Origin of the sequence: Pseudomonas sp. R28(2017), assembly GCF_002112505.1 — a bacterium.
GTDB lineage: Bacteria > Pseudomonadota > Gammaproteobacteria > Pseudomonadales > Pseudomonadaceae > Aquipseudomonas.
In genome coordinates this window covers 285067-342737 of record NZ_NEHW01000001.1, presented here as the reverse complement: position 1 = coordinate 342737, position 57671 = coordinate 285067, and the positions used below count along the sequence as shown (strand labels likewise).

General features: G+C 64.0%; 46 protein-coding genes (2 of these 46 only partly in view). 26 read left to right on the top strand and 20 right to left on the bottom strand.

Annotated elements, in window-relative coordinates; genetic code table 11:
• Both CAF78_RS01515 and CAF78_RS01510 read right to left on the bottom strand, forming a co-directional pair.
• Window positions 1-1185 carry the 5' portion of a type I secretion system permease/ATPase gene (locus CAF78_RS01515; RefSeq protein ID WP_143515002.1) on the bottom strand. It extends 951 nt beyond the left edge of the window, so the window shows 1185 of its 2136 coding nt (coding positions 1-1185); the start codon lies at window positions 1183-1185; its stop codon lies off the left edge, out of view.
• 75 nt (window positions 1186-1260) lie between these two features.
• The gene (locus tag CAF78_RS01510) at window positions 1261-2634 is read right to left on the bottom strand and encodes a TolC family outer membrane protein (RefSeq protein ID WP_085675818.1); all 1374 of its coding nucleotides are present in this window, start codon (window positions 2632-2634) and stop codon (window positions 1261-1263) included.
• 468 nt (window positions 2635-3102) lie between these two features.
• Between CAF78_RS01510 and CAF78_RS01505 the strand changes: the two genes are divergently transcribed.
• Complete coding sequence (locus CAF78_RS01505) at window positions 3103-11715, top strand: retention module-containing protein (protein ID WP_085691008.1); 8613 nt, start codon at window positions 3103-3105, stop codon at window positions 11713-11715.
• 99 nt (window positions 11716-11814) lie between these two features.
• Here CAF78_RS01505 and CAF78_RS01500 read toward each other — a convergent pair whose 3' ends face one another.
• Complete coding sequence (locus CAF78_RS01500) at window positions 11815-12180, bottom strand: YbaN family protein (RefSeq protein WP_085675820.1); 366 nt, start codon at window positions 12178-12180, stop codon at window positions 11815-11817.
• A gap of 7 nt (window positions 12181-12187) precedes the next feature.
• Window positions 12188-12775, bottom strand: a complete 588-nt coding sequence (locus tag CAF78_RS01495) for a YecA family protein (RefSeq protein WP_039602166.1) — start codon at window positions 12773-12775, stop codon at window positions 12188-12190.
• A 246-nt stretch (window positions 12776-13021) separates the two neighbouring features.
• Between CAF78_RS01495 and recQ the strand changes: the two genes are divergently transcribed.
• Both recQ and CAF78_RS01480 read left to right on the top strand, forming a co-directional pair.
• Entirely contained in the window at window positions 13022-15166 is a 2145-nt protein-coding gene (recQ, locus tag CAF78_RS01485) for a DNA helicase RecQ (RefSeq protein ID WP_085675822.1), read from the top strand.
• 138 nt (window positions 15167-15304) lie between these two features.
• Entirely contained in the window at window positions 15305-15742 is a 438-nt protein-coding gene (locus tag CAF78_RS01480) for a MarR family transcriptional regulator (RefSeq protein ID WP_085675823.1), read from the top strand.
• 32 nt (window positions 15743-15774) lie between these two features.
• On the opposite strand, the gene CAF78_RS01475 is transcribed toward CAF78_RS01480, so the two are convergent.
• Complete coding sequence (locus CAF78_RS01475; RefSeq protein ID WP_085675824.1) at window positions 15775-17961, bottom strand: patatin-like phospholipase family protein; 2187 nt, start codon at window positions 17959-17961, stop codon at window positions 15775-15777.
• Between the two features lie 67 nt (window positions 17962-18028).
• On the opposite strand from CAF78_RS01475, the gene CAF78_RS01470 reads away from it, so the two are divergent.
• Window positions 18029-18310 (top strand): SelT/SelW/SelH family protein, encoded by a 282-nt coding sequence (locus CAF78_RS01470; protein ID WP_016498461.1) that lies wholly within the window; start codon window positions 18029-18031, stop codon window positions 18308-18310.
• Here CAF78_RS01470 and CAF78_RS01465 read toward each other — a convergent pair whose 3' ends face one another.
• Window positions 18311-19201: a DMT family transporter gene (locus tag CAF78_RS01465; RefSeq protein WP_085675825.1), complete on the bottom strand. Its 891-nt coding sequence runs from the start codon at window positions 19199-19201 to the stop codon at window positions 18311-18313.
• A gap of 183 nt (window positions 19202-19384) precedes the next feature.
• Entirely contained in the window at window positions 19385-20149 is a 765-nt protein-coding gene (locus tag CAF78_RS01460; protein ID WP_085675826.1) for an AraC family transcriptional regulator, read from the bottom strand.
• Window positions 20150-20275: 126 nt separating this feature from the next.
• Between CAF78_RS01460 and CAF78_RS01455 the strand changes: the two genes are divergently transcribed.
• Window positions 20276-21088 carry a UDP-2,3-diacylglucosamine diphosphatase gene (locus tag CAF78_RS01455; RefSeq protein WP_085675827.1) on the top strand — a complete coding sequence of 271 codons (813 nt, stop codon included), beginning with the start codon at window positions 20276-20278 and terminating at the stop codon, window positions 21086-21088.
• Here CAF78_RS01455 and CAF78_RS01450 read toward each other — a convergent pair.
• Complete coding sequence (locus CAF78_RS01450; protein WP_027921063.1) at window positions 21085-21396, bottom strand: DUF962 domain-containing protein; 312 nt, start codon at window positions 21394-21396, stop codon at window positions 21085-21087. The genes CAF78_RS01455 and CAF78_RS01450 overlap by 4 nt on opposite strands.
• 155 nt (window positions 21397-21551) lie before the next feature.
• Here CAF78_RS01450 and CAF78_RS01445 point away from each other — a divergent pair, with 155 nt between their 5' ends.
• Window positions 21552-22613 (top strand): AraC family transcriptional regulator, encoded by a 1062-nt coding sequence (locus CAF78_RS01445; RefSeq protein ID WP_085675828.1) that lies wholly within the window; start codon window positions 21552-21554, stop codon window positions 22611-22613.
• On the opposite strand, the gene CAF78_RS01440 is transcribed toward CAF78_RS01445, so the two are convergent.
• On the bottom strand, window positions 22570-24024 hold the full coding sequence (locus CAF78_RS01440; RefSeq protein ID WP_085675829.1) for a TrkH family potassium uptake protein: 1455 nt from the start codon (window positions 24022-24024) through the stop codon (window positions 22570-22572). The genes CAF78_RS01445 and CAF78_RS01440 overlap by 44 nt on opposite strands.
• A 102-nt stretch (window positions 24025-24126) precedes the next feature.
• Between CAF78_RS01440 and CAF78_RS01435 the strand changes: the two genes are divergently transcribed.
• Window positions 24127-24684, top strand: a complete 558-nt coding sequence (locus CAF78_RS01435) for an NAD(P)H nitroreductase (RefSeq protein WP_085675830.1) — start codon at window positions 24127-24129, stop codon at window positions 24682-24684.
• Window positions 24685-24802: 118 nt separating this feature from the next.
• Here the strand turns inward: CAF78_RS01435 and CAF78_RS01430 are convergent, their stop codons facing one another.
• The 5 genes from CAF78_RS01430 to CAF78_RS01410 form a co-directional block, all read right to left on the bottom strand.
• Window positions 24803-26143 (bottom strand): HAMP domain-containing sensor histidine kinase, encoded by a 1341-nt coding sequence (locus CAF78_RS01430; protein WP_085675831.1) that lies wholly within the window; start codon window positions 26141-26143, stop codon window positions 24803-24805.
• Between the two features lie 60 nt (window positions 26144-26203).
• A complete protein-coding gene (locus CAF78_RS01425; RefSeq protein WP_085675832.1) occupies window positions 26204-26620 on the bottom strand; it encodes a Spy/CpxP family protein refolding chaperone in 417 nt (138 codons plus the stop codon).
• Between the two features lie 124 nt (window positions 26621-26744).
• Entirely contained in the window at window positions 26745-27422 is a 678-nt protein-coding gene (locus CAF78_RS01420) for a response regulator transcription factor (protein ID WP_027921069.1), read from the bottom strand.
• A 132-nt stretch (window positions 27423-27554) separates the two neighbouring features.
• Window positions 27555-27854 (bottom strand): YciI family protein, encoded by a 300-nt coding sequence (locus CAF78_RS01415; RefSeq protein ID WP_008091826.1) that lies wholly within the window; start codon window positions 27852-27854, stop codon window positions 27555-27557.
• Window position 27855: 1 nt separating this feature from the next.
• Window positions 27856-28449, bottom strand: coding sequence for a septation protein A (locus CAF78_RS01410; protein ID WP_085675833.1), 594 nt, complete (start codon window positions 28447-28449; stop codon window positions 27856-27858).
• Between the two features lie 67 nt (window positions 28450-28516).
• Here CAF78_RS01410 and CAF78_RS01405 point away from each other — a divergent pair, with 67 nt between their 5' ends.
• The 6 genes from CAF78_RS01405 to CAF78_RS01380 all read left to right on the top strand — a co-directional run bounded on the left by CAF78_RS01405 (window position 28517) and on the right by CAF78_RS01380 (window position 35036).
• On the top strand, window positions 28517-29377 hold the full coding sequence (locus CAF78_RS01405; protein ID WP_085675834.1) for a PHP domain-containing protein: 861 nt from the start codon (window positions 28517-28519) through the stop codon (window positions 29375-29377).
• Between the two features lie 13 nt (window positions 29378-29390).
• Window positions 29391-30020 carry an L-threonylcarbamoyladenylate synthase gene (locus CAF78_RS01400; protein ID WP_085675920.1) on the top strand — a complete coding sequence of 210 codons (630 nt, stop codon included), beginning with the start codon at window positions 29391-29393 and terminating at the stop codon, window positions 30018-30020.
• A gap of 128 nt (window positions 30021-30148) precedes the next feature.
• Complete coding sequence (locus CAF78_RS01395; protein WP_177408491.1) at window positions 30149-30874, top strand: ScpA family protein; 726 nt, start codon at window positions 30149-30151, stop codon at window positions 30872-30874.
• Window positions 30861-31631, top strand: a complete 771-nt coding sequence (gene scpB / locus CAF78_RS01390; RefSeq protein ID WP_085675836.1) for an SMC-Scp complex subunit ScpB — start codon at window positions 30861-30863, stop codon at window positions 31629-31631. The genes CAF78_RS01395 and scpB overlap by 14 nt, the downstream gene beginning before the upstream one ends.
• A gap of 236 nt (window positions 31632-31867) precedes the next feature.
• The gene (gene rluB / locus CAF78_RS01385) at window positions 31868-32974 is read left to right on the top strand and encodes a 23S rRNA pseudouridine(2605) synthase RluB (RefSeq protein ID WP_085675837.1); all 1107 of its coding nucleotides are present in this window, start codon (window positions 31868-31870) and stop codon (window positions 32972-32974) included.
• A gap of 643 nt (window positions 32975-33617) precedes the next feature.
• Window positions 33618-35036: an amino acid permease gene (locus CAF78_RS01380; RefSeq protein ID WP_177408482.1), complete on the top strand. Its 1419-nt coding sequence runs from the start codon at window positions 33618-33620 to the stop codon at window positions 35034-35036.
• Window positions 35037-35205: 169 nt separating this feature from the next.
• Here the strand turns inward: CAF78_RS01380 and CAF78_RS01375 are convergent, their stop codons facing one another.
• Window positions 35206-36090 carry a LysR substrate-binding domain-containing protein gene (locus tag CAF78_RS01375; RefSeq protein WP_085675838.1) on the bottom strand — a complete coding sequence of 295 codons (885 nt, stop codon included), beginning with the start codon at window positions 36088-36090 and terminating at the stop codon, window positions 35206-35208.
• A 152-nt stretch (window positions 36091-36242) separates the two neighbouring features.
• Between CAF78_RS01375 and CAF78_RS01370 the strand changes: the two genes are divergently transcribed.
• The gene (locus tag CAF78_RS01370) at window positions 36243-39263 is read left to right on the top strand and encodes an FAD-binding and (Fe-S)-binding domain-containing protein (RefSeq protein ID WP_085675839.1); all 3021 of its coding nucleotides are present in this window, start codon (window positions 36243-36245) and stop codon (window positions 39261-39263) included.
• Between the two features lie 136 nt (window positions 39264-39399).
• Here the strand turns inward: CAF78_RS01370 and CAF78_RS01365 are convergent, their stop codons facing one another.
• From CAF78_RS01365 to phhA, 4 genes are all read right to left on the bottom strand, one after another.
• Window positions 39400-40593, bottom strand: a complete 1194-nt coding sequence (locus tag CAF78_RS01365) for an MFS transporter (RefSeq protein WP_085675840.1) — start codon at window positions 40591-40593, stop codon at window positions 39400-39402.
• Window positions 40594-40691: 98 nt separating this feature from the next.
• A complete protein-coding gene (locus CAF78_RS28690; RefSeq protein ID WP_256208154.1) occupies window positions 40692-40820 on the bottom strand; it encodes a hypothetical protein in 129 nt (42 codons plus the stop codon).
• A gap of 200 nt (window positions 40821-41020) precedes the next feature.
• On the bottom strand, window positions 41021-41377 hold the full coding sequence (locus tag CAF78_RS01360) for a 4a-hydroxytetrahydrobiopterin dehydratase (RefSeq protein ID WP_085675841.1): 357 nt from the start codon (window positions 41375-41377) through the stop codon (window positions 41021-41023).
• A 38-nt stretch (window positions 41378-41415) separates the two neighbouring features.
• Window positions 41416-42204 carry a phenylalanine 4-monooxygenase gene (gene phhA, locus CAF78_RS01355; RefSeq protein ID WP_085675842.1) on the bottom strand — a complete coding sequence of 263 codons (789 nt, stop codon included), beginning with the start codon at window positions 42202-42204 and terminating at the stop codon, window positions 41416-41418.
• 256 nt (window positions 42205-42460) lie between these two features.
• Between phhA and CAF78_RS01345 the strand changes: the two genes are divergently transcribed.
• Window positions 42461-44020, top strand: a complete 1560-nt coding sequence (locus tag CAF78_RS01345; protein ID WP_027921084.1) for a sigma-54-dependent phenylalanine hydroxylase transcriptional regulator PhhR — start codon at window positions 42461-42463, stop codon at window positions 44018-44020.
• 91 nt (window positions 44021-44111) lie between these two features.
• Here the strand turns inward: CAF78_RS01345 and CAF78_RS01340 are convergent, their stop codons facing one another.
• Window positions 44112-44366, bottom strand: a complete 255-nt coding sequence (locus CAF78_RS01340) for a DUF2790 domain-containing protein (RefSeq protein ID WP_085675843.1) — start codon at window positions 44364-44366, stop codon at window positions 44112-44114.
• A gap of 420 nt (window positions 44367-44786) precedes the next feature.
• Here CAF78_RS01340 and acs point away from each other — a divergent pair, with 420 nt between their 5' ends.
• The 11 genes from acs to astB all read left to right on the top strand — a co-directional run.
• Complete coding sequence (gene acs, locus CAF78_RS01335; protein ID WP_085675844.1) at window positions 44787-46748, top strand: acetate--CoA ligase; 1962 nt, start codon at window positions 44787-44789, stop codon at window positions 46746-46748.
• Between the two features lie 565 nt (window positions 46749-47313).
• A complete protein-coding gene (locus CAF78_RS01330) occupies window positions 47314-48099 on the top strand; it encodes an ABC transporter substrate-binding protein (RefSeq protein ID WP_085675845.1) in 786 nt (261 codons plus the stop codon).
• 91 nt (window positions 48100-48190) lie between these two features.
• A complete protein-coding gene (locus CAF78_RS01325; protein ID WP_085675846.1) occupies window positions 48191-48880 on the top strand; it encodes an ABC transporter permease in 690 nt (229 codons plus the stop codon).
• Entirely contained in the window at window positions 48877-49575 is a 699-nt protein-coding gene (locus CAF78_RS01320; protein ID WP_085675847.1) for an ABC transporter permease, read from the top strand. The genes CAF78_RS01325 and CAF78_RS01320 overlap by 4 nt, the downstream gene beginning before the upstream one ends.
• Window positions 49576-49597: 22 nt before the next feature.
• Window positions 49598-50362 carry an arginine/ornithine transport ATP-binding protein AotP gene (gene aotP / locus CAF78_RS01315; RefSeq protein ID WP_085675848.1) on the top strand — a complete coding sequence of 255 codons (765 nt, stop codon included), beginning with the start codon at window positions 49598-49600 and terminating at the stop codon, window positions 50360-50362.
• A gap of 101 nt (window positions 50363-50463) precedes the next feature.
• The gene (gene argR / locus CAF78_RS01310; protein ID WP_085675849.1) at window positions 50464-51444 is read left to right on the top strand and encodes a transcriptional regulator ArgR; all 981 of its coding nucleotides are present in this window, start codon (window positions 50464-50466) and stop codon (window positions 51442-51444) included.
• Window positions 51445-51785: 341 nt separating this feature from the next.
• Window positions 51786-53006, top strand: coding sequence for an aspartate aminotransferase family protein (locus CAF78_RS01305; protein ID WP_085675850.1), 1221 nt, complete (start codon window positions 51786-51788; stop codon window positions 53004-53006).
• A 137-nt stretch (window positions 53007-53143) separates the two neighbouring features.
• Window positions 53144-54163: an arginine/ornithine succinyltransferase subunit alpha gene (gene aruF / locus CAF78_RS01300; protein ID WP_085675851.1), complete on the top strand. Its 1020-nt coding sequence runs from the start codon at window positions 53144-53146 to the stop codon at window positions 54161-54163.
• A 63-nt stretch (window positions 54164-54226) separates the two neighbouring features.
• Window positions 54227-55255 carry an arginine N-succinyltransferase gene (gene astA / locus CAF78_RS01295; protein ID WP_085675852.1) on the top strand — a complete coding sequence of 343 codons (1029 nt, stop codon included), beginning with the start codon at window positions 54227-54229 and terminating at the stop codon, window positions 55253-55255.
• Complete coding sequence (gene astD / locus CAF78_RS01290; protein ID WP_085675853.1) at window positions 55256-56719, top strand: succinylglutamate-semialdehyde dehydrogenase; 1464 nt, start codon at window positions 55256-55258, stop codon at window positions 56717-56719.
• 23 nt (window positions 56720-56742) lie between these two features.
• A protein-coding gene (gene astB, locus CAF78_RS01285; RefSeq protein ID WP_085675854.1) for an N-succinylarginine dihydrolase crosses the window boundary here: on the top strand, window positions 56743-57671 show its 5' portion. 421 nt of this gene lie beyond the right edge of the window; 929 of the gene's 1350 nt are visible here — the first part of the coding sequence; its start codon is at window positions 56743-56745; the stop codon falls past the right edge of the window.

Sequence of the window (57671 nt, the reverse complement as noted above, 5' to 3'; positions counted from 1 at the left end):
GCCGCAGAACTGCTGGATGAACAGCGTGCCGTTACTGGCCAGCGACGACAGGTTGCGGGCGTGGGCGTCGAGGCGGGCGATGGCGGCGTTGGTGTGCTCCCACTGGTACTGGCGTTCGCTTTCGGCGCCGCAGGCCTTGAGGGTTTCCAGGCCGCCCAGGGTTTCGATCAGCAGGGCCTGGCGCACGGCACCGAGGCTCAGGCTTTTCTGCACGGTGTCGCGCAGGCGGGCCTGGATGATCAGGGCAAAGCCCACCGCCAGCGGGAAGGCGATCAGCGGGATCAGCACCAGCCAGCCACCGAGCAGGCCGATCACCAGCAGCATCAGGGCCACGAAGGGCAGGTCGATGATGCTGGTCAGGGTGACTGCAGTGAGGAACTCACGCAGCCCCTGAAAGTCATGGATGCTCTGGGCGAAACCACCGATGGTGGCGGGCTTGGCCTTCATGGCCATGCCGGTGATGCGTTCGAACAGGGTGGCGGAGAGGATCAGGTCGGTCTTCTTGCCGGCCTGGTCCAGCAGATGGGCGCGGACCATGCGCAGCACCAGCTCGAAGGCGGTGCCGATGAACAGGCCGGCGACCAGTACCCACAAGGTCGACAGCGCCTGGTTGGGCACCACGCGGTCGTAGGTCTGCATGACGAACAGCGGCACCATCAGGCCAAGCAGGTTGATCAGCAGGCTGGCCAGCAGGGCGTCGCCATACAGCCAGCGGGAATGGCGCAGGGTGTCGCGGAACCAGGCATTGACCCGCGGCAGCAGCGGTGAGCGCACGTCTTCCAGGGTATGCCGCGGGCGGGCGAACAGGGCCTGGCCGCTGTAGGCCTGCTGCAGCGCTTCACGCTCGACCCATTGCTCGCCGCCTTCGGCTTCGCAGGGCAGGATCAGCGCACGGCCGTCATCGCCCCAGCGTTGCAACACCGCACTGCGGCCATTGCCGAACAGCAGCAGCACGGGCAGGTTGAGCGCCGAGATGTCATCCAGCGCCCGCTCCAGCACCCGTCCTTGCAGGCCGGCCCGCGCTGCGGCCCGCGGCAGCAGATCGGCGCCCAGACGTTGCTGGGCCAACGGCAAGCCGCTGCACAGGCTGGCGCGGCTGGCCGGGCGGCCGTGCAGCCGGCACAGGATCAGCAGGCCATCGAGCAGTGGGTCATCCACATCCGGGCGCGGTTGCGCGCTTTGCATACTGGTCACGATGGCCTACTCCCGCCAGGGTGGATGGGTTGCTGTGCAGGCGATCCGTGCCAGTGCGCGCGGCGCTCAGCGCATGTCGGGCAATCTGGCCTCGGTCCTGACCTCGTTGTTGGCGATGGCCTCCGGGGGTAGCGAAATGCGTTGCTTGCTCAGCAGCTCGCCCATGGTTGCCAGCACCCGGTACATCGAAAACTCTTCGGTGTAACGCACTTCGGTGTAGCGGCGGTTGGCGTTGTACAGCTCGTTTTCGCTGTCGAGCACGTCGAGCAGGGTACGCTGGCCGAGGCCGAACTGGTCCTGGTAGGCGGCCCGTACGCGCTGGGTGGTTTCGGCGTACTCACGCGCGGTCGGGGTCTGCTTGCGGGCGTTGTTCATGGCATTCCAGGACAGGCTGAGGTTCTCGGTCAGCTCGCGCAGCGCATTGTTGCGGATGTCCAGGGCCTGGTTGATCTTGTGCGCGTCGGACTGCAGGCGGGCCTTGTCGCTGCCGCCGCGGAACAGGTTGTAATTGAGTTCGACGCCGGCCTGCCAGTCGTTGTTGCTGTGGCCTTTCTCGCCGCCAATGTTGTTGTTGGCACCAGTCGCCAGTACGGCATCCAGGCGCGGATAGAACGGCGACTTGGCCACCTCGTACTGCTGTTCGGCGGCGTTGACGTCGGCCTGGGCCGACTTCAGGTAGGGGTTGTTCTGGCGCATGCCTTCGCGCGCTTCATCGAGCGTGCCGGGTACTTCCACCTTGATCGACTGCGGCCCCTCCAGTTCGTCAGGCACGCGGCCCACCACACTGTAGAAATTGGCCTCGGCATCGGCCAGGTCGACTTCGGCGGTGTCCAGGTTGTTTTCCGCCAGGGCACGACGGGCGCGGGACTGGTCGAGGTCGGCAGTGCTGCCGACGCCGCGCTCGCTGCGCAGGCCGATCTGGTCATTGACGCGCAGGTGCGCCTGCAGGTTGTTCTTGGCCAGGGTCACCAGTTCACGGCGCTTGAGCACCTCCAGATACACCTCGACGGTACGCAGGGCCACGTCCTGGGCGATGGCCTGGGTGTAGTAGGCGCGGGAGGTTGCCACCGCTTCGGTGCGGCCGACTTCATTGGCGGTGTTGAAGCCGTCGAAGATCATCTGCCGCAGGCGCAGTTCGGACTGTGTGTAGTTGAGGGTTTCCTTTCGGTGGTCGCTCGTGCCGTCCGGGTTCAGGCCACGGGTGTTGAGGTTGTCCGAGCGCTGGCGCCCATAGCCGGCCACCAGATCCACGGTTGGATAGTAGCCACCCCGGGCGAATTTGACGTCCTCATCGGCCGAAAGCTTGCTGTTGCGGTTGGAGCTGATCTGCGGGTGGTAATCCACGGCACTCTGGATTGCTTCATTGAGGGACATCGCCTCGACGTTGGTGCATGCCATGGCCACCAGCATTGCACTGGCGAGGGGGGTTAAAACGCGCATGGGGTTACTTCTCCCTGGTCACAAAAAAATCCTGCTTTTCGCCAAAAAAATGACGAAATTTATAGTTCAAACCGTTTCATGTTTGTAACAACAGAGCTAAGAACATTTAACGCGCGAGCTAAGAATTTTTTTTCATAACACCTATGCGAAAAAAAACTTATGCGGTCTAACGAAAGCAAGACATTGTTTCATGCAAGTGAATTCGCGCGCCGTTGAAAGGCCCGGTGTACGAGCACTTCAGCAAGTTCCAGATTATTTTCAGCTAAGGACGCGAAACGGATGGGTGGATGTGGTATTTGGCGACAAAAAATTGGCATCAAGTGATGGCCAATTTACATTATTCCTATCGCCAAAGTAGTGCCTGAGAGAACGATTCTCACCGTTGAGATTTTTCGGACTCGATGCCCACGCCTGCCTGCCCTATGTCATTGGCTGATGTAGCCGATCAGTAAGGGGAGGCGTTCGCTCATGGCTAAGTTAGTCGGTGTGGTCAGCAAAGTGATTGGTCAGGTCTTCGCGGTTGCCAGCGATGGTAGCCGGCGCCCCTTGATCGAAGGCGACCGCCTGTTCGCTGGCGAGCAACTGGAGACCGGTGCTGCGGGGGCCGTGGCAGTGCGGCTGCAGAACGGTACCGAATTGACCCTGGGCCGCGACAGCAGCCTGGAGATGACGTCGGACCTGCTCGCCAACCGGGCGCCTCAAGGCCACGACGCTGCGCCGAGCGACGCGCAACTGAGTGATGTGGAGCGTATCCAGCAGGCCATCGCCGCTGGCGACGACCCCACCCAAAGCGCTGAGGCAACCGCTGCCGGGTCACACAACTCGAGTGCGACAGGGGAGCTGGGGGGCGGCCACAGTTTCGTCATGCTGAGTGAAGTCGGTGCCCGCGTCGATCCCCGGGTGGGCTTTCCGACGGCGGGCTTCAACGGTATTCCAGAGCTGGCCAACCGCGAAGTGGGCGGCCTGGACCCCAGCAATGGCAGTGCGCTCAACGGTCGGCCTGTTGGTGGTGACAGCGGCAATGGCGGCACGGGACCTACGGAACCGGCCATCCCGACGGTAGACGAAAATCATCCGGTCACTTTGCTAGGCCTGGATCTCGCCCCGGGTGAACTGAGCCTGAACGAGGCGAATCTGCCCATGGGTTCTGCCAGTGATACGGCGGCGCTGACCCAGCGCGGCAGCTTCACTGTGGTAGCTCAGGATGGCGTGTTCAACCTCAGTGTCGGTGGCATCAACGTGGTGACGGGTGGTGTGGTGACCGGCGTTGGCCAGTCGATTACCACCGGCCTGGGTAACAGCCTGACGATTACCGGCTACAACCCGAGCACTGGCGAGGTAAGTTACAGCTACACGCTCACTGCCTCCGGGCAACATATCGAGAACGACGGGGCCAAGTCGCTGACCGAGCACTTGCAGGTACTGGTCAGTGACAGTGACGGCGATGTCGCCCAGGGTTCGCTGGATGTGATCATCCATGATGATGCGCCAAAGGCTTTCGATGATGGCAACGTGGTCACGGCAACCGAGCAGCATGTCGAACTGACCGGGAACGTGCTGACCAATGATATCCAGGGCGCCGACCGCGTGGCAGGCGGCCCGGTGATCGCCGGCACTTACACCGGCAGCTACGGCACACTGGTCCTGGCAGCAGACGGTTCCTACACCTACACGCTCAACCCTGACGCCCCGGACTTCAAGAACCTGGGCGGTGGCGGCAATGGCGTGGAGAATTTCACCTACACAATCAAGGACGCTGATGGCGATACCAGCACGGCGACCCTGACGCTGAACATCAGCAACCTCAACGACCCGGTCACCCTCGATGGGCTGAACGTGCAGAACGGCGAGCTGACCGTCTACGAGAAGCACCTGAGCGACGGCACCTCGCCTGACGCGAATGCACTGACCCAGCAAGGCACCTTCAAAGTCACGGCGCCGGATGGCCTGCAGACCCTGACCGTGGGCGGCATCGCCGTGGTCACGGGCGGCGTGGCTGCCGGCTTCCCGCAATCGGTGATCACCCCGGAAGGCAACACCCTGACCATCACCGGCTACAACCCGAGCACCGGGGTGGTGAGCTACAGCTACACCCTGACCGATAACGGGAACCACCCAGACGGTTCGGGCACCAACAGCATCAGCGAGCATTTCGATGTGGTTGCCAAGGACGTCGACGGCAGCACCGCCACCGGCAGCCTGGATGTGAACATTGTCGATGACGTGCCGAAAGCGGTGGACGACAGCAACGTGGTCACGGCAACCGAGCAGCATGTCGAACTGACTGGGAACGTGCTGACCAATGATATCCAGGGCGCCGACCGCGTGGCAGGCGGCCCGGTGATCGCCGGCACTTACACCGGCAGCTACGGCACACTGGTCCTGGCAGCAGACGGTTCCTACACCTACACGCTCAACCCTGACGCCCCGGACTTCAAGAACCTGGGCGGTGGCGGCAATGGCGTGGAGCATTTCACCTACACAATCAAGGACGCCGACGGCGATACCAGCACGGCGACCCTGACGCTGAACATCAGCAACCTCAACGACCCGGTCACCCTCGATGGGCTGGACGTGCAGAACGGCGAGCTGACCGTCTATGAGAAGCACCTGAGCGACGGCACCTCGCCAGACGCGAATGCACAGACCCAGCAAGGCACCTTCAAGGTCACCGCACCGGATGGCCTGCAGACCCTGACCGTGGGCGGCATCGCCGTGGTCACGGGCGGCGTGGCTGCCGGCTTCCCGCAATCGGTGATCACCCCGGAAGGCAACACCCTGACCATCACCGGCTACAACCCGAGCACCGGGGTGGTGAGCTACAGCTACACCCTGACCGATAACGGGAACCACCCAGACGGTTCGGGCACCAACAGCATCAGCGAGCATTTCGACGTGGTCGCCAAGGACGTTGATGGCAGCACCGCCACCGGCAGCCTGGACGTAAACATCGTCGACGATGTGCCGAAAGCAGTGGATGACAGCAACGCGGTCACGGCAACCGAGCAGCATGTCGAACTGACCGGGAACGTGCTGACCAACGATATCCAGGGCGCCGACCGCGTGGCAGGCGGCCCGGTGATCGCCGGTACTTACACCGGCAGCTACGGCACACTGGTCCTGGCGGCGGACGGTTCCTACACCTACACGCTCAACCCCAACGCCCCGGACTTCAAGAACCTGGGCGGTGGTGGCAATGGCGTGGAGAATTTCACCTACACAATCAAGGACGCTGATGGCGACACCAGCACGGCGACCCTGACGCTGAACATCAGCAACCTCAACGACCCGGTCACACTCGATGGGCTGGACGTGCAGAACGGCGAGCTGACCGTCTATGAGAAGCACCTGAGCGACGGCACCTCGCCTGACGCGAATGCACAGACCCAGCAAGGTACCTTCAAGGTTACCGCACCGGATGGCCTGCAGACCCTGACCGTGGGCGGCGTCGCCGTGGTCACGGGCGGCGTGGCTGCCGGCTTCCCGCAATCGGTGATCACCCCGGAAGGCAACACCCTGACCATCACCGGCTACAACCCGAGCACCGGGGTGGTGAGCTACAGCTACACCCTTACCGATAACGGGAACCACCCAGACGGTTCGGGCACCAACAGCATCAGCGAGCATTTCGACGTGGTCGCCAAGGACGTTGATGGCAGCATTGCCACCGGCAGCCTGGATGTGAACATTGTCGATGATGTACCGCAGGCAGGGGCAGATACCACCAGCGTTGTGGAAGGCGGGACTGCCACGGGCAATGTTCTCTGGAATGACCAACTGGGCGCAGACCAGTCGGGAACGAGCAATGTCGTGGTCGGTGCACGTGCCGGTTCCGACACCTCGACATCCGCCATCGGCAATCTCAACACCGCAATCGCCGGCCAGTACGGCACCTTGACCATCGATGCGGCAGGTAACGCTGTCTACCACGCCAACCCGAATGCGGTGCTGCCGCCAGGTGCCAGTGATGTGTTCGTCTACACCATTCGCGACACTGACGGCGATGAGAGCACCACCACCATCACGATCAATGTGCAGGACTGCTCGCTCGTCGCTGGCCCCGTGGGTGGGGTCACGGTCCATGAAAGCGCGCTGGATGTTCATCAGGATGGCAACGACCTGGCCCCAGGCAGCGTTACCGGCAGCGACCCTGACTCGACGCGTGAAACCGCATCCGGCAGCCTGGCGGGCTCTGCCAGCGGCGGCGTCGGTGCATTGACCTACAGCCTGGTAAGCGATGCCACCGGCCAGTTTGGTCAACTCCACCTCAACGCCGACGGCACCTACACCTACACCCTGACGTCACCGGCCAACTCGCCGACCCACGCCGATGACGGCCCCAACACGGTCACTGAAACCTTCACCTACCAGGTGAAGGATTCGGTCGGCAATTCGACCACCAGCACCATCGTCATCACCATCGTCGACGACGTGCCGCAAGCCCATAGCGATTACACCAGTGTGTACAAGGGCGACGAGGTCCGCGGCAACGTGCTGTACAACGACGTGGTCGGTGCTGACGTGCGCACCGACGGCAATTACGTGGTCGGCGTGCGCGCCGGCAGCGACACTTCCACCTCGGCCATCGGCCAGCTGAATACCCAGGTCAATGGCCAGTACGGCTACCTGACCATCGACGAGAAGGGCAACGCGGTCTACCACTCCAACCCGGACGTGGTATCGCCGCGAGATGCCGTCGACACCTTCGTCTACACCATCCGCGATGCTGATGGCGACGAAAGCACCACTACGATCACCATCAACGTCCACAACTCGCTGATGGCCTGCGAGGACCGCGATGTCACGGTGTACGAAAATGCCCTGGACCTGCACAAGGACGGCAACGACCTGGCTGCTGGCAGCGTTGCCGGCAGCGACCCGGACTCAACCCGCGAAACCGCCACAGGCACGCTGGTCGGCTCTGCCAGCGGCGGCGTCGGTGCATTGACCTACAGCCTGGTAAGCGATGCCACCGGCCAGTACGGCCAACTCCACCTGAACGCTGACGGCACCTACACCTACACCCTGACGTCACCTGCCAACTCGCCGACCCACGCCAATGACGGTCCCAACACCGTCACCGAATCCTTCACCTACCAGGTGAAGGATTCGGTCGGCAATTCGACCACCAGCACCATCGTCATCACCATCGTCGACGACGTGCCGCAAGCCCACAGTGATTACACCAGTGTGTACAAGGGCGACGAGGTCCGCGGCAATGTGATGTACAACGACGTGGTCGGTGCCGATGTGCGCAGCGATGGCAACTACGTGGTCGGCGTGCGCGCCGGCAGCGACACTTCCACCTCGGCCATCGGCCAGCTGAATACCCAGGTCAATGGCCAGTACGGCTACCTGACCCTCGACGAGAAGGGCAATGCGGTCTACCACTCCAACCCTGATGTAGTGTCTGCCCGGGATGCCGTCGATACCTTCGTCTACACCATCCGCGATGCCGATGGCGACGAAAGCACCACGACGATCACCATCAACGTGCATGACCCGCGCATCGAAGTGTGCATGGACGGCGGCGTCACGGTCTTCGAAAACGCCCTGGACCTGAGCAAGGACGGCAGCGACCTCGCCGCAGGTACGGTCACCGGCAGCGACCCGACTTCGCCTCTCGAAACCGCCTCTGGCAGCCTGGTCGGCTTGGCCAGTGGTGGCATAGGCGCCTTGTCGTACAGCCTGGTCAGTAATGCTGTCGGCCAGTACGGCCAGATTCAGCTCAACGCCGACGGCAGCTACACCTATACCCTGACGTCACCGGCCAACTCCCCGACGCATGCCAATGATGGTGCCAACACCGTGACGGAGTCCTTTACCTATCAGGTACAAGACGCCTACGGCCATTCGGCCACCAGCACCATCGTCATCTCCATCGTCGACGACGTGCCCCAGGCCCACTGCGATTTTGTCAGCGTGTACAAGGGCGACGAGGTGCGCGGCAATGTGATGTACAACGACGTGGTGGGTGCCGACGTACGCAGCGATGGCAACTATGTGGTTGGCATTCGCGCCGGTAACGACACCAGTACCTCGGCCATCGGCCAGTTGAACACCCAGGTCAATGGCCAGTACGGTTACCTGACCATCGATGAAAAGGGCAATGCGGTCTACCACTCCAACCCGGACGTGGCGTCGCCGCGGGATGCGGTCGATACCTTCGTCTACACCATTCGCGATGCTGACGGTGACGAAAGCACCACGACCCTGACCATCAACGTGCACGACGCCACGCTCGTGGCCTGCGGAGACCGTGACATCACGGTTTACGAGAAAGCCCTCGACCTGCACAAGGATGGCAACGACCTGGCTGCGGGTAGCACCACCGGCAGCGATCCGACCTCGACTGGCGAAACGGCGTCCGGCTCACTGGTCGGGTCGGTTTCCGGTGGCGTAGGGGCATTGACCTACAGCCTGGTGGGCAAAGCTGTAGGCCAGTACGGGCAGATCAGCGTCAACCCAGACGGCAGCTACACCTATACGCTGACCTCGCCGGCCAATACCCCAGGTGCCGACTCGACGGTCGAATACTTCACCTACAAGGCCACCGACTCGCTGGGCCACAGCGTCACCAGCAACATCGCCATCACCATTGTCGACGATGTGCCCAACGCGGTCTGCGCCGAGCGCAGCATCACCCCGGGCCAGCTGGATTCCAACATCCTGCTGGTGATCGATGTGTCCGGCAGCATGGATTCAGCTTCCGGCATACCCGGACTGACCCGGCTGGATGCCGCCAAGCAGGCCATCGCTGCGCTGCTCGACAAGTACGACGGCATGGGTGACATCAAGGTGCAGATCGTCACCTTCAGCGGTGGTGCGCAGATCCAGTCGGCGCAGTGGGTCAGCATCGACGTCGCCAAGTCGATCGTCAACGGCCTGCACGCCGGAGGCTCGACCCACTACGACAGCGCGGCCAGCGCTGCCCAGACGGCCTTTGCCCAGGATGGCAAGCTGGCCGCTGCGCAGAACGTCAGTTACTTCTTCTCCGATGGCGAGCCCAGCTCCGGGCATGCCATGACCGCTTCCCGCGAAACCAGCTGGGAGACGTTCCTCGACAGCAATGGCATCAAGTCTTACGCCATCGGGCTGGGCAAGGATATCAACGCGGGCAATCTGAACCCGTTGGCGTATGACGGCAGCAGCCATACCGACACCAACGCGGTGATCGTCAACGACTTCAACCAACTTTATGGCGTGCTGTCGGGTACCGTGCAGGGTTCGCCTGTCACCGGCAGCCTCCTCAGCGATGGCACCTTCGGTGCCGATGGCGGCTTCATCAAGGCACTGCTGGTGGATGGCACCACCTACACCTACGACCCGAAAGCCAATGCAGGGCAGGGTGGATACCTGGCCAGCGGTGGCGCCGACAACGCCAGCTTCGACACCACGGGCAACACGCTCACCATCAAGACCAGCCTGGGCGGCAGCCTGCTGGTCAACATGGACAGCGGCGAGTTCACCTACACGCCACCCAGCGGCAATACCAGTAGCCCGCCCGAGCGTTTCGGCTTCATGGTCAGCGACAATGACGGCGATACCAGCAGTGCCGACCTGCTGATAATGATCAATGGCAACCATGCACCGGTGGCGGTGGCCGACCATGTCATCACCAACATTACCGGCGCCAGTATCACCTTGCCGTCCGAAGTGCTGCTGGCCAATGACAGTGATGCCGACAACGACCATTTGAGTGCGGCGCCGATCACCGTCAACACCAACTTTGCCGACAAGGGGGCCGGCTTCACCCTCGGCAATAGCGTGCCGAACATCACGTTCGATGGCCATGGCAATACGCTCGACAACCAGTTCAAGGCCCTGGACCGCAGCGCCTTCACCACGGCCGCCGGCAGCATGACCGCAGCGCTGGTGGTGCTCGGCTACCTCGGCAGCATCAACAGCAGCAATGCCAATGGCGAGGACGTGATCACCGTTAGCCTGCGCAAGGGCGAGACCCTGCAGCTGGACCATGACCGCCCTGACGGCAACCTGAGCCTGGAGTGGAAGGATGCCAGCGGCGGCTACCAGCCCATTGCCGATGGCGGCAGCTTCACCGCCAGCCATGACGGGGTGTACAGCATCCATGTGGTCAACCAGGCCAACCCGCTGGACCAGAGCAAGGCCGCCGAAAACTACAAGCTGAGCCTGGTGGTCGACTACAGCAATGCCGTGAACGAGGTGCATCAGGCCAGCTACACGGTCACCGATGGCCATGGCGGCAGTGCGGCTGGCGCGGTGGATATCACTTACCACGCCGGCACCACCCTGAACGGTACGCCAGGCAATGATGTACTGATGGCAAGCAATGTCGACACCCTTCTCAATGGGGGTGACGGCCATGATGTGCTGGTAGGTGGTGCGGGCAATGACACCCTGCACGGCGGCAATGGCAATGACCTGCTGATTGGCGGCCTTGGCAACGATCTGCTCGATGGCGGGGCGGGCAACGACACCGCCAGCTATGCCACTGCCCCCGGAGGGGTGACGGTCGACCTCAGCCATATTGGCCCGCAGGATACCGGTGCCGCCGGCATCGATACCTTGACCGGCATCGAGAACCTGATCGGCTCCGATTACAACGACACCCTGATCGGTGATGCAGGCGACAACCTGCTCAATGGCGGCCTGGGCAACGACGTACTCAAGGGCGGCGATGGCAACGACATCCTCATCGGCGGGCCGGGCAACGACACCATGACCGGCGGCAATGGCAACGATACCTTCGTCTGGCAGAAGGGTGACACTGGCCATGACACGGTGACCGACTTCACCCCGGGCAGTGACCACCTGGACCTGTCGCAGCTGCTGCAGGGCGAGAATGCCACGTCGGCTTCACTGGATGACTACCTGCACTTCAAGATCAGCGGCAGCGGCACCAATGTGGTCTCGACCATCGAGGTCAGCAGCGTGGCGGGGGCGGCGCCGACCCAGACCATCGACCTGGCCGGGGTTGACCTGGCTCACCATTACGGGGTGACGGCGGGGGCGGGCGGGGTGATTTCGGCAGGGCAGGACACCGCGACCATCATCAACGGGATGATCAATGACCATTCGTTGAAGGTGGATACGGTCTGATTTGCCTGCTCCCACAGGTCCTCCACAGATTTGAAGACTGTGGAGTACTTGTGGGAGCGGGCAAGCCCGCGAAGAGGCCGGAACAGGAGTAAGCAGCGTTCAACCGGGCCGGCGCAGGGTCTTCTGTTTGAGGATGTACAGGCTGACCAGCACTGCACTGGTGAGCATGAAGGCCCTGGCCCAGAACAGCGGCACCAGGTAGCAGGACAGACCGATGCTTGCCCACATCAGGCCGATGGCGTAGACCTTGCCCTTGAGCGGAATGCCCTCGCCACTCAGGTAGTCACGGATCCACGGCCCAAGCTTGGGGTGGTTGACCAGCCAATCGTGAAAGCGCGGTGAGCTGCGGGCGAAGCAGGCCGCCGCCAGTAGCAGGAACGGGGTGGTGGGCAACACCGGCAGGAAGATCCCCAGCACCCCCAGCGCAACACTGAGCCAGCCGACGGCCAGCAGCAGGTAGCGCACGGCCGACTCAGTGGTGGCGTGGCTTGAGCAGCGCCGGCTTCTCGTCGGGAGCGTGCAGCAGCAGGAACAGCGCGCTCAGCGCTTCCGGGATCTGCACGATCATGTCGTCCTGCAGGTTGGCGTTGCTGGCGATGTCGGCGAACTCAGGCTGCTCGTCGAACAGGCCGGAACCGACCATGATCGGCAGCAGCATCTCGCTGACTTCTTCCTCGGCGTTCTCGAACCAGGCCTCTTCCCGCAGGAACACGCCCTCCATGAAACCGATGCACCAGCCGCGCAGGTCGGAATCATCCGGCTCGTCGGTCAGGTCCAGCTCGCATGGCAGGTCGAATTCTTCGTCGCTGGCCAGTTGGCGGGCGATGTGGCCTTTGAGGGCCACCAGCGTCGCTTCGATCTCGGTGCGCTGGGCATCGCTGGCGTAATGGGGCTCTTCGGCGAACAGCGCGTCGATCCATTCACGCTCGGGGACGTCCTCGGAGCAGATCGACAGCGCGGTCAGGTAGCCGTGTGCGGCGACGTAGTCCAGCGCTTCTTCGTGCAGCTCGTCGGCGTCGAGGAAGGCTTGCAGGCGGGTCAGTTGCTCGGCGAAGGACATTACAGGGCTACCTTGGGGGAATAAACGATAGTGAATTCTAGCACCTTGCGGCGGCAGCGGGGCAAAGGGAACGTCTGTCACCGGGCATCCTGTGCGAGCCGTCACTACGGTATACTCCGCCATTTTTCATCCAGGGGCGGGTTTTCCCGGCCAGCTGGCAAAAGCCGCTTACGCTTTTGGCGTGTGCGGAGCGGGTTTTTCGTCCAGCCTGTGTCCAGGATGGTACGGCGATTTGTGGAGTTGCACATGCTCGAACAGGCTCAGCGCGTTCTCAAGGATATCTTCGGTTACGACAGTTTCCGCGGGCGCCAGGCAGCGATCATCGAATGCGTGGCCAATGGCGGCGATGCCCTGGTGCTGATGCCAACCGGTGGCGGCAAGTCCCTGTGCTTCCAGGTGCCCGGCCTGTTGCGCCCGGGCCTGACGGTGGTGGTGTCGCCGCTGATCGCGCTGATGGACGACCAGGTCGCCACCCTCGACGAACTGGGCGTCGCCGCGGCGGCGCTGAACTCCACGCTGAGCCCCGAGCAGCAGCGTGACCTGGCCGGGCGCCTGCGCCGGGGCGAGGTGAAAATGCTCTATCTGGCGCCGGAGCGCCTGGTGCAGCCGCGCATGCTGGACTTCCTGCGCGACCTTGACATCTCCCTGTTCGCCATCGACGAAGCCCACTGCGTGTCGCAATGGGGCCATGACTTCCGCCCGGAATACCTGCAGCTGGGGCAGCTGGCCGAGCTGTTCCCGCACGTGCCGCGTATCGCCCTGACCGCCACCGCCGACATGCGAACCCGCGAGGAGATCGTCCAGCGCCTGCACCTGCAGGGCGCCGAGCGCTTCCTGTCGAGTTTCGACCGGCCGAACATCTTCTATCGCATCGTGCCCAAGGAGGCGCCGCGCAAGCAACTGATGGCCTTCCTCGGCGAGCGCCGTGGCAATGCCGGCATCGTCTACTGCCTGTCGCGCAAGAAGGTCGACGAAACCGCCGCGTTCCTTTGCGAGCAAGGCTTCCCGGCCTTGCCGTACCACGCCGGCCTTGCCGCCGAGACGCGTGCCGCCAACCAGCACCGCTTCCTCAACGAGGAAGGGCTGATCATGGTCGCCACCATTGCCTTCGGCATGGGCATCGACAAGCCCAACGTGCGCTTCGTCGCCCACCTCGACCTGCCCAAGTCGCTCGAGGCCTATTACCAGGAAACCGGCCGCGCCGGCCGTGACGGCCTGCCGTCGGATGCCTGGATGGCCTACGGCCTGCAGGACATGGTGATGCTCAAGCAGATGCTGCAGAACTCCGAAGGTGACGAGCGCCACAAACGCATCGAACAGCACAAGCTCGACGCCATGCTGGCCCTGTGCGAAGAAACCCGCTGCCGCCGCCAGTCGCTGCTGGCCTATTTCGACGAAACCCTCGACCAACCCTGCGGCCACTGCGACAACTGCATCGATCAGATCCAGACCTGGGACGCCACCGAGCCTGCCCGTCAGGCGTTGTCGGCCGTGTTCCGCACCGGCCAGCGCTACGGCGTCGGCCACCTGGTCGACGTGCTGCTGGGCAAGGACACCGAGAAGGTGCGCAACTTTGGCCACGAGAAGCTTTCGGTATTCGGCGTCGGCAAGGGCGTGGCCGAGGCCGAATGGCGTTCGCTGTTCCGCCAGCTGGTGGCACGCGGCCTGGTCGACATCGACCTGGAAGGCTATGGCGGCCTGCGCCTGTCCGACAGCTGCCGGCCATTGCTGCGGGGCGAGGTGAACCTGCAACTGCGCCGTGACCTCAAGCCACAGACGGTGGCCAAGGCTTCTTCCGGCGGTGGCAGCCCGGCCAGCCAGCTGGTGCGCGCCGAGGAGCGCGAACTGTGGGAGGCGCTGCGCACCCTGCGGCGCAAGCTGGCCGAAGAGCACAGCGTGCCGCCCTATGTCATCTTCCCCGATTCCACCCTGCTGGAAATGCTCCGCAGCCAGCCGACCAGCCTCAGCGACATGGCCCAGGTCAGTGGCGTGGGGGCGCGCAAGCTGGAGCGCTATGGCCAGGCCTTCCTCGAAGTGCTCAATGGCGCCGGTGGCACCGAAGAGGCGCCAAAGGTGGTGCTCGACCTGCGCCACGAGCTGGTCAGCCTGGCCCGCGCCGGCATGACGCCAGCGCAGATCGCCGGGCAGCTCAACTGCAGCGAGAAGAACGTCTACAGCCTGCTGGCCGAGGCCCTTGGCCGCCAGGAACTGAGCCTGGAGCAGGCGCTGGACCTGCCGGAAGACCTGATGATGGAAGTGCAGGACGCCTTCCTCGATGGCGAGGGTGAACTGCCGCCGGTATCGGCGATTGCGCCCTTGTTCGGCGCCCGGGTGCCAGAAGGCGTGTTGTACTGCGTGCGTGCGGCACTGGCGGCGGAGTTCGAACTCTGATGGGCGGCATTTCCGTCAACTGCTGATGCTTATCATCCTTTTTGACGATTATCGGACATTTCCGGGGTGGGCAGCCTTGCTTGATGCCCCGGAGCATGGTTAGCTGACTAATAATTAGTTCTAGTCTATGAGTTGCTTATGCCCCTGACCGACAACCAACACCGCTTCGGCATGCAGCTGGCGCAGATGTCCCGCGGCTGGCGTGCCGAGCTGGATCGCCGCCTGGCCGGGCTCAACCTGTCCCAGGCGCGCTGGCTGGTGTTGTTGCACCTGGCCCGCTTCGATGAGGCGCCCACCCAGCGTGAGCTGGCGCAAAGCGTGGGCGTTGAGGGCCCGACCCTGGCGCGGCTGCTCGACAGCCTGGAAAGCCAAGGCCTGGTGCGTCGCCAGGCGGTGCTGGAGGACCGGCGGGCGAAAAAGATCCTGCTGTGCCCACCGGCCAAGCCGCTGATCGAGCAGATCGAGACCATTGCCAACGCCCTGCGCCTGGAGCTGTTCACGGGCGTGGACGAGGCGGATCTGGAAGTGTGCATGCGGGTGCATGCCAAGATCCTCGCCAACCTCGAGAAGTCCTGAAGGCTCTGGGGCCGCAAAGCGGCCCCGGCAATCTAGAAGGTATGCCCCAGGTTCAGGTACACCGCCTGCTCATTGGCAGTGTTGGCCCCATAACTCAGGTTCAACGGCCCCAACGGCGTCTCCAGCCCGAGGAAGATGCTCGCCGCATTGATGTAGCCACTGTCGAACGCGTTGTCGTTGTTCCAGGCCCGCCCACGCTCCAGCGACCCGCCGACATACAGCGGGAAGTCCAGCGGCAGATAGGCCCGTGGCGTCAGGCGCCGGTAGTACACCATCCGCAGCAGGCTGACGTTCTGCCCTGACACCGAGTCCTGGCGGAACCCCGACAGTTCCCGCGCACCCCCCATCACGAAACTCGAGGTCACTACCTCGGTAGCGTCCAGCGTGCGCCCGTAGCGCCCACCGAGTACAAAGGTGTTGGCCCCGACGCTGAAGGCCTTGTCCAGGTTCAGCAGCCACTGCCGGTACTCGTCATCCGAATCCAGCGACTTGTCGTACTTGCGCAAGGTCAGGCCGATGTCCTCGCCACGGTGCGGGAAGTACACATTGTCGAGGGTGTCGAACGAATACTTCAGCTCGTAGAAACCTTCGTTGAAGCTGACCGAGGGCAGGTCCTGATCGCCAATACGCACTTCGGCCTCGCCCCAGGCCTTGCCCACGCCCAGGCGTACTTCGCCGGACGTGCCGATCTGCCGGCCGACGTTGAGGCCAAAGCCATAACGCTCCAGCCGGTACTCGGCGATCGGGTCGTTGTCCAGGGTCGCTTCGATGTTCTGTGAGCCAAGGTCAAGGTACGGCGCGACGAAATAGCGCGAACCTACGTCGAGCGGCTGATAGAACTCGCTGTAGAGTTCCTGCTGGTCGCCGAGCTGGGCGCGGGTCAGCCATTCCGCGCCCAGCCGGTTGATGCCGTTCATGCGGTAGCTGGCGCCGAGGTTGAAGGCGCTGTCGCCACGCAGGTCGTCCGACAGGTTCAGGCCCAGGCGCAGGTAATCGGTGCCGCCGCGCTTGCCGCGGGCATTGATCACCAGGGTGTTGTCATTGCCCTTGTGCACCACGCGGTATTGCACCCGGTCGAAGTAGTCCAGGCCATACAGGGTGCCCATGTCGGTCTGCAGGCGGTCGAGCGCCAGCGGCTCGCCAATCGGCTGGCGGATGTAGTAGCGGATCACGTCGTCGCTGACCTTGGAGTCGTTCTCGATCCTGATCGCGGTGATCACCGGTGTGCGCTGGCCTGGCGAGCGGGCCACGGCCAGGCTGGCGTCGTGCTCTGGTTGGCGGAGTACGGCCAGGCGCGTGTCGAGCAGGCGGGTGGCGCGGTAGCCGGCGTCGATCATGTCCTGGGCACGGCCGAAGTCGGTGACGCCGAACGCAGCCAGTTGCGGCTGAATCAGGATGTCGTCGCGGTGCAGGCTGGCCAGCTGCTCCTCGGAATTGCGCCGGGTCATCAGGGTGATCGACTGGTTGAGCACATCGACCACCGTGGCCAGTTGCTTGCGGTCGCGCAGCGGGGTACCGATGTCGACGACGATGGCCAGGTCGACGCCCATTTCCCGGGCCACGTCGAGCGGGATGTTGTCGACCATGCCGCCATCCACCAGCAGGCGGCCGTCCAGTTCGACCGGGGCGAACACGGCCGGGATCGACATGCTCGCGCGAATCACCTGCGGCAGGTGGCCACGGCTGAACACCACCTTCTCGCCGCTGGCGATGTCGGTGGCCACGGCGCGAAAGGGGATCGGCAGCTTGTCGAAGTCACGGGTGTCGGCGGTGTGGGCCAGCTTGCTTTCCAGCAGCAGCGCCAGGTTCTGGCCCTGGATCACACCCAGGGGCAGGCCGAGGCTGCCGTCGTCGCGAAAGCTCAGCTTCTGTTTGACCAGGAAGTCGCGGTCATCCTGTTTGCGCCGGAACGGCACATCCTTGCGTGGCGGCGCATCGGACAGCGCCTGCTGCCAGTCCAGCGTGGTGGCGAGTTTCTCCAGTTCTTCGACGCTGTAGCCGGAGGCATACAGCCCGCCCACCACCGCACCCATGCTGGTGCCGGCGATGGCGTCGATGTGCACGCCCTGTTCCTCCAGGGCCTTGAGCACGCCGATATGGGCCAGGCCACGGGCGGCACCGCCAGACAGCACCAGGCCGACCTTGGGGCGGGCAGGCTCGGCGGCGTACGTGGTGAGAGTGGTGAGCGTCAGCAAAAGGCAGAACAGCAGGCGGCGCATCGTGAGTCTCAAACCGAAGGCTAAAGACCGCTAGTATAAGCGGCCCCTTACCTGGAGATGCCTCAGCATGGCCGACAACAAGCCGGAAATCGTCATCACATATTGCACGCAGTGCCAATGGCTGCTGCGTGCCGCCTGGCTGGCCCAGGAACTGCTCAGCACCTTCACTGATGACCTCGGCCGGGTGGCGCTGGAGCCGGGCACCGGCGGGATCTTCCGCATCACCTGCAATGGCGTGCAGATCTGGGAGCGCAAGGCCGACGGTGGCTTCCCCGAGGCCAAGGTGCTCAAGCAGCGCGTGCGCGACCAGATCGACCCGCAGCGCGACCTGGGCCACAACGATCGCTGATCAGGCGCCTTCGGCCACGGCCTTGTGCCGGGGAGGTTGCTCGGCGGCCAGGCGGCTGGACAGCACGATGGCGAAGATGATCAGCACACCGCCCAGCAGCATGCGCAGGGTGGGCGTTTCGGCGAACACCGCCCAGGCCACGGCGATGCCATAGACCGGTTCCATGGCGAACACCACGGCGGCGGTGCGCGCCTTGATCACCGACAGGCTGGCCACGAACAGGCTGTGGGCGACGCCGGTGCAGAAAACCCCGAGCAGGGCGATCCACAGCCAGTCCGTGCGGGCCACCTGGCTCAGGCCCGGGCCGGCAAAGGGCAGCAGGCACAAGCCGACCACCAGGTTCTGCCACAGTGCCGCCTGTACGGCCGGCAAGCGCCCGGAGCCGGCCCGGTTGGTCAGCGACAGCAGTGAGAACAACAAGCCGGAGAGCAAGGCCCAGAGCAGGCCGCCGGTGGCCTGGCTGGCCAGGTCGAATGCCGGGGTGACCAGGATCAGGCCGATGCTGACCAGCGCCACCAGCACGCCTTCGTTGCGCCGGATGCGCTCGCGGAACAGCAGGCCTTCGAGGATCACGGTGAAGGCCGGGAAGCTGGCAAAGCCCAGGGTGGCAATGGCCACGCCACCGACTTTCACGGCAATGAAGAAGCTGACCCAGTGGCCGGCCAGCAACACGCCGCCGAGCAGCAGGCGGCGTATGTCCTGGCCACTCAGGCGTCGCCAGCCGGGGCCTGTGAGGCTGGCGAACAGCGCCAGGGCCAGCACGGCAAAGGCGGCGCGGCCGAAGACGATGATCGCCGGGCTGGCGCTGGCGGCCAGCTTGCCGAAGACGCCGGTCAGGCCGAAGAACAGCGCGCCGATGTGCAGGGCGCCGAGGGCAGTGCGGTGGTTCATGTTGGGTCCTTGCTCAAGATCTTTACTGGCTGTACCGGCCCTTTCGCGGGCAAGCCCGCTCCCACAGGAAAAGTGTTGCTCTGGAGGGTGGTGATATTCCTGTGGGAGCGGGCTTGCCCGCGAAAGGGCCGGTGCAGCAAAGTGTAAATCCTCAGGGCAACAGGTTCTGTCGCCATCCTGCCGTCAGTTGTCGCCAGGCTCTCGCCGCATGGCCAGCGGCGAGCAACCAAACGCGCGCAGCATCGCCGCCGAAAACGCACTCTGCGAGCTGTAGCCCACCTGCGCCGCAATCTCGCCCATCGGCAGCAAGGTCTGCGTGACCAGCCGCCGTGCCTTGAGCAGGCGTCGCTGGCGGATGTAGTCCATCGGCGTCATGCCGCACTCGGTGGTAAACCGCGCATGCAGCCGGGCACTGGACAGGCCTGCGATGCGCGCCAGGTCGGCCACCTGCAACGGGTGCGCTGCATGCTGCTCGATATGTGCGTCGAAAGCGGCATAGGGCAGGCGCTGGCTGGGCTTGACGATGGCCGAGGCGCTGGGGTTGAGGCTGGCCAGCAACAGCACCGCGCCTTGCCGGGCGATCAATGGGTCGTCCATGGGGCTTGCCGCCAGCCAGTCCACTAGTTGCTGCTGGCGCTCATCCAGCCCCAGTGCGCCAGGCTGGTCGAGCAGGCGTCGGCTGGCATCGGCATGCGCCCCCAGTTGTTCGTGCAACCAGTGCTCGCCGGGCACGTCCAGCACCAGGCAATCGCTGCCGATAGCGCTGCCGCAGGTGTGGTGAGCGCCAGCGGGCACCACCACCAGGCCCTGGCGGGCGACCTTGGCGCCGTGGCCCTGCACCTCGAAGTCCAGGCGCCCGTGCAGGCCGAACACCAATTGCGGGTGTTCGTGGCTGTGGGCGATCAGCTCATCGCGGTAGTGGCGCAAGGAAAGTATCGGGCCGGCCATGGGGCGTCCTCGTGGGGCTGCCAGCCATTGTGCCGCATTCCTGGCACGCCATCACTCGTCACATCCCTGCCACCAACCTGTCACCTGGGCCTGCCAGTCTCCAGCAAACAGCGCCGGAGCCTGCCCATGACCCATGCCGAACTTTCTCGCCCGTCACGCAAGCAGCGCGTGCGCACCCTGTGGATATCCGATGTGCACCTGGGCACGCGTGACTGCCAGGCCGAACACCTGTCGCAGTTCCTCAAGGGCTACCAGGCCGACCGCATCTACCTGGTCGGCGACGTCATCGACGGCTGGAAGCTGCGCGGCGGCATCTACTGGCCGCAAGCCCACACCAACGTGATCCGACGCCTGCTGACCATGAGCAAGCGCGGTACCGAGGTGATCTACGTCACCGGCAATCATGACGAGTTCCTGCGCCGTTACTCGAAGCTGATGCTGGGCAACATCCAGCTGGTGGACGAGGCCGAGCACCTGACCGCCGATGGTCGCCGGCTGCTGGTGATCCATGGTGACCAGTTCGACGTGATCACCCGCTATCACCGCTGGCTGGCGTTCCTGGGCGACCGTGCCTACGAGTTCACCCTGGTGCTCAACCGCTGGCTCAACCACTGGCGTGCGCGCTACGGGTACGGCTACTGGTCGCTGTCGGCGTACCTCAAGCACAAGGTCAAGGGGGCGGTGAATTTCATCAGCGACTTCGAGGATGCGATTGCCCATGAGTGCACCCGCCGCGGTTTTCACGGGGTGGTGTGCGGGCATATCCACCACGCCGAAATACGCAAGGTCGGCGAGGTGGATTACCTCAATTGCGGCGATTGGGTGGAGTCGTGCACGGCGCTGATCGAGCATTGGGACGGCAGCATCGAGTTGTACCGGCTGGCCGATGCGCAGGCGCGCCAGGCCGAGGCTGCAGCGGCCCTGCGTGAGCCGGCCTAGAGGCTGATCCGCCCAAGCAGGATGTCGCGGAACATGGCGAAGTCACCCACCAGGCTGTACCAGGGGTGCTTGAACGTCGCTGGTCTGTTCCGCTCATAGAAGAAGTGCCCCACCCAGGCGAAGCCGTATCCGCAAAGCGGCACCGCCAGCAACAGCAACCACTTCCCGCTGCCGATGGTGTAGGCCAGCAAGGCGATCACCAGGCTGGTGCCGACAAAGTGCAGGCGCCGGCAGGTGGGGTTGCTGTGCTCCCCCAGGTAATACGGATAGAACTCGGCGAAACTGCGAAACTGCGTGGTGCTGGTCATGGGCAGTACTCCGGGATTATCACTTTTTGACAGGATACACGGCGTGGAGCCTGAATCGAGTCTAGAGTGATTGGCGGGGCCGGCCAGTGACAATAGGCGCCAAATGAGTATCCTTGGGGTTAACCGCATGAAGCGGTCAGCATAAGAAGCCTGCCATGAGTGAAAGAACCACGTCAGCCAGCTGGGCATCAGGGATTGTCAAGGCGCTGGAGCTGGAAGGGCTCGACTGCCCGGCCATGTTCAAGCAACTGGGGCTGGATTTCGCTGCACTCGACGACCCGGATGCACGTTTTCCGCAGGACGCCATGACCCGCCTGTGGCAGCTGGCGGTCGAGCTTTCGGGCAACGAAGCCATTGGCCTGAACATGGCGCGGGTGGTGCGCCCGGCTTCTTTCCACGTGGTGGGCTACGCGCTGATGTCCAGTCGCACCCTGGCTGAAGGTTTCGAACGGCTGGTGCGCTACCAGCGGATCATTGCCGAAAGCTCCGACCTGAGCTTCATTCTCGGCCCCGAAGGCTATTCACTGATTCTGACCGTGCATGGCGATCACCTGCCGCCCACCCGGCACAGTGCCGAAGCGTCGCTGGCCTGTGCGCTGGCGCTGTGCAAGTGGCTCAGTGGCCGGCCGGTGCAGCCGCGGCGGGTGCTGGTGCAAGGGCCGCAGCCGAAGGACATCGAGCCGTACAAGGTGGCGTTTCATTCCCCGCTGGTGTTCGGTGCGCCGCACGATGCCCTGGTGTTCGAGCGGGCCGACATGGAAGCGCCATTGCCCACCGCCAACGAAGCCATGGCCATCCTGCATGACCGCTTTGCCGGTGAATACCTCGCGCGTTTTTCGGAGAGCCGGGTGACGCACCGGGTGCGCCAGGTGCTGTGCCGCATCCTGCCGCAAGGCGAACCCAAGCGCGAAACCCTGGCCCAGGCCCTGCACCTGTCCCAGCGCACTTTGCAGCGCCGCCTGCAGGAAGAGGGCACCAGCTTCCAGACCTTGCTCGACGACACCCGCCGGGAGCTGGCCGAACAGTACCTGGCCCAGCCGGGCATGACCCTGCTGGAAACCGCCTATCTGCTGGGCTTTGCCGACCCGAGCAACTTCTACCGGGCGTTTCGCCGCTGGTTCGATGTGACCCCCAGCGAATACCGCGCCCGGTTGGGTGCGGAGCCTGCCCAGGTCAGTGGCGCCAGAACGCCGGCATACACAACACCAGCACCGTGATGATCTCCAGGCGGCCCAGCAGCATGCCGGTGGCGAGGATCCACTTGGCGGCATCCGGCAGCGTCGAGTAGTTGCCCGACGGGCCGACCACTTCGCCCAGGCCAGGGCCGACGCCCGATACCGTCCCGGCGGCGCCGGTCAGTGCGGTCATCCAGTCCACGCCCAACAGCGACAGCAGCAGGGCCATCACGCAGATGGTGATGGCGAAGAAAAACGAGAAAGTCAGGATGGAGCGTACGATCTCTTCGTCCAGCCGGTGGCCGTTGTACTTCTGCTTGATCACCGCGCGTGGGTGAATCAGCTGGTTGAGGCTGGCCTTGAGCAGGATGTAGGCCACCTGGAAGCGGAAGATCTTGATGCCGCCGGCCGTGGAGCCGGAACACCCCCCGACGAAGCCCAGGTAGAAGAACAGCATCAGCGAGAAGTTGCCCCACAGGCTGTAGTCACCCAGGGCGAAGCCGGTGGTGGTGACCACCGAGGTCACGTTCAGGGCCACGTGGCGCAAGGCATCGAGCCAGTGCAGGTTGGTGGTGTACCAGTACCAGGTGCCGAGCACGATCCAGGTCACCACCAGCATGCCCAGCAAACCTTGCACCTGCTGGTCGCGGATCAGCGCCTTGCGGTTGCCGCGCAGGGTCGCCACGTACAGCGTGAAGGGCAGGCTGCCGAGGATCATCACCACCACCGCGACCCAGTGCACGGCAGGGATGTCCCATTTGGCCAGCGACTGGTCAGAGGTGGAGAACCCGCCGGTGGAGATGGCCGACATGGCGTGGTTGATGGCATCGAACGGGCTCATGCCGGCCCACCAGAAGGCCAGCGCGCCAAAGATCGAGAAGCCGACGTACACGCCAACGATCGATTTGGCGACCATGTGCGAGCGCGGCATGACCTTTTCCGAGCGGTCCGACGATTCGGTCTGGAACAGGCGCATGCCACCGATGCGCAGCAGCGGCAGGATCGCCACCGCCATGGCGATGAAGCCGATGCCGCCGAGCCAGTGCAGCATCGAGCGCCACATCAGGATGCCCGGTGACATGGTATCCAGTCCGCTGAGCACCGTGGCGCCGGTGGCGGTGATGCCGGACATGCTTTCGAAGAAGGCGTCGGTGTAGCTGATGTGCTGGGTCAGCAGGAAGGGCAGGGCAGCGAAGACGCACACCACCACCCAGCTGCTGACGGTCAGCAGGTACATGTCCCGCGGGCGCAGGTGGACGTGCTCGGGGCGGCCCTGCAGGACCATGGCCAGGCCGGCGATGAAGGTGATCAGGCTCGACCAGAGGAACGCGGGCATGTCGCCGGTACGTTCGAACACCACCAGGGTCGCCATGGGCACGGCCATGCCGACGGCGAGGGTAATCAGGAAGATGCCGATGATGAAACCAATGATCCTTAAGGTCGGCAACGCCATGTGATCTGCTCTGACTCGAAACGGAAGGGCGCCATTCTACCTATGGGTCTGGTGATGTAAACGCTAGAATGGCCGCACATTTACCTGCCAGGAGGGTAGCCGATGGAGGCTCTCGACGCATTGCTCAACCGTGTTTCCGTGCCACGCCTGACCGACCCTGCGCCCAACGAGGCCCAGCGCGAGGCGCTGTTCCAGGCCGCCTTGCGTGCTCCGGACCACGGCCAGCTGCGGCCGTGGCGCTTCCTGACCATCGAGGGTCAGGGCCGCGACAAGCTCGGTGAACTGTTCGCCGAAGCGCTGCAGCACAAGGGCGACGCCAGCCAGGCTGCGTTGGACAAGGCACGGGCGATGCCATTGCGTGCGCCGTTGCTGATCGTGGTGATCGCCAAGCTGCAGGACCACTTCAAGGTGCCCAAGTCCGAGCAGCGCCTGGCGGCGGGTTGCGCGGCCCATGGCATCCTGATCGCGGCGCATGCCCAGGGGATCGGCGCGGTGTGGCGCACCGGCGACATGGCCTTTGATGCCCATGTGCACAAGGGGCTGGGACTGGCCGAGAATGAAGAGCTGATCGGCTACCTGTATGTCGGCACGCCAATGGCCGAGCCGCGCACGGCGCCGATTCTGGAGACTGCCGAGTACGTCAGCGTCTGGGGCGAATAACGCGCTGGATTCTTCGCGGGCAAGCCCGCTCCCACAGGTACAGCGCGGGCTTCAGGCCTGAGGCGATCCCTGTGGGAGCGGGTTTACCCGCGAAAGGGCCGGTAGCCCCACTATCACTTCAACTTCCAGTCACAACCGCCAGCGGCAACTCCAAGCGAGCCACGAATCCACCCTGCGGGTGATTCTCCAGCACCAGGCTGCCGCCATGCCGCTCCGCCGCCTTGCGCGCAATCGCCAGCCCCAGCCCATGCCCAGCCGCTTCCTGCCCCGGCGCCCGGAAGAACGGTTCGCCCAACTGCGCCAGGTGCTCCGGCGCCGCCCCCGGCCCATGGTCGCGCACGCTCAGCACGATCTTCTCCTGCTCGCGCCGTGCGCTGATCTCGATTGGCTGCCCCTGCGGGTTGAAGCGCAGGGCATTGCGCACCAGGTTGTCCACGGCCCGCTCGATCAGCGTCGGCCAGCCTTGCAGGGTCAGCCCCGGCTGGGCCTCCAGCTTCACGTCCTGCTCCGGCGCGCTGAGCTGAGCGTCCTTGCGCACGCTGCCCAGCAGCGCGTTGAGGTCGACAGGTTCGGCATGGGCCTGCTCGGCATCGACCCTGGCCAACGTCAGGATTTCGCTGATCAGGTCTTCCAGCCGGTCGCATTCGCGGGTCAGGCGCGGCCACAGGGCCTGGCGCTGTTCGGTTTCGGCGCGCTCGGCCAGGGCCAGGGCAATGCGCAGGCGGGCCAGCGGTGAACGCAGCTCGTGGGACACGTCGCGCAGCAGCTGGCGCTGGCTGCCGATCAGGCTCTGCAGGCGCGCGCCCATCTTGTTGAAGTCCTTGGCCAGTACTCCGAACTCGTCACGCCGGGCGGCCAGGCGCGCCAGGCTGTTCTGTTGGTAGGTGGCCTGGCCAAGGTCGTGCACGGCGCCGCGCAGGCGGCTGAGTGGGCGGGTGATGGACAGGGTCACCAGCAGGCTGAACAAGGTCAGCACCACCAAGGCGATGCCCAGGGCACTCAGCGGCCACAGCAGGCTCTCGCGGTGCCAGGCGTCCAGTTCCGGGTGCGGGATGCGGTAGATCAGCAGGTAGGTCTCGCCGCTGTCGGGGCTGGTGTATTCCTCGGTCAGGCGGCGCCACGGCAGGCGGCGCTCGTCATTGTGCTGGCGTGCCTCGAATGCTGCTGCGCGGCGCGGGAAGGTGCCGGGCACCACGGCATCGCCGCTGTCGTCGAGCACCTGCACATCGATCTTGTAGCGCTGCTTGCGCCGCTCCAGGAAGGCCTGGGCAGACTCCAGGCCTTCCTTCTCATAATGCTGGGTCCAATGGCTGGCCATGGTTTTCAGGCCCGGGTGGCGGCTGAGGATCCAGGCATCCTGGTTGAGCATGTGGCCCAGCAGGATCGACAGGCCCGCGACCAGGGTGATGGCCAGCCAGAAGCTGGCCAGGATGCGCCAGAACAGAGAACGCAAGAGCACCTCCTGTAAACGGGAAAAGCCCGGCCCGCTTGAGGGCGGGCCGGGCATTGTCAGGACAGCTTACTGGGCCTTGGCAGCTTTTTCAGCTTTCCAGGTCTGGAACTCTTGCCATTCGGCCTTGCGAGCTTCGCGTTCCTTCTGCAGTTCGTCGAACTTCTTCTGCTGGTCAGGCTTGAGCAACGCGCGGACCTGGCTGTCGGTCTTGTCGTGGCTGGCCTTGAGTTCGTCTTTCATGGCCTTCTGGTCGGCGGCCGGCAGCTTGTTCAGGTAGCGCTCGGTGATCTCACGGCGATTCTGCATCTGCTCGCCCATCAGCTTGCCGATCTGCTGGCGCTGGTCGCGGCTCAGGTCCAGTTGGGCGAAAGGCGCGTCACCGCGATGATGCGGGCCTTCGTGACGCTGGCCGCCCTCAGGCATGGCCATGGCCACGGTTGGCAGGGCGGCGGCGAACATCAGGGCGATAAGGGTCTTGCGCATGGTGTCTCTCCTCTCATGGGCCGGTGTTTACCGGATGAGCTCAGTCTAGGGAGATCAAGGTCAAGCGCAGTCAGCGCAGCGTAAAGGCAGGGTAAAGATGGGGCACAGCCGGCCCCATGCCGGTTTACAGGCTGTAGTAGTAACCACGGCTGCGCAGTGCGACGATCCGCGGCCGGCCATCGGCATGCGGGCCGACTTTCTTGCGCAGGTTGCTGACGTGCATGTCGAGGCTGCGGTCATACAGGGTCAACTTGCGCCCCAGGGCGATCTGCGCCAGTTCCTGCTTGTCCAGCGGCTCGCCCGGCTGGCGCAGCAGCGCCTCGAGGATGCGGCTTTCGGACAGGGTCAGGCTCATGTCGCGGCCATCGATGCTGACCACGCCTCGCACCGGGCTGAACGCCAGGTCACCGATTTCCAGCTGGGTGGTGGTGGCGGTGGGGTGGCTGCGGCGCAGCACGGCGCGCAGGCGGGCGGTGAGCTCACGGGGGTCGCAGGGCTTGGCCAGGTAATCGTCGGCGCCCAGTTCCAGGCCGAGGATACGGTCCAGCGGCTCGCCACGGGCCGACAGCATCAGCACCGGCAGCTCGGCATGTTCGCTGCGCAGTTGCTTGAGCAGCTCCAGGCCGCTGCCGTCGGGCAGCATCACATCCAGCACCACGGCCGCCGGGGCATGCTCGGCCAAGGCCTGGCGCGCGCTCTGGCCGTCGTGGCAGGCGCGTACCGCAAACCCTTCCTGGGTCAGCCAGCTGCCGAGCAGCTCGCAGAGTTCCTGGTCATCATCAATCAGTAACAGCTCGCTCATGACTCACTCAATTCAACCATTGACGGCGTCTTCTGTGTCCGCCAGTGGCAAAGATACCGCAGACTGAAGACGTACGTGCAATTTGAGCGGGGGAGGCCGCGTCGCCGGCTTGATCGGCGACGCGGTATCAGGTCAAGGCAGGACTTGCTTGAACGGCTTGACGATGACCTTGTCGTACACGCCCGCGGCGATGTACGGGTCGGCGTCGGCCCAGGCCTGGGCGGCGGCCAGGGAGTCGAACTCGGCGACGATCAGGCTGCCGCTGAAGCCGGCTTCACCCGGGTCGTTGCTGTCGATGGCCGGGTGCGGGCCGGCCAGCACCACGCGGCCTTCGGCCTTGAGCTGCTGCAGGCGCTCGATGTGCGCCGGGCGTGCGGCCAGGCGTTTTTCCAGGGAGTTCGCGACGTCGCTGGCGATGATGGCGTAGAGCATGTCAATCCTTGGGTTTGGAGGTGGAAGGGTCGTCGTGCAGGTGACGCGACAGGTACACGCCCTGCGCCACCAGGAAGATCACGGTCATGCCCAAACTGCCGAACACCTTGAAGTCGACCCAGAAGTTCTGGAAGGTGAAGGCAACGAACAGGTTGGCGGCGCCGCAGAACACGAAGAAGGCGATCCAGGCCACGTTCAGGCGCGACCAGATGGCATCGGGCAGGGTCAGCGCGTGGCCCATGATGCGCTTGATCAGCACCCGGTCGCCGATGAAGTGGCTGCCGGCGAAGCCCAGGGCGAACAGCCAGTTGACCACCGGCGCCTTCCACTTGAGGAAGGTTTCGCTGTGGAAGGTCAGGGTCAGGCCGCCGAACACCAGGCAGGCGATCAGGGTCAGCCACTGGCCCTTTTCCAGCTTGCGCTGGCGCAGGAACAGCGCGCCATACACCACCAGCGAGCTGATGATCAGCATTGCCGTGGCGCTGTAGATGCCGCCGAATTCGAAGCTGTGGCCGGCGACTTCCATCGGGCGCGGGTCGAGCTTGTAGACGATGAAGAACAGCAGCAGCGGGATGAAATCGATGAATTGTTTCACAATGGCAGCCAGAATCGGGATGTGACGGCATAATAACAAACATCGATTCCAGCGAAAGCGCTCCTCCATGAATGTTGATCTGCACTGTCACAGCACGGCCTCCGACGGCGCCCTGTCGCCCACGGACCTGGTCGCCCGGGCCCATGAGCACGGGGTGCAAACGCTGGCACTGACCGACCACGATACCCTCGAAGGCCTGCCCGAGGCGCGCCAGGCCTGCCAGGCGCACGGCATGCGCTGGGTCAGCGGGGTAGAGCTGTCGTGCACCTGGGGTGGCGCGACCATCCACGTGCTGGGCTACAACTTCCCGCTCGACGCACCACCCTTGCTCCAGGCCATCGAGGCCCTGCACCGTGGCCGCTGGTTGCGGGCCGAAGAAATCGACAGACGGTTGGCGGCCAAGGGCATGCCCGGTGCCCTCGAGGGTGCACGGGCCGTCCAGCAGGAGCTGGGCGACAGCGGCAACGCCCCGGCGCGGCCGCATTTTGCCGAATTCATGGTGCGCGCTGGCCATGCCAAGGACCGCGGCGAGGCCTTCCGCAAGTGGCTGGGGGCCGGCAAGCTGGGCGACGTCAAGCAACACTGGCCAACGCTCGAGGAAACTGTCGCGACCCTGCGCCAGTCCAACGCTTGGGTGAGCCTTGCGCACCCGATGCACTACGATCTGACCCGCAGCAAGCGCAGGCGGCTGATTGCCGACTATATTCAGGCTGGCGGGCAGGCGCTTGAAGTGGTCAACGGGATGATGCCGGCCGAGCAGGTGGGCACGATGTCCATCCTTACCCGTGAGTTCGGCCTGCTGGCAAGCGCTGGCAGCGATTTCCACGGCCCCGGCACCTGGGGCGAGATCGGTGCCTACCGGCCATTGCCCGAGGACTTGCCACCTCTGTGGCGTCGATTCAGCCATGAACAGCCTATGGCGCTATGAACAGGATGACTTCGTGAGCCAATTTTTCCAGATTCATCCGGAGAACCCGCAGCCGCGCCTGATCCGCCAGGCGGTGGAGATCATCCGCAAGGGGGGCGTGGTGGTCTACCCGACCGACTCGGCCTATGCCCTGGGTTGCCAGATCGGCGACAAGGCGGCGATCGAACGGGTGCGCCGCCTGCGCGGCCTGGACAAGACCCACAACTTCACCCTGATGTGTTGCGACATGTCGCAGCTGGGGCTGTACGCCAAGGTCGACACCGGCATTTTCCGCCTGCTCAAGGCCCATGTGCCGGGGCCGTACACCTTCATCCTCAACGGTACCCGCGAAGTGCCGCGCCTGCTGCTGCATGAAAAGCGCCGTACCATCGGCCTGCGCGTGCCGGACCACGCCATCACCCTGGCGCTGCTGGCCGAGTTGGGCGAGCCGTTGATGAGCGTCAGCCTGATCCTGCCGGGCGACACCGAACCGATGACCGACCCCTACGAGATCCGCGAGCGCCTGGAGCACCATGTCGACCTGGTGATCGACGGCGGCTTCGGCGACCTCAAGGCCTCGACCATCATCGACCTGTCCGGCGACGAGCCTGAACTGATCCGCGAAGGCTGCGGCGACCCCACGCCGTTCATGGTCAACGCGTGAGCCAGGTGGAAGCACCCGAGGCGCCGGCCGAAGAAGCTGAGACGCCGCCCCAGCAGTTGCAATTGGCGCTTGTCTACGGCGAAGCGCTGACCGAAATGCCGCTGGACCTGTACATCCCGCCGGACGCTTTGGAAGTCATCCTCGAAGCCTTCGAGGGCCCGCTGGACCTGCTGCTGTACCTGATCCGCAAGCAGAACATCGACATCCTCGACATCCCCGTGGCGGAGATCACCCGCCAGTACATGGGGTACGTCGAGCTGATGAAGAGCGTGCGCCTGGAGCTGGCTGCCGAGTACCTGGTGATGGCAGCCATGCTCGCCGAGATCAAGTCGCGCATGCTGCTGCCGCGCTCGGCCGAGGTCGAGGAAGAGGAGGGCGACCCACGCGCCGAGCTGATCCGCCGCCTGCAGGAGTATGAACGCTTCAAGGCCGCCGCCGAGGGCATCGATGAGCTGCCGCGGGTAGGCCGCGAGATCGTCGTGCCGCGCCTGGAAGCGCCGCAGGCCAAGGTGCGCAAGCTGCTGCCGCAGGTCAGCCTGGAAGAGCTGCTGGTGTCCATGGCCGAGGTCATGCGCCGCAACGACCTGTTTGAAAGCCACCAGATCACCCGCGAGACGCTGTCCACCCGCGAGCGCATGAGCGACGTGCTGGAGCGCCTCAAGGGCGGCGCTTTCGTGCCGTTTGTCGAGCTGTTCACGCCCGAGGAAGGCAAGCTTGGCGTGGTGGTGACGTTCATGGCGATCCTCGAGCTGGTGAAGGAATCGCTGGTCGAACTGGTGCAGAATGAGCCTTTCGCGCCGATCCATGTGCGGCTGCGCCCCGAGTCTGTCGAAGAACCTGATGAACCTGAATGAACCCCGCGACCTGGCGTCGCTGATCGAAGCCTTCCTGCTCGCTTCGGGCAAGCCGCAGTCCCTCGAACGCCTCTACGAGCTGTTCGAAGAAGCCGAGCGCCCCGAACCGAAGGTGTTCAAGAAGGCCCTGGAAGTGCTCGGCAAGTCTTGCGCCGGGCGGGCTTTCGAGCTCAAGGAGGTGGCCACCGGTTACCGCCTGCAGATCCGCGAAGACTTCGCGCCCTGGGTCGGCCGGCTGTGGGAGGAGCGCCCACAGCGGTATTCCCGGGCGCTGCTCGAAACCATGGCGTTGATCGCCTACCGCCAACCCATCACCCGCGGCGAGATCGAGGATGTACGGGGTGTGGCGGTCAACAGCAACATCATCAAGACGCTGATGGAGCGCGAGTGGATTCGCGTGGTCGGCCACCGCGAGGTGCCCGGGCGCCCGGCGATGTTCGCTACCACCAAGGCGTTTCTCGATCACTTCAACCTCAAGAGCCTGGACGAGCTGCCAGCGCTGGCCGAGCTGCGCGAGATGGAGCCGGAGCCGCTGCTCGACCCGGACGAAGCGCCGGTGCCGGCGCACATACAGGCCTTGGCCGATGCCAGCCTGGGCGAAGAGGAAGCAGCGGGTGAGCCGAAGGAAGAGACCAGCTTCCGCAGCCTGCTGGTGGAGCTCGATGCCATGGAGGAAGGGCTGAAGACCGACTTCGATGACCTGCGTGAAGAACAGCCCGAGGCCTCGGTGGAGGAAGAGGGCAAGCCTGCGTCCTGAAGCTTTCCCACAGAAAGGCCACATTTTTGAGTGCGCTGCAGTACCTGTGGGAGCGGGCTTGCCCGCGAAGAGGCCGGTACTGCCTGCACAGCACCATTAGGCAGAATTCCCTTCACAAGCTCACAAAACCCTCTACCCTCCAGTGCGTTCCCCCAGCGAACCGCGTATGATGCGCGGCCTTTTGGCGCGTTCGTCGCCAGAGCCCTGTTTTCATTCCTACACCGGGAGGTGCCCAGATGAGTGAGCAAGACCTGCAAAATACCGAAATCACCCCGCCAGCCGGCGAAAAGCTGCAGAAAGTGCTGGCGCGCATCGGCGTCGGTTCGCGCCGTGACGTCGAAGCCTGGATCAGCCAGGGCCGCATCAAGGTCAACGGCGTCGAGGCCACCCTCGGCCTGCGCGTCGACCTGCACGACGCCATCACCGTCGACGGCAAGCTGATCAAGCGCGAAGAGGCCGCCGAGGCCACGCGCCGGGTGATCATGTACAACAAGCCCGATGGCGAGATCTGCACCCGTGACGACCCGGAAGGCCGCCCGACCGTGTTCGACCGCCTGCCGCGCCCGAAAGAGGGCCGCTGGATCAACATCGGCCGCCTGGACATCAACACCACCGGCCTGCTGCTGTTCACCACCGACGGTGAGCTGGCCAACCGCCTGATGCACCCGTCCTACGAGATGGACCGCGAATACGCCGTGCGTGTACGGGGTGAGGTCGATGACGAGATGATCGACCGCCTGAAGGCGGGCGTGATGCTCGAAGACGGCCCGGCCAAGTTCACCGACATCCAGAAGGCGCCAGGTGGCGAAGGTTTCAACCACTGGTACCACTGCGTGGTGATGGAAGGTCGCAACCGTGAAGTACGCCGCCTGTGGGAGTCCCAGGGCATGGTGGTCAGCCGCCTGAAGCGCGTGCGCTTCGGCCCGGTGTTCCTCAACTCCGACCTGCCGATGGGCCGCTGGCGTGAAATGACCCAAGGCGAAATCGACATTCTTGCCGCTGAAGTGGGCCTGCAGCCGGTGGCGCTGCCGGCCATGAACCTCAAGGCCAAGGACAAGATGGAGCGCCTGCAGCGCAAGTCGAGCCGGCCAATGGGGCGCAATGAGCGCGTGCGCAGCCTGCGCCCGGCCCATGAAGGCGGCACTGCTGCCGCTGAGCGCCCGGCACGCCAGCCGCGAGATACCTCGGGTGAACGCCCGGCGCGACAGTCGCGCGACGAAGCGCCGCGCAAGGGCAGCCGTGGCAGCGCCGTGGCCGAGCGCCCGAGCGAAATGCGCAAGCGCCCTGGCAAGCCTGACGGTGACAAGCCGGCCGGCCGTGGTCGCGGCAAGCCGCGTGGTTGATTGCTTTGTGCAGCAATGAGAAACCAGCCTTCGGGCTGGTTTTTTATGCCTGTGAGATTTTGGGGCTGCACAGCGGCCCCAAGATATTGAACAAAAAGAATTTTTCGGACGACTGGCAAGTTTTCAAACCACCCTGTAAAGAAAGTTGTACATAACCACTCGATTTCAGCCCACATTTCGGAATTTCCCTGTTCGTGTAAACAGAACTTGCCGCACCACCCGCCGCAAAGCTCCTGCCTCCATCCTGCCCTGTCTTGCTCAAACCCCCGTACCACGGTGATATAGCGCTCATTGCCGTGTGCAAGAGCCCGTCCACAGAGCCGGGCTGACAAAACAACAAATGGAGGCGCCATGTACGCCGATCACTTCGCCTTTTCAGGCGCCTACCACAGGATCGCTGCGTTTTTTCCCGAGGAAACGATGCAACGCGTTGACGCCTGCGCGTTTGCAGGGGTATACAGTGCGCCGCGTTTTACCTGTGACCCTCTTGCGTACCGCGCACTCCTGCCCACACCTGGCTGATCCGCCTTGGCGGTATCCGTTGGCAGGAAACCCAAGGTAACCACCTTGCCCATTCCGCTGCGCCACGAGCGCGGTGGGTCCGATTCCGTCACAGATAAAAACAATGCAGGTGACTTCGTTCATGAGTGAACAAAACATGCATTCAGGCGAGCTCAAGCGGGGCCTGAAGAACCGCCACATCCAGTTGATCGCCCTCGGCGGCGCGATTGGTACCGGTTTGTTCCTTGGCTCGGCAGGCGTGATGAAATCCGCCGGCCCGTCGATGATCCTCGGTTACGCCATCTGCGGCTTCATCGCCTTCATGATCATGCGCCAGCTCGGCGAGATGATCGTCGAAGAGCCGGTGGCCGGCTCGTTCAGCCACTTTGCACACACCTACTGGGGCGGCTTCGCCGGCTTCCTGTCGGGCTGGAACTGCTGGGTGCTGTACATTCTGGTGGGCATGTCGGAACTGTCGGCGGTGGGCAAGTACGTGCACTACTGGTGGCCGGAGATCCCGACCTGGGTCACGGCGGCAGCGTTCTTCGTGCTGATCAACGCCATCAACCTGATGAACGTGAAGTTCTTCGGTGAGGCCGAATTCTGGTTCGCCATCATCAAGGTCGTGGCCATCGTCAGCATGATCGGCCTGGGCGCCTACCTGCTGACCAGCGGCAACGGCGGCCCGGACGCTTCGGTGAGCAACCTGTGGAGCCACGGCGGCTTCTTCCCGCATGGGGTCAGCGGCCTGGTGATGGCCCTGGCGTTCATCATGTTCTCGTTCGGTGGCCTGGAAATGCTCGGCTTCACCGCCGCCGAGGCCGACAAGCCGAAGACCGTGATCCCGAAGGCGATCAACCAGGTCATCTACCGCATCCTGATCTTCTATGTCGGTGCCTTGGTCGTGCTGTTGTCGCTGACCCCATGGGACAACCTGGTCGCCAGCATCGACGCCTCCGGCGGCAGCTACGGCAGCAGCCCGTTCGTCCAGGTGTTCTCGCTGCTGGGCAGCGACGTGGCGGCCAACCTGCTGAACTTCGTGGTCCTGACCGCAGCGCTGTCGGTGTACAACAGCGGCACCTACTGCAATGCGCGCATGCTGTTGGGCATGGCCGAGCAGGGTGATGCCCCGGCTTCGCTGGCCAAGGTCGACAAGCGTGGCGTGCCGGTGCGCTCGATCCTGGTGTCGGCGGCGGTGACCCTGATTGCCGTGCTGCTCAACTACCTGATGCCGCAGAATGCGCTGGAGCTGTTGATGTCGCTGGTGGTCGCGACCCTGGTGATCAACTGGGCGATGATCAGCTACTCGCACCTGAAGTTCCGCCAGCACCTTGACCGCGTTGGCCAGAAGCCACTGTTCAAGGCGCTGTGGTACCCCTACGGCAACTACCTGGTGCTGGCCTTCGTGGTGCTGATCCTCGGCATCATGCTGATGATTCCGGGCATCCAGGTCTCGGTGTATGCGATCCCGGTATGGCTGGCAGCGATGCTGATCGCCTACCTGCTCAAGGGCAAGCGCCGGCCACTGGCCAATGGCACTGCCGGTACTGTGGCCAAGTAAGCCTCTGGTTGATTGAAGAAACCCGATGTCAGGTGACTGGCATCGGGTTTTTTGTTGTCTGTTCGGGCCTGTTCGCGGGCTTGCCCGCTCCCACAGGTACAGCGCTGACCTCAGGTCCGGCGATATCCCTGTGGGAGCGGGCAAGCCCGCGAACAGGCCCGAACAGGCGTCAGATCTGTTCCAGCAACCAGCTGCGAAATGCCCTGAGGGAAGGCAAGGCCTCGTTGCGCGGCGGATAGATCAGGTAATAACTGCGCTGGCTGGCAAACGGCGCCCCGGGGCTGAACAGCTCACCCTTGGCCAGCTCTTCCTCCACCAGAATCCTCGGTACCAGGCCGATGCCGATCCCGGCCCGCACTGCCTGAATCAGGTGTGAGGTCAGTTCGAAGCTAGGCCCCAGGCGCATCGCCCGGTGCGGCAGGCCGTGGTGGGAAAACCACTCGCCCCAGGCATGCGGGTTGTTGGCCACGTTCAACAGGACCTCTTCACTGACCCGCGAAGGGCCCCAGCCCAGGCCATCGCCACCCGCCTCGGGCGGCAGGATCACCACCAGTTCCTCGGCATGCAGCCGGTGGCAGATCAAGCCTGGCAGGTCATGGCTGGCGACGCCGATGGCGGCGTCGATCTCGCTGGTGTCGAAATTGATCGCTTCGATGCGTGAATGAATGTGCACCAGCATGCCCGGGTGGGCGCTGTAGAACGCATGCAGGCGCGGCAGCAGCCACTTCGAGCCGAAGGTGGGCAGGGTCGCCAGGCGCAGGGTGCCGACGCCGGACTGGTAGGCCAGCGCCTGCAGAGTGGCGCTGCGGATGCGCCCCAATGCTTCGCTCAGCTCGCGCTGGTACAGCCGGCCGACGTCGGTCAGTTGGACCTGGCGGCCTTCGCGGCGGAACAGGGTCAGGCCCAGTTGCTGCTCCAGCGCCTGTACCTGACGGCTGACCGCGCTCTGGGTCAGCGACAGTTCGGCAGCGGCGCGGGTGTAGCTTTCATGCCGGGCGGCGGCCTCGAAAGCCAGCAGCAGCGACATGGACGGTGTCAGGTGGCGGTAATTCATTCATAAAAGTCATTGATAGCGGCAGGATTATCCGTTTGCCCCTGAAGCGAAACTACAGGAACATTGGCCTATACGTCATCCCTGCATCAAACCATGCATGCCGGAACGACAGGATTCCCGTGAATTAGCCCATATCAAGAGGCCATCCTTCGATGATCGCCCAGCTGTCGACCCTTGCGCCGAGCGCCAACTACCCCGAATTCCTCGAAGCCCTGCGCAACAGCGGCTTCCGTGGCCAGATCAGCGCCGACTACGGCACCCGTACGGTGCTGGCCACCGACAACTCGATCTACCAGCGCCTGCCCCAGGCGGCAGTATTCCCGCTGGACGCCGACGACGTGGCGCGGGTCGCCACGCTGATGGGCGAGCCACGCTTCAAGGCGGTCAAGCTGACCCCGCGTGGTGGCGGCACCGGCACCAATGGCCAGTCGTTGACCGACGGCATCGTCGTCGACCTGTCGCGGCACATGAACCAGATCCTCGAAATCAATGTCGAGGAGCGCTGGGTGCGGGTCCAGGCCGGTACCGTCAAGGACCAGCTCAACGCCGCGCTCAAGCCCCACGGGCTGTTCTTCGCCCCTGAGCTGTCCACCTCCAACCGCGCCACCGTCGGCGGCATGATCAACACCGACGCCAGCGGCCAGGGCAGCTGCACCTACGGCAAGACCCGCGACCACGTGCTCGAGTTGCACAGTGTGCTGCTTGGCGGCGAGCGCTTGCACAGCCTGCCGATCGACGACGCCGCGCTGGAACAGGCCTGCGCCGCACCTGGCCGGGTTGGCGAGGTGTACCGCATGGCCCGGGAGATCCAGGAAACCCAGGCCGAGCTGATCGAGACCACCTTCCCCAAGCTCAACCGCTGCCTGACCGGCTACGACCTGGCGCACCTGCGCGACGAGCAGGGCCGCTTCAACCTCAACAGCGTGCTGTGCGGCGCCGAGGGGTCGCTGGGCTATGTGGTCGAAGCCAAGCTCAATGTGCTGCCGATCCCGAAATACGCCGTGCTGGTCAACGTGCGTTACAGCAGCTTCATGGACGCCCTGCGCGACGCCAACGCACTGATGGCGCTCAAGCCGCTGTCGATCGAGACGGTCGACTCCAAGGTGCTGATGCTAGCGATGAAGGACATCGTCTGGCACAGCGTTGCCGAGTACTTCCCGGCCGACCCCGAGCGCCCGACCCTGGGCATCAACCTGGTGGAGTTCTGCGGCGACGAGCCGGCCGAGGTCAACGCCCGGGTCCAGGCATTCATCGACCACCTGCAAAGTGACACCAGCGTCGAGCGCCTGGGCCACACCCTGGCCGAGGGCGCCGAGGCAGTGACCCGCGTCTACACCATGCGCAAGCGCTCAGTGGGCCTGCTTGGCAACGTCGAGGGCGAGGTGCGCCCGCAGCCGTTCGTCGAGGACACGGCCGTGCCACCGGAGCAACTGGCCGACTACATCGCCGACTTCCGCGCGCTGCTCGACGGCTACGGCCTGGCCTACGGCATGTTCGGCCACGTCGATGCCGGCGTGCTGCACGTGCGCCCGGCGCTGGACATGAAAGACCCGGCCCAGGCCGCGCTGGTCAAGCCGATTTCCGACGCCGTCGCCGCGCTGACCAAGCGCTACGGCGGCCTGCTGTGGGGCGAGCACGGCAAGGGCCTGCGTTCGGAATACGTGCCGGAGTACTTCGGTGCGCTGTACCCGGCGCTGCAGCGCCTGAAAGGCGCCTTCGACCCGCACAACCAGCTCAACCCGGGCAAGATCTGCACCCCACCGGACAGCGCCGAAGGCCTGACCCCGGTGGATGGCGTGACCCTGCGCGGCGACCTCGACCGCACCATCGACGAGCGCGTGTGGCAGGACTTCCCCAGCGCCGTGCACTGCAACGGCAACGGCGCCTGCTACAACTACGACCCCAACGACGCCATGTGCCCGTCGTGGAAGGCCACCCGCGAGCGCCAGCATTCGCCCAAGGGCCGTGCCTCGCTGATGCGCGAATGGCTGCGCCTGCAGGGCGAGGCCAACATCGATGTGCTGGCGGCGGCGCGCAACAAGGTGTCGTGGCTCAAGGGCCTGCCGGCGCGGCTGCGCAACAACCGTGCACGCAACCAGGGCCAGGAAGACTTCTCCCACGAGGTGTACGACGCGATGGCCGGCTGCCTGGCATGCAAGTCGTGCGCAGGGCAGTGCCCGATCAAGGTCAACGTGCCGGACTTCCGCTCGCGCTTCCTCGAGCTGTACCACGGCCGCTACCAACGCCCGCTGCGTGACTACCTGATCGGCTCGCTGGAATTCACCATCCCGTACCTGGCCCATGCACCTGGCCTGTACAACGCGGTGATGGGCTCTAAGTGGGTCAGCAAGCTGCTGGCGGACAAGGTCGGCATGGTCGACAGCCCGCTGATCAGCCGCTTCAACTTCCAGTCGACCCTGACCCGTTGCCGCGTCGGCGTGGCCAGCGTACCGGCCCTGCGCGAGCTGACTCCAGCCCAGCGCGAGCGCAGCATCGTACTGGTGCAGGATGCCTTCACCCGCTATTTCGAAACGCCGCTGCTGGCTGCGTTCATCGAACTGGCCCATCGCCTCGGCCACCGGGTGTTCCTGGCGCCGTATAGCGCCAACGGCAAGCCGCTGCACGTGCAGGGCTTCCTCGGTGCCTTCGCCAAGGCGGCGATCCGCAATGCGACCCAGCTCAAGGCCCTGGCTGACTGCGGCGTGCCGCTGGTGGGCCTGGACCCGGCGATGACCCTGGTCTATCGCCAGGAGTACCAGAAGGTGCCGGGCCTGGATGCATGCCCGAACGTCCTGCTGCCACAGGAGTGGCTGATGGATGTGCTGCCGGAGCAGGCGCCTGCTGCGCCGGGCAACTTCCGCCTGATGGCGCACTGCACCGAGAAGACCAACGTGCCAGCCAGCACCAGGCAGTGGGAGCAGGTGTTTGCCCGCCTGGGGCTGAAACTGGTGACCGAGGCGACCGGCTGCTGCGGCATGTCCGGTACCTACGGGCACGAGGCGCGCAACCAGGAGACTTCGCGGACCATCTTCGAGCAGTCGTGGGCGACCAAGCTGGACAAGCAAGGTGAGGCACTGGCGACCGGCTACTCGTGCCGCAGCCAGGTCAAGCGCATGACCGAGCGGCAGATGCGCCACCCTCTGGAAGTTGTGTTGCAGTACGCCAAGCGCTGACCCGCAAGGCCCTGTGGGCTGCTTCGCAGCCCATTCGCGGGCAAGCCCGCTCCCACAGGGGGACCACTGGGCCTGAGGTCAGTGCTCAACCTGTGGGAGCGGGCTTGCCCGCGAAGAGGCCGGTGCAGGCGACCCGTTATTCAGGACTTTTGCGCAGGCTGCGGGCCTGCTTGTACAGATACAGGCTCAACACCAGCCCACAACACGCCGCCGCCGCCGCAAACAGAAACATCGAAGCAAACCCGAACCCCGATGCCACCGCACCCACCAGCGGCCCGGTAATCCCCAGCGACAAGTCGATGAACAGCGAATACGCCCCCACCGCCGCCCCGCGGTTGGCTGCCGACACCTGGTTCACCGCTTCCACGCCCAGCGCCGGGAACACCAGCGAGAAGCCGAAACCACTCAGCGCCGCTCCCGCCAACGCCATCTCGGCATTCGGCGCCAGCCACAGCATGAGCAGCCCCAGGGTTTCCACCGACAGGCAAACGATTGCCACCCTGAACCCACCAATCCGGTTGATCAGGTTGCCGAACAGCAGCCGCGCGCAGATGAAGCTGGCGCCGAACAGGCTCAGGGTCAGTGCTGCATTGGCCCAGCCGCGGCTGGCGTAGTACAGGGTGATGAAGGTGGCGATGGTGCCAAAGCCGATCGAGCCCAGGGCCAGCCCCGAGCCATGCGGGAACACCTTGCCCAGCACCTGCATGAACGGCAGGCGCTTGCCGCTGACCACAGGCGCTGCGCGTTTCGGCCAGGCCAGCAGCAGGCCCAGCGCGCACAGCAGGATGATGCTCACGCCCATGCTCCACAGTCCCAGGCCCTTGACCATCAACACGCCCAATGGCGCACCGATGGCCAGCGCGCCATAGCTGGCGATGCCGTTCCAGGAAATGACCTTGGCCGTGTGCTCGGCACCGACTCGGCCGATGCCCCAGCCGATCGAGCCAGAACCCACCAGGCTTTCCGCGCTACCGAGCACCAGGCGGCCGACCAGCAAGCAGCCCAGGCTGGCCCAGGGCAGGTCGGTGAGGAAGGCGCAGGCCAGCATGAACACGCCGCTCAGGCCGCAGCCGGCCAGGCCGTACATGACTGCCTTCTTGCTGCCGAGGTTGTCGATGATACGGCTGGCGGTAGGGCGGCTGAGCAGGGTGGCGAGGTACTGCACGCTGATCACCAGGCCAGCGATCACGGCGCTGAAGCCGAGGTCGTTATGCACGTAGCCAGGCAACACGGCGAGGGGGATGCCGATGTTCAGGTAGCCGATGAAGGTGAAAAGGACGATGGAAACGACTTGCAGGGTGACCGCAAGAGGGCGCGGTGAGTCAGGCATGAGGGTCTTCGTGGCAGAGGTTCGTGACGGTGTGAAAACGTGATGACGGGGGTTGCCCGCAGGTCAGCCGTTTTCACACAGTCGCAGGGATGCGCGGTTTATTCCTGGTCAGCGCTGGATTGATCGTCACCATCCTGATCGACGGCAGGCGTCGGTTCGGCGTGGACGGTAACGGTTGGCTCTTCTGGGTTCAGGCTTGGGAAGGGAAGATTCGGGATTTCATGCATCTCGTCGTTCCTCGCAAGTGTGAGTGAAAAGTCTGCGCCAGGCGCGTTCGAAGCTTCGTAAAGCTGGGGCAGGATACACAAGTCTGGATGACAGTTTGTAACTTTTCCCGGTCGCTTGTCGGTTTTGCGGGCGGATACCGGACAGATTTCGCACAGAAAGCGGGCAAAAAAACAGGGCCCTGAGGCCCTGTTGGTGGTGCTTACTTACGGCCTTCAGCCGTCTCGGCGACCTTGTCGGTGCGCGCGCACATGATGAAGTCATTGCGGTGCAGGCCCTTGATGGAATGGCTCCACCAGGTCACGGTGACCTTGCCCCATTCGGTCAGCAGGCCAGGGTGGTGGCCTTCGGCTTCGGCGATCTCGCCCACGGCGTTGGTGAAGGCCAGGGCCTGCTTGAAGTTCTTGAACAGGAACACACGCTCCAGTTCCATGTGGCCGTCGCGGACTTCGATGTTCCAGTCCGGGATCTCGCGGATCAGTACCGCCAGTTCCTCGTCGGTGACCTTGGGTGCGTCAGCGCGGCAGGCTTCGCAATGGGCTTGGTTCAAGGCATTCATGGTGTGTTTTCCGCTTCGAGTTGTTATCGGCAAGGTGCTCAGGCTGCGACCTTGGGTGGAAATTTCGGTGCGTGCAGCCCCAGCTGCATGGCTTGCTGGACCATGGCCATGATGTCTTCGTGGGCCAGGTCGAACAGGCGCTTCATGTTCGGCAGCACGAAGTACAGCGGCTGCAGGATGTCGATACGGTACGGCGTGCGCATGCACTCGATCGGGTCGAAAAGCTGATGCTCAGGTTCACCTGACAGACTGTAGACGGTCTCTTTCGGCGAGGAGAGGATGCCGCCGCCATAGATCTTGCGGCCCTGGGCGGTCTCCATCAGGCCGAATTCGATGGTCATCCAGTACAGGCGCGCCAGGTACACGCGTTGTTCCTTGGTTGCGGCCAGGCCGAGCTTGCCGTAGGTGTGGGTGAATTCGGCGAAGAACGGGTTGGTCAGCAGCGGGCAGTGGCCGAAGATCTCGTGGAAGATGTCCGGTTCCTGCAGGTAGTCCAGCTCTTCCGGGGTGCGGATGAAGGTGGCGACCGGGAAGCGCTTGCTGGCCAGCAGCTCGAAGAAGGTCTGGAAGGGGATCAGCGCCGGTACCCGGGCAACCTGCCAGCCAGTGGTGGCGCCCAGCACCTTGTTGATCTCGCCCAGCTGCGGAATGCGGTCATGGGGCAGCTTGAGCTGGTCGATGCCGTCCAGGTATTCCTGGCACGCGCGGCCTTCGATGACTTTCAGCTGGCGGGTGATCAGGGTGTTCCATACCGCATGCTCTTGCTGCGGGTAATCGATAAAACCGTGCGCATCGGGCTCGCGTGCCACGTATTGCGTCTGTTTCATGTGGCTCTCCTGGTGAGGGCTTTTCTTGTTATGTCCACGACATGACTTAGGAATATCCCTTCACCGGATGATTTGCACGGGGGCAGGCCCTGGGCGCAGGTGCCCTTTGATCCGTCTTGCGTAACGATAATTTTACAAAATGGCCGGCATGCCGGAAAATCCGGCTGATCAAGCTGTCGTTTACCGGGTTTTTGTCAGCTTATCTTTACGACTTTTCCGGGTGAGGTTGAAAAACTTCGCCGCTTAGAGAACATCCATGCGTATCAAAGTGCATTGCCAGAACCGCATCGGCATCCTTCGCGACATCCTCAACCTGCTGGTGGAATACGGCATCAACGTCCTGCGTGGCGAGGTGGGAGGGGACCATGGCAACGCCATCTACCTGCACTGCCCGAACCTGATCAACCTGCAGTTCCAGGCATTGCGGCCCAAGTTCGAATCGATTGCCGGCGTATTCGGGGTCAAGCGCGTCGGCCTGATGCCCAGCGAGCGCCGCCATATGGAGCTCAACGCGCTGCTTGGCGCGCTGGATTTCCCGGTACTGTCGATCGACATGGGCGGCAGCATCGTCGCCGCCAACCGCACCGCGGCGCAGTTGCTCGGTGTGCGCGTCGACGAGGTGCCGGGCATGCCGCTGGCGCGCTATGTCGAGGATTTCGACCTGCCCGAGCTGGTGCGCGCCAACAAGTCGCGCATCAATGGCCTGCGCATCAAGGTCAAGGGGGACGTGTTCCTGGCCGATATCGCGCCGCTGCAGTCCGAGCACGATGACAGCGAGGCCCTGGCCGGTGCCGTGCTGACCCTGCACCGCGCCGACCGCATCGGTGAGCGCATCTACAACGTGCGCAAGCAGGAGCTGCGCGGTTTCGACAGCATCTTCCAGAGTTCGCGGGTGATGGCGGCGGTGGTACGTGAAGCGCGGCGCATGGCGCCGCTGGATGCGCCCTTGCTGATCGAAGGTGAGACCGGCACCGGCAAGGAGTTGCTGGCCCGCGCCTGCCACCTGGCCAGCCCGCGCGGCCAGGCGCCGTTGATGGCCCTCAACTGTGCCGGCCTGCCGGAGTCGATGGCCGAAACCGAGTTGTTCGGTTATGGCCCGGGGGCATTCGAGGGTGCGCGTGCCGAGGGCAAGCTGGGGCTGCTGGAATTGACCGCTGGCGGTACGTTGTTCCTGGACGGGGTAGGGGAGATGAGCCCGCGTCTGCAGGTGAAGCTGCTGCGCTTCTTGCAGGACGGTTGCTTCCGCCGTGTCGGTAGCGATGAAGAGGTGTACCTGGATGTGCGGGTGATCTGCGCCACCCAGGTCGACCTGTCGGAGCTGTGCGCCCGAGGCGAGTTCCGCCAGGACCTGTATCACCGGCTCAACGTGCTGTCGCTGCACATTCCGCCGCTGCGCGAATGCATGGACGGGCTGGAGGGCCTGGTGCAGCACTTCCTTGATCAGGCCAGCCGGCAGATTGGCTGCGCCATGCCACGCCTGGCACCGGCGGCCATGGACAAGCTCAGCCAGTATCACTGGCCGGGTAATGTGCGGCAGTTGGAGAACGTGTTGTTCCAGGCGGTTTCGTTATGCGAAGGCGGGGTGGTGAAAAGCGAACATATTCGCCTGCCGGACTATGGCGTGCGGCAACCGTTGGGTGAGTTTTCGCTGGACGGGGATCTTTCGCAGATTGTCGGACGATTTGAAAAGGCCGTGTTGGAAAGTCTGATGGGCGAGTTTCCAAGTAGTCGGGCTTTAGGGAAAAGGTTGGGAGTTTCGCATACTACGATTGCCAATAAGTTAAGGGATTACTCATTGGGCAAGTCCGCAGATTAAATCGAATCATCAAGTGTCTGTTCAGCTTGTGCAATACCTGTGGGAGCGGGCGAGCCCGCGAAGGGCCCCGCAGGGGCCCTCATCTCAAGGCTTAGCCGTTCGAGCAGCCGTTCCCCATCACGCGGTATTCGAGAATGTGCTTCTGGCCCTTGGAGTCCTCGTAGGTCATGCGGGCGGGCACGACTTCGCAGACGTTGGGCACTTCGCTCATGGAGATGACGCGGGCAATGTCCAGGTGCTGCGAGTAACTGTACTGTTCAACCGGAATCTGCTCGACATTGTTTGCTTCGCCGGCCATCGCCGCGCCGCAAAGACCGCCAAGTACCAATACCAGTAAAGCTTTCATTTTCATTTTACCTGTCTAAGGTCGTGAGGGGGCACGCGGCGCTTGTGGCGCCGCGAGTACTGCCAAAGTTCAACTATCGGAATGAGAGAGGGATTAACTGATTGCCTTCGTGGGGGCTGTTTCCAGTAGTTAATCGCCTTGCCGTTGCTGGCGAGGTGAATCTTATGCCTGGGCAACTAAGGGAAACAGATGGCGTTTTGATAAAGTTTTTTTGCCTTTTTCCAGAATCTGTAACAATCCCCCGTCAGGGTTGATCGCATTTTTCCCTTGCCGGGCCGGCGGCTGCGGGCTAGAGCCTTCCGCGCCGTTCACATGAAGATTTGCAAGGCGCGCTACTACCATCGTCGTATGGTTTTTCCCGCTCTGGTACAGTTACAAACGATTCCATACAAAAACAACTATTACACCGAGGTAACACAGATGAGTGCGGCTCCACTGTATCCCGTTCGTCCCGAGGTTGCGGCCACTACCCTGACCGACGAGGCCACCTACAAGGCCATGTACCAGCAATCGGTGATCAACCCGGACGGCTTCTGGCGCGAGCAGGCCCAGCGTCTGGACTGGATCAAGCCCTTCACCAAGGTCAAGCAGACCTCGTTCGACGACCACCATGTCGATATCAAGTGGTTTGCCGATGGCACTCTGAACGTATCCTCCAACTGCCTGGACCGCCACCTCGAAGAACGCGGCGACCAGCTGGCAATCATCTGGGAGGGCGACGACCCTTCCGAGCACCGCAACATCACCTACCGCGAGCTGCACGAGCAGGTCTGCAAGTTCGCCAACGCCCTGCGTGGCCAGGACGTGCACCGTGGCGATGTGGTGACCATCTACATGCCGATGATCCCCGAGGCCGTGGTGGCCATGCTGGCGTGCGCCCGTATTGGTGCCATCCACTCGGTGGTGTTCGGCGGTTTCTCGCCGGAGGCCCTGGCCGGGCGCATCATCGACTGCAAGTCCAAGGTGGTGATCACCGCTGACGAAGGTCTGCGTGGTGGCCGTCGCACGCCGCTCAAGGCCAACGTCGACCTGGCGCTGACCAACCCTGAAACCAACAGCGTGCAGAAGATCATCGTGTGCAAGCGCACCGGTGGCGAAATCGCCTGGCACCAGCACCGCGACATCTGGTTCGAAGACCTGATGAAAGTCGCCTCCAGCCACTGCGCGCCGAAGGAAATGGGCGCCGAAGAGCCGCTGTTCATCCTTTATACCTCCGGCTCCACCGGCAAGCCGAAGGGCGTGCTGCACACCACCGGGGGTTACCTGGTGTATGCCGCGCTGACCCATGAGCGCGTGTTCGACTACCGCCCGGGCGAAGTCTACTGGTGCACCGCCGACGTCGGCTGGGTCACCGGCCACAGCTACATCGTCTACGGCCCGCTGGCCAACGGCGCCACCACGCTGCTGTTCGAGGGTGTGCCGAACTACCCGGACATCACCCGCGTGTCGAAGATCGTCGACAAGCACAAGGTCAACATCCTCTACACCGCCCCGACCGCCATCCGCGCCATGATGGCCGAAGGGCAGGCTGCCGTTGCCGGCGCCGACGGCTCCAGCCTGCGCCTGCTGGGCTCGGTCGGCGAGCCGATCAACCCCGAGGCCTGGAACTGGTACTACAAGACCGTGGGCAAGGAGCGTTGCCCGATCGTCGACACCTGGTGGCAGACCGAGACCGGTGGCGTGCTGATCAGCCCGCTGCCGGGCGCCACTGCACTGAAGCCAGGCTCGGCGACCCGGCCGTTCTTCGGCGTGGTGCCGGCGCTGGTGGACAACCTGGGCAACCTGATCGAGGGCGCTGCCGAAGGCAACCTGGTGATCCTCGACTCCTGGCCGGGCCAGTCGCGTTCGCTGTACGGCGACCACGACCGCTTCGTCGACACCTACTTCAAGACCTTCCGTGGCATGTACTTCACCGGTGACGGCGCGCGTCGCGACGAGGATGGCTACTACTGGATCACCGGCCGCGTGGACGACGTGCTCAACGTGTCCGGCCACCGCATGGGTACCGCCGAGATCGAGAGCGCCATGGTTGCCCACGCCAAGGTCGCCGAGGCCGCGGTGGTCGGCGTGCCGCACGACATCAAGGGCCAGGGCATCTATGTGTATGTCACCCTCAATGCCGGCATCGAGCCGAGCGAGCAACTGCGCCTGGAGCTGAAGAACTGGGTGCGCAAGGAGATCGGCCCGATCGCGTCGCCGGACGTGATCCAGTGGGCGCCCGGGCTGCCGAAAACCCGCTCGGGCAAGATCATGCGGCGTATCCTGCGCAAGATCGCCACGGCCGAATACGATGCCCTGGGTGACATCTCGACCCTGGCCGACCCAGGCGTGGTGCAGCACCTGATCGACACCCACAAGGCGATGAGCCTGGCTACCGCCTGATAGCACCAGGGCTGCCTTGCAGCCCATTCGCGGGCAAGCCCGCTCCCACAGGTACGGCGCAGTCTTCATGATCGCGCTATACCTGTGGGAGCGGGCTTGCCCGCGAATGGGCCAAAAGGAATGTGAGGCCTTATGCTGTTACTCGACAATCATCGGTAACTCTTCTGTCACCGATTTCGCACAGGATCGGGGCGCAGGGAAACAAGTCCGATCCGTTTTGGTGCGCGTTCGTGGCCATTTTCAATCAGGTGGAACGCTGCACTTGCCGTATTGCAAGGGTTTGCCAATAATAGGCCCGGTAATTGCTTGGCTTACAGGTTATTTCTCTCGAGCTATTGCATGATTTGCAAAAGCTGTCAACATCGCCCGCCGCGATTTCAAGCGCTTCTGTAAGTAGTTGTCGCTTTGAAGAAATATCGACTACCGGGCTGTCGTTAAAATGCCACTCACTCGCTCGTGGTCTGCGACCTTGGTCGAAACCTGCGCGGCTCGCGTTGTACCCATTCGCATATCGGGCAGCTGTTACCCCCTGCCTCGTATTGCCCCGTACCGATGGAGTTACCTGATGAAGAAGCTCGCACTGCTTGGCGCCCTGGCGCTTTCCGTGTTTTCCCTGGTATCGCAGGCCGATGAAAAACCGTTGAAGATCGGCATCGAAGCCGCTTACCCACCGTTCGCCTTCAAGCAGCCGGACGGCAGCATCGCCGGTTTCGACTACGACATCGGCAACGCCCTGTGTGAAGAGATGAAGGCCAAGTGCACCTGGGTCGAGCAAGAGTTCGACGGCCTGATTCCGGCACTGAAAGTGCGCAAGATCGACGCCATCCTGTCGTCCATGTCGATCACCGAAGACCGCAAGAAGTCGGTCGACTTCACCAAGCGCTACTACCTGACCCCGGCGCGCCTGGTGATGAAGGAAGGCACCACCGTCAGCGAAGGCCTTGACGAGCTCAAGGGCAAGAAGATCGGCGTGCAGCGCGGTTCGATCCACGACCGCTTCGCCAAGGAAGTGCTGGCTCCGAAGGGCGCGACCGTCGTCCCGTACGGCACCCAGAACGAGATCTACCTCGACGTTGCCGCTGGCCGCCTGGACGGCACCGTGGCCGACGCCACCCTGCTCGAAGACGGCTTCCTGAAAACCGACGCCGGCAAAGGCTTTGCCTTCGTTGGCCCGTCGTTCACCGACGTGAAGTACTTCGGTGACGGCGTCGGCATCGCCGTGCGCAAGGGCGACGACGCCAACCGCGAGCGCATCAACAAGGCCATCGACGCCATCCGCGCCAACGGCAAGTACAAAGAAATCGAGAAGAAGTACTTCAACTTCGACATCTACGGTCCAGACTCGAACTAAGACGTCGGGTTTCACCTGTGCAATGGTGCAAACAGCAGAGGCTCTGAGGTTTGCACCATTTTTCATTCCCAAGCCCTGAGGAATCCCAATCATGTTGAAAGGCTATGGGGCAGTCATCCTCGACGGGGCGTGGCTGACGCTGCAGCTCGCCCTGTCGTCGATGGCCCTGGCCATCGTCCTCGGCCTGATCGGCGTGGCGCTGCGTTTGTCGCCGGTGCGCTGGCTGGCCTGGCTGGGGGATCTGTATTCCACGGTGATCCGTGGCATCCCCGACCTGGTCCTGATCCTGCTGATCTTCTACGGCGGCCAGGACATCATCAACCGGGTGGCGCCGCTGCTCGGCTATGACGACTACATCGACCTGAACCCGCTGATCGCCGGTATCGGCACGCTGGGCTTCATTTTCGGTGCGTACCTGTCGGAAACCTTCCGTGGTGCGTTCCTCGGTATCCCCAAGGGCCAGGCCGAAGCCGGCGTGGCCTATGGCATGAGCGCGCGCCAGGTGTTCTTCCGCATCCAGGTGCCGCAGATGATCCGCCTGGCCATCCCGGGCTTCACCAACAACTGGCTGGTGCTGACCAAGGCCACGGCGCTGATTTCGGTGGTCGGCCTGCAGGACATGATGTTCAAGGCCAAGCAGGCGGCCGACGCCACCCGCGAACCTTTCACCTTCTTCCTGGCCGTGGCCGCGCTGTACCTGGTGATCACCAGTATTTCGCTGCTGGCGCTGAAGTATCTGGAGCGCCGCTACTCGGTAGGCGTCAAGGTGGCTGAACTATGATTTTCGACTACAACGTGGTCTGGGAAGCCATGCCGCTGTACCTCGGCGGCCTGCTGACCACCCTCAAGCTGCTGGCGCTGTCGCTGCTGTTCGGCCTGCTGGCGGCCATTCCGCTGGGCTTGATGCGGGTGTCCAAGCAGCCGCTGGTGAACATGAGCGCCTGGTTGTACACCTACGTCATCCGTGGCACGCCGATGCTGGTGCAGCTGTTCCTGATCTACTACGGCCTGGCCCAGTTCGAGGCGGTGCGCGAGAGCATCTTCTGGCCGTGGCTTTCCAGCGCGACCTTCTGCGCCTGCCTGGCCTTCGCCATCAACACCAGCGCCTACACCGCGGAAATCATCGCCGGCAGCCTCAAGGCCACGCCCCATGGCGAGATCGAGGCGGCCAAGGCCATGGGCATGTCGCGCATGAAGATGTACCGCCGCATCCTGCTGCCGTCGGCCCTGCGCCGCGCGCTGCCGCAGTACAGCAACGAAGTGATCATGATGCTGCAGACCACCAGCCTGGCGTCGATCGTCACCCTGATCGACATCACCGGTGCGGCACGCACGGTCAATGCCCAGTACTACCTGCCTTTCGAGGCCTACATCACGGCGGGCGTGTTCTACCTGTGCCTGACCTTCATCCTCGTGCGCCTGTTCAAGATGGCCGAACGCCGCTGGCTCGGCTACCTGGCGCCGCGCAAGCACTGAACGCTCTGTGAGAACCGACAGCATGTACAAACTCGAAGTCCAAGACCTGCACAAGCGCTATGGCAGCCATGAAGTGCTCAAGGGCGTGTCCCTGGCGGCCAAGGCAGGCGACGTGATCAGCATCATCGGCTCCAGCGGTTCGGGCAAGTCGACCTTCCTGCGCTGCATCAACCTGCTCGAGCAGCCCCATGCGGGCAAGATCCTGCTCAACAATGAGGAGCTCAAGCTGGTGCCCGGCAAGGACGGCGCGCTCAAGGCCTCCGACCCACGTCAGCTGCAGCGCATGCGCTCGCGCCTGTCGATGGTGTTTCAGCATTTCAACCTGTGGTCGCACATGACCGCGCTGGAGAACATCATCGAAGCCCCGGTGCACGTGCTCGGGGTGAGCAAGAAGGAAGCCCTGGAGAAGGCCGAGCACTACCTGGCCAAGGTGGGTGTGGCACACCGCAAGGACGCCTTCCCCGGCCATATGTCCGGTGGTGAGCAGCAGCGTGTGGCGATTGCCCGGGCCCTGGCCATGGAGCCAGAGGTCATGCTGTTCGACGAGCCGACCTCGGCGCTCGACCCCGAGCTGGTGGGCGATGTGCTCAAGGTGATGCAGGCCCTGGCCCAGGAAGGCCGCACCATGGTGGTGGTGACCCACGAGATGGGCTTTGCCCGTGAAGTGTCGAACCAGCTGGTGTTCCTGCACAAAGGCCTGGTCGAAGAAACCGGTTGCCCGCGTGAAGTGCTGGCCAACCCGCAATCGGAGCGGCTCAAGCAGTTCCTCTCCGGCAGCTTGAAGTAAAAGGCTGCATCTTTGCACCAGAATAGGGCATGCTGCGCAGCGAGCGCAGCCTGCCCTGGCGCCACAGACTCGAACGATCCCAAGGTTTCGGACCGCACCCTATGACCACCCAGCGAATCGGTTTTCTCATCTGGCCTAGCACCAAGCCTTTGACCCTGGCGCTGGCGGAGGAAGTGTTGCAGGTGGCCCAGCGGGTGCATCCGGAGGTGGTCTACGAGATCGTCTTCCTCCAGGCGGAGCCCGCCGAGGAGGGCGCCTGGCGCTTGCCGGGCGAGCCGTGGAATGGGCGACTGGAAGGCTGCCACAAGCTGTTTCTGTTGGCCGACGATCTGCCCCAGGCGGTGGGCTCGGCGCTGTCGGCGGCGCTCAAGCAACTGGCGCGCAGTGGCTGCATGATCGGTGGCCTGTCCGCCGGGGTATACCCACTGGCCATGCTCGGTCTGCTCGATGGCTACCGTGCGGCGGTGCACTGGCGCTGGCAGGACGACTTTGCCGAGCGCTTTCCCAAGGTGATTGCCACCAGCCACTTGTTCGACTGGGACCGTGATCGCCTGACCGCCTGTGGTGGCATGGCCGTGACCGACCTGCTGCTGGCGGTGCTGGCCCGCGATCACGGGGCCGAGCTTGCCGGGGCGGTGTCCGAGGAGCTGGTGGTCGAGCGCATTCGCGAAGGTGGCGAGCGCCAGCGCATTCCGCTGCAGAACCGCCTTGGCTCGAGCCATCCGAAGCTGACCCAGGCGGTGCTGTTGATGGAAGCCAACATCGAAGAGCCGCTGACCACTGATGAAATTGCCCAGCATGTGTGCGTGTCGCGCCGGCAGCTGGAGCGGATCTTCAAGCAGTACCTGAACCGCGTGCCGAGCCAGTATTACCTGGAGCTGCGATTGAACAAAGCGCGGCAGATGCTGATGCAGACCAGCAAGTCGATCATCCAGATCGGGCTGTCCTGTGGCTTTTCCTCGGGGCCGCATTTTTCCAGTGCCTATCGCAACTTCTTCGGCGCCACGCCGCGGGAAGACCGCAACCAGCGGCGCAGCAGCAGCCCCTTCGAGCTGAGCTCGGCGCCTGCCGAAAAGGGCTGATTCTTCTATCTCCTGTTCCGGCCCTTTCGCGGGCATGCCCGCTCCCACAGGACAGCATAAGCTTCAAGCCCTGCACGAAGCCTGTGGGAGCGGGCGCGCCCGCGAAGAGGCCGGTACAGGCAGCCACTGTTGTTAATGTGCACACCCGTTCACCCAGCCCCCTCTCTCCCGTACACTGCGCGATTGCGACAGTGTTTGTCGCATTGCCGAAAGCCTGGGTAAAACTGGGTTTTGCGCTGTAACAAGTTGTCGCTTGGCCGCAAGGACAGGCGCGGATCAGTCCTTACAATCCCCCCATCGCTCGCCACTTCCAGGCCAGCGTTCCTCTTCAGGAGACTCAGATGTCCGTTGAGCAAGCCCCGGTGCAACGTGCCGATTTCGACCAGGTCATGGTCCCCAACTATTCTCCGGCGGCCTTCATTCCTGTGCGAGGCGAGGGTTCCCGTGTCAGGGACCAGTCGGGCCGCGAACTCATCGACTTTGCCGGCGGCATCGCGGTGAACGCCCTGGGCCACTGCCACCCGGCACTGGTCAAGGCCCTGACCGAACAGGCCAACACCCTCTGGCACGTCTCCAACGTCTTCACCAACGAACCGGCCCTGCGCCTGGCGCACAAGCTGGTCGACGCCACCTTTGCCGACCGTGCGTTCTTCTGCAACTCCGGCGCCGAGTCCAACGAGGCCGCCTTCAAGCTGGCCCGTCGCGTCGCCCACGACCGCTTCGGCCCTGAGAAGCACGAGATCATCGCCACCGTGAACAGCTTCCACGGTCGCACCCTGTTCACCGTCAGCGTCGGTGGCCAGCCGAAGTACTCCGACGGCTTCGGCCCGAAGATCACCGGCATCAGCCACGTGCCTTACAACGACCTGGAAGCGCTGAAGGCACAGATTTCCGATAAGACCTGCGCCGTGGTGATCGAACCGATCCAGGGCGAGAGCGGTGTGGTGCCGGCCGACAAGGCTTACCTGGAAGGCGCGCGCAAGCTGTGCGACGAGCACAACGCCCTGCTGATCTTCGACGAAGTGCAGACCGGCGTCGGCCGCACCGGCTCGCTGTATGCGTACCAGCACTACGGTGTGACCCCGGACATCCTGACCAGCGCCAAAAGCCTGGGCGGCGGCTTCCCGATCGGCGCCATGCTGACCACCACCGACATCGCCAAGCACCTGGCCGTCGGCACCCACGGCACCACCTACGGCGGCAACCCACTGGGCTGCGCCGTCGCCTGCGCCGTGCTGGACGTGGTCAACACCCCAGAGACCCTCGCTGGCATCAAGGCCAAGCACGAGCGCTTCAAGTCCCGCCTGGAAAAGATCGGCCAGCAGTACGGCCTGTTCAGCCAGGTGCGCGGCGTCGGCCTGCTGATCGGCTGCGTGCTGACCGAAGCCTGGCAGGGCAAGGCCAAGGACGTGCTCAACGCGGCTGAAAAACAAGGCGTGATGGTGCTGCAGGCCGGCCCGGATGTGGTCCGCTTCGCCCCAAGCCTGGTGGTCGAAGATGCCGACATCGACGAAGGCCTGGACCGCTTCGAGCGCGCTGTGGCGCAACTGACCAAGGGCTGATCCGCCTGCGGTCCGTTCACCGGCCCGGGCTTTTCAAGGCGCCGCGCCGGTGAACTCCGAATTCCAGTGCGGGTGCTGAGGCACCCGCCGTTTTTCCGTGCCGTCGTGAACGGCCCGTTTTCCAAAGGAGTGACACCATGCTGGTGATGCGCCCCGCGCAAATGGCTGATCTGAACGAAGTGCAGCGCATGGCTGCCGACAGCCCCGTTGGTGTCACCTCGCTGCCGGACGATGCCGCCCGCCTGGGCGACAAGATTGCCGCCTCGGAAACCTCCTTCGCCGCTGAAGTCAGTTTCAACGGCGAAGAGAGCTACTTCTTCGTGCTCGAAGACAGCGACACCGGCAAGCTCGCCGGCTGCTCGGCCATCGTCGCCTCGGCCGGCTACTCCGAGCCGTTCTACAGCTTCCGCAACGAGACCTTCGTGCACGCCTCGCGCGAGCTGAAGATCCACAACAAGATCCATGTCCTGTCGCTGTGCCACGACTTGACCGGCAACAGCCTGCTGACCAGCTTCTATGTGCTGCCCGAACTGGTGAACAGTGGCTGGGCGGAGCTCAACTCCCGTGGCCGTCTGCTGTTCATGGCCTCGCACCCGGAGCGCTTCGCCGATTCGGTGGTCACCGAAATCGTCGGCTACAGCGACGAGCAGGGCGAATCGCCGTTCTGGGATTCGATCGGCCGCAATTTCTTCGACCTCAACTACGCCGACGCCGAGCGCCTGTGCGGCCTGAAAAGCCGTACCTTCCTGGCCGAGCTGATGCCCCATTACCCCATCTACGTGCCGCTGCTGCCTGATGAGGCCCAGGAGGCCATGGGCCAGGTGCACCCGCGGGCGCAAATTACCTTCGACATCCTCATGCGCGAAGGCTTCGAGACCGAGCACTACATCGACATCTTCGACGGCGGGCCGACCCTGCATGCGCGTGCCTCGGGCATTCGCTCGATCGCGCAGAGCCGCGTGGTGCCCGTGAAGGTGGACGATGCCCCGGTCAAGGGTGGGCGCCCCTACCTGGTGTGCAATGGCCAGTTGCAGGATTACCGCGCAGTGCTGCTGGACCTGGACTGGGTGCCAGGCAAGCCGGTCAGCTTGAGCAGTGAAGCGGCCGACGCCCTGGGCGTCGGTGAAGGCGCCAGCGTGCGGTTGGTCGCGGCCTGAGCCAAGGCCGGGCTGCAACAGTGAGTTTCGCGGCAGGCACTGGCCGCCGCACAAGGAGATAGCATGATCGTTCGTCCCGTACGCAGCAGCGATTTACCCGCGCTGATCGAGTTGGCACGCAGCACCGGCACCACCGGGCTCACTACCCTGCCGGCCAACGAGGAGCGCCTTGCCCATCGTGTCGGCTGGGCCGAAAAGAGCTTCCGTGGCGAAGCCGAGCGTGGCGACACCGACTACCTGTTCGTGCTGGAGAACGATGAAGGCCTGGTGGTCGGCATCAGCGCCATCGCCGGTGCCGTGGGCCTGCGTGAACCCTGGTACAACTACCGGGTCGGCCTGACGGTCAGCGCCTCCCAGGAACTGAAGATCTACCGCGAAATCCCCACGCTGTTCCTGGCCAACGACCTGACCGGCAACTCCGAGCTGTGCTCGCTGTTCCTGCGCAGCGATTACCGCTCCGGGCTCAACGGCCGCCTGCTGTCGCGTGCGCGCATGCTGTTCATTGCCGAGTTCCCTGAACTGTTCGGCAACAAGATCATCGCCGAAATGCGCGGCATGTCCGACGAGCAAGGCCGCTCGCCGTTCTGGGAAAGCCTGGGTCGGCACTTCTTCAAGATGGAGTTCAGTCAGGCCGACTACCTCACCGGCGTGGGCAACAAGTCATTCATTGCCGAGCTGATGCCCAAGTTCCCGCTGTACACCTGCTTCCTTTCCGAAGCCGCGCGCAGTGTCATCGGCCGCGTGCACACCGACACGGAGCCGGCGCTGGCGATGCTCAAGCAGGAAGGCTTCAGCTATCAGGGCTACGTCGACATCTTCGACGCCGGGCCGGCCATCGAGTGCGAGACCTCGAAGATCCGCGCCGTGCGCGAGAGCGAGACCCTGGTGCTGGCCGTGGGTACGCCGGGCGATGACGCGACCCCGTACATCATTCACAACCGCAAGCGCGACGACTGCCGCATCACGGCAGCGCCCGCACGCCTGGCAGCAGGCACCCTGGTGGTCGACCCGCTGACCGCCAAGCGCCTGCGCATGGGCGCTGGCGACAACGTACGTGCCGTGCCACTGTCGGCAAGCCGGGAGGCCCAGTAAATGACCACGCATTACATCGCAGGCAACTGGCTGGCTGGCCAGGGCGAGGCCCTGCAATCGCTCAACCCGGTGACTCAGGCGGTCGTCTGGCAAGGGCAGGGCGCCGATGCCGGCCAGGTGGACGCAGCCGTCAAGGCTGCCCGCCAGGCATTCCCGGCCTGGGCACAGCTGAGCCTGGACGCGCGTATCGATGTGCTGGAGAAGTTCGCCGAACAGCTGAAGCAGCATGCCGAGGCGCTGGCCCACTGCATCGGTGAGGAAACCGGCAAACCGCTGTGGGAATCGGCCACGGAAGTGACCAGCATGGTCAACAAGGTGGCGATCTCGGTGCAGAGCTACCGCGAACGTACCGGCGAGAAGAGCGGCCCGCTGGCCGATGCCACGGCCGTGCTGCGGCACAAGCCCCATGGCGTGGTGGCGGTGTTCGGCCCTTACAACTTCCCCGGCCATTTGCCCAATGGCCATATCGTACCGGCGCTGCTGGCGGGCAACTGCGTGGTGTTCAAGCCCAGCGAGCTTACTCCCAAGGTCGCGGAGCTGACGGTCAACTGCTGGGTCGCCGCCGGCCTGCCGGCCGGTGTGCTCAATCTGGTGCAGGGCGCCCGTGAAACCGGCGTGGCGCTGGCTGCCAACCCAGGTATCGACGGCCTGTTCTTTACCGGCTCCAGCCGCACTGGCAACCTGCTGCACCAGCAGTTCGCCGGCCGCCCGGACAAGATCCTCGCCCTGGAAATGGGCGGTAACAACCCGCTGGTGGTGGATGAGGTCAAGGACCTGGATGCCGCGGTGTACACCATCATCCAGTCGGCGTTTATCTCTGCCGGCCAGCGCTGCACCTGTGCCCGCCGTCTGCTGGTGCCGCAGGGCGCCTGGGGCGATGCGCTGGTCGCACGGCTGGTCGAGGTCTGCCAAAGCATTACCGTCGGTGCCTTCGACCAGCAGCCGGCGCCGTTCATGGGCTCGGTGATCTCGCTGCAGGCCGCGCAGGCCCTGATCGCGGCCCAGGCCGAACTGCTGGCCAAGGGCGCCGTGAAGCTGCTGGCCATGACCCAGCCCCAGGCCGGCGCCGCGCTGCTCACGCCCGGCATTCTCGATGTCACGGCGGTGGCCGAGCGCCCGGACGAAGAGTTCTTCGGCCCGCTGCTGCAGGTAATCCGCTACGCCGATTTCGATGCCGCCATCGACGAGGCCAACAACACCCAGTACGGCCTGGCCGCCGGCCTGTTGTCCGATTCCCGTGCGCGTTACCAGTACTTCTGGCTGCGCAGCCGCGCCGGCATCGTCAACTGGAACAAGCAGTTGACCGGCGCCGCCAGCAGCGCGCCGTTCGGGGGCGTGGGCGCCAGTGGCAACCACCGCGCCAGTGCGTATTACGCAGCCGATTACTGCGCGTACCCCGTGGCTTCGCTGGAGACCGCCAGCCTTGCCTTGCCGGCGACCCTGACGCCGGGCGTCACCCTATAACAACAGGTCACGGAGCCTAGCCGATGAAATCCTATGAAGTGAATTTTGATGGCCTGGTGGGGCCTACCCACAACTACGGCGGCCTGTCCTACGGTAACGTGGCTTCGCAGAGCAACAGCCAGCAAGGGTCCAACCCGCGGGAAGCGGCGCGCCAGGGCCTGGCCAAGATGAAAGCGCTGGCCGACCTGGGCTTCAAGCAGGGCGTGCTGGCGCCGCAGGAGCGCCCGGACGTGGCCGCCTTGCGTCGCCTGGGCTTCAGCGGCAGCGATGCCGAGGTGATCCAGCGTGCCGCCAAGGAGGCCATGCCCTTGCTGGTCGCCAGCTGCTCGGCCTCGAGCATGTGGGTGGCCAACGCCGCCACCGTCAGCCCGAGTGCCGACACCGCTGATGGCCGCGTGCACTTCACGGCCGCAAACCTCAATTGCAAGTACCACCGCAGCATCGAGCACCCGACCACCAGCCGCGTGCTGGCGGCGATGTTCAACAACGAGAAACACTTTGCCCACCACCAAGCACTGCCTGCCGTGGCACAGTTCGGCGACGAGGGCGCGGCCAACCACACGCGCTTCTGTCGCGAATACGGCGAGGCCGGGGTCGAGTTTTTCGTCTATGGCCGCAGCGCCTTCGACAGCCGCTACCCCGCACCGCAGAAATACCCGGCGCGCCAGACCCTGGAGGCCTCGCAGGCCGTGGCCAGGCTGCACGGCCTGAGCGACGACGGTGTGGTCTACGCTCAACAGAACCCGGCGGTGATCGACCAGGGCGTGTTCCACAACGATGTGATTTCGGTCGGTAACGGCGAAGTGCTGTTCTACCACGAGGACGCTTTCCTGGAGACCGACGCGGTGCTTGGCCAGCTGCAGGCTAAACTGGCCAGCAAGGGTGGCAACTTCCAGGCCATCCGTGTGCCTCGCGCGGCGGTAACGGTAGAGGATGCAGTGCGGTCCTACCT

What these genes read in the sequence shown, in the direction of transcription:
- CAF78_RS01510 (WP_085675818.1), bottom strand. Translation starts at nt 2,634, where the DNA reads ATGCGCGTTTTAACCCCCCTCGCCAGTGCAATGCTGGTGGCCATGGCA.
- CAF78_RS01505 (WP_085691008.1), top strand. Translation starts at nt 3,103, where the DNA reads ATGGCTAAGTTAGTCGGTGTGGTCAGCAAAGTGATTGGTCAGGTCTTC.
- CAF78_RS01495 (WP_039602166.1), bottom strand. Translation starts at nt 12,775, where the DNA reads ATGTCCTTCGCCGAGCAACTGACCCGCCTGCAAGCCTTCCTCGACGCC.
- recQ (WP_085675822.1), top strand. Translation starts at nt 13,022, where the DNA reads ATGCTCGAACAGGCTCAGCGCGTTCTCAAGGATATCTTCGGTTACGAC.
- CAF78_RS01480 (WP_085675823.1), top strand. Translation starts at nt 15,305, where the DNA reads ATGCCCCTGACCGACAACCAACACCGCTTCGGCATGCAGCTGGCGCAG.
- CAF78_RS01475 (WP_085675824.1), bottom strand. Translation starts at nt 17,961, where the DNA reads ATGCGCCGCCTGCTGTTCTGCCTTTTGCTGACGCTCACCACTCTCACC.
- CAF78_RS01470 (WP_016498461.1), top strand. Translation starts at nt 18,029, where the DNA reads ATGGCCGACAACAAGCCGGAAATCGTCATCACATATTGCACGCAGTGC.
- CAF78_RS01465 (WP_085675825.1), bottom strand. Translation starts at nt 19,201, where the DNA reads ATGAACCACCGCACTGCCCTCGGCGCCCTGCACATCGGCGCGCTGTTC.
- CAF78_RS01460 (WP_085675826.1), bottom strand. Translation starts at nt 20,149, where the DNA reads ATGGCCGGCCCGATACTTTCCTTGCGCCACTACCGCGATGAGCTGATC.
- CAF78_RS01455 (WP_085675827.1), top strand. Translation starts at nt 20,276, where the DNA reads ATGACCCATGCCGAACTTTCTCGCCCGTCACGCAAGCAGCGCGTGCGC.
- CAF78_RS01450 (WP_027921063.1), bottom strand. Translation starts at nt 21,396, where the DNA reads ATGACCAGCACCACGCAGTTTCGCAGTTTCGCCGAGTTCTATCCGTAT.
- CAF78_RS01445 (WP_085675828.1), top strand. Translation starts at nt 21,552, where the DNA reads ATGAGTGAAAGAACCACGTCAGCCAGCTGGGCATCAGGGATTGTCAAG.
- CAF78_RS01440 (WP_085675829.1), bottom strand. Translation starts at nt 24,024, where the DNA reads ATGGCGTTGCCGACCTTAAGGATCATTGGTTTCATCATCGGCATCTTC.
- CAF78_RS01435 (WP_085675830.1), top strand. Translation starts at nt 24,127, where the DNA reads ATGGAGGCTCTCGACGCATTGCTCAACCGTGTTTCCGTGCCACGCCTG.
- CAF78_RS01425 (WP_085675832.1), bottom strand. Translation starts at nt 26,620, where the DNA reads ATGCGCAAGACCCTTATCGCCCTGATGTTCGCCGCCGCCCTGCCAACC.
- CAF78_RS01420 (WP_027921069.1), bottom strand. Translation starts at nt 27,422, where the DNA reads ATGAGCGAGCTGTTACTGATTGATGATGACCAGGAACTCTGCGAGCTG.
- CAF78_RS01415 (WP_008091826.1), bottom strand. Translation starts at nt 27,854, where the DNA reads ATGCTCTACGCCATCATCGCCAGCGACGTCGCGAACTCCCTGGAAAAA.
- CAF78_RS01405 (WP_085675834.1), top strand. Translation starts at nt 28,517, where the DNA reads ATGAATGTTGATCTGCACTGTCACAGCACGGCCTCCGACGGCGCCCTG.
- scpB (WP_085675836.1), top strand. Translation starts at nt 30,861, where the DNA reads ATGAACCTGAATGAACCCCGCGACCTGGCGTCGCTGATCGAAGCCTTC.
- rluB (WP_085675837.1), top strand. Translation starts at nt 31,868, where the DNA reads ATGAGTGAGCAAGACCTGCAAAATACCGAAATCACCCCGCCAGCCGGC.
- CAF78_RS01380 (WP_177408482.1), top strand. Translation starts at nt 33,618, where the DNA reads ATGAGTGAACAAAACATGCATTCAGGCGAGCTCAAGCGGGGCCTGAAG.
- CAF78_RS01375 (WP_085675838.1), bottom strand. Translation starts at nt 36,090, where the DNA reads ATGAATTACCGCCACCTGACACCGTCCATGTCGCTGCTGCTGGCTTTC.
- CAF78_RS01370 (WP_085675839.1), top strand. Translation starts at nt 36,243, where the DNA reads ATGATCGCCCAGCTGTCGACCCTTGCGCCGAGCGCCAACTACCCCGAA.
- CAF78_RS01365 (WP_085675840.1), bottom strand. Translation starts at nt 40,593, where the DNA reads ATGCCTGACTCACCGCGCCCTCTTGCGGTCACCCTGCAAGTCGTTTCC.
- CAF78_RS28690 (WP_256208154.1), bottom strand. Translation starts at nt 40,820, where the DNA reads ATGCATGAAATCCCGAATCTTCCCTTCCCAAGCCTGAACCCAGAAGAG.
- CAF78_RS01360 (WP_085675841.1), bottom strand. Translation starts at nt 41,377, where the DNA reads ATGAATGCCTTGAACCAAGCCCATTGCGAAGCCTGCCGCGCTGACGCA.
- phhA (WP_085675842.1), bottom strand. Translation starts at nt 42,204, where the DNA reads ATGAAACAGACGCAATACGTGGCACGCGAGCCCGATGCGCACGGTTTT.
- CAF78_RS01345 (WP_027921084.1), top strand. Translation starts at nt 42,461, where the DNA reads ATGCGTATCAAAGTGCATTGCCAGAACCGCATCGGCATCCTTCGCGAC.
- CAF78_RS01340 (WP_085675843.1), bottom strand. Translation starts at nt 44,366, where the DNA reads ATGAAAGCTTTACTGGTATTGGTACTTGGCGGTCTTTGCGGCGCGGCG.
- acs (WP_085675844.1), top strand. Translation starts at nt 44,787, where the DNA reads ATGAGTGCGGCTCCACTGTATCCCGTTCGTCCCGAGGTTGCGGCCACT.
- CAF78_RS01330 (WP_085675845.1), top strand. Translation starts at nt 47,314, where the DNA reads ATGAAGAAGCTCGCACTGCTTGGCGCCCTGGCGCTTTCCGTGTTTTCC.
- CAF78_RS01325 (WP_085675846.1), top strand. Translation starts at nt 48,191, where the DNA reads ATGTTGAAAGGCTATGGGGCAGTCATCCTCGACGGGGCGTGGCTGACG.
- CAF78_RS01320 (WP_085675847.1), top strand. Translation starts at nt 48,877, where the DNA reads ATGATTTTCGACTACAACGTGGTCTGGGAAGCCATGCCGCTGTACCTC.
- aotP (WP_085675848.1), top strand. Translation starts at nt 49,598, where the DNA reads ATGTACAAACTCGAAGTCCAAGACCTGCACAAGCGCTATGGCAGCCAT.
- argR (WP_085675849.1), top strand. Translation starts at nt 50,464, where the DNA reads ATGACCACCCAGCGAATCGGTTTTCTCATCTGGCCTAGCACCAAGCCT.
- CAF78_RS01305 (WP_085675850.1), top strand. Translation starts at nt 51,786, where the DNA reads ATGTCCGTTGAGCAAGCCCCGGTGCAACGTGCCGATTTCGACCAGGTC.
- aruF (WP_085675851.1), top strand. Translation starts at nt 53,144, where the DNA reads ATGCTGGTGATGCGCCCCGCGCAAATGGCTGATCTGAACGAAGTGCAG.
- astA (WP_085675852.1), top strand. Translation starts at nt 54,227, where the DNA reads ATGATCGTTCGTCCCGTACGCAGCAGCGATTTACCCGCGCTGATCGAG.
- astD (WP_085675853.1), top strand. Translation starts at nt 55,256, where the DNA reads ATGACCACGCATTACATCGCAGGCAACTGGCTGGCTGGCCAGGGCGAG.